Here is a 57671-nt window from a genome sequence, read left to right as displayed (position 1 = left end):
AGTTCACCCAAGACAAGCAGCGCCAGGCCGAAGAGCTTGCTACGCAGGTGCAGGCCCGCGTCGATCAGCTCGCCGACGAGCTCGACCGGCTGCGCACCGCCACGGCCGGCCCCGCCGCAGTTAGCGAGGACGAGTCGCCGGCTAGCCGGCGCGCCGAACCCGTCTCGTCCGCTGATCCGGTGGGTAACGACATCGATCAGGCTCTGGACCAGGTTGCCGCCGTCAACGAGCACGACGATCAGATGCTCCAGCGCATCACCCACGACCTTGTCCGAGACGTCCTCCCTGCTGATGGGGTTGTCCGGAACAACCTGCCGGATCCCGTGTCCCGGTCCCTAGTCGGGGCGGGCACAGAGAAAAGAGAGCGGAACTCTTCAGGGGTGCGATGGGATTTGCTGGCTGGCGTCGTCGACGTGCTTCAGGAGTCAGTCACGGTACGGAACGTACACAGCATCGATATGTGGGTGGACCTGCTGAGCCAGGAACTGGGGTTGCTGGTACGGCCGATGGACGGCATGCCATTGCGTCCGTGGCTGCTCCGCCTAGTCGAGCAGACTGTGTCCGTACCCGACGGGCTGCCACGCCTAGTGCGTTGCCTCGAACTACTTGAGCCGCAGTCCACGGCTGCGACGAAACTGCAGATGCTGGTGGGCGCGTGGGAGGGCGACAGCGTCGTCGACGACTCCGGGCGGCAGTCCCGGCGTAACGGCCTATGGGAGCCGACGGCGCCGGAGCACACCGTGCAGCAGGAGCAGACGATACTGCCGCGCATCTGGGGGAACATTCCCCCGCGCAATCCGAACTTCACCGGCCGGACCGCACTGCTGGCGCTGCTCGAGCAGCGCCAGCGGGAAGCTCGGGGAACATCACTGCTGCAGGCCGTCATCGGCATGGGCGGTGTCGGCAAGACCCAGTTGGCGATCGAGTACGCGTACCGGCATCAGTCGGAGTACGACATCGTCTGGTGGATCCCCGCGGAGCGCCCGGGCCAGATCGGTCAGGCCCTGGTGGAACTCGCCCAGCGGCTCGGTCTGGGCACCAGCGCCGAGGCCACCATCGCCGGTCCCGCGGTGCGCGAGGCGCTGCGCGAGGGGCGGCCGTACTCCCGCTGGCTGCTGATCTTCGACAACGCCGACAGTCCCGAGCGCGTCCGCGGCTACTTCCCCACCGGCGGCAGCGGCACCATCCTCGTCACCTCCCGCAACCGGCATTGGACGCAGGTGGGCCCCTCGCTCGAAGTTGACGTCTTCACCCGGGAGGAGAGCACGCAACTGCTGTGTCGCTCCGAGCTACCTTGCAGCAACGAGGAGGCCAACGCGCTGGCCGAGGCGCTGGGCGACCTGCCGCTCGCTCTGGAGCAGGCTGCGGCCTGGCGTGCGGAGACGGGGATGCCGGTGGCGGAGTACCTGCGACTGTTCGAGCGCAAGCGTAGCGAGCTGCTGGAGGTCTCGCCGCCCCCGGACTACCGGCTTCCGGTCGCGGCCGCGTGGAACGTCTCCCTCGACCACCTGGAGACCCGCAGCCCCGCAGCCCTGCGTCTGCTCCAGCTGTGCTCCTACTTCGCCCCCGACCCGATACCCCGATCCATCTTCACCGGGCTGGGGGGCTCGAGCATCGACCCCGAACTCGACCGTGTCCTCGACAACCCCGTGCGCCTGGGACAGGCCATCCGGGAAATCAACCGCTACTCCCTCGCCGGCATGGAGCACCGAACCAACTCGATCAAGATGCATCGTCTAGTCCAGCAGATTGTCATCGACCGCATGACTCCGGATCAACAGGCCCGCATGCGCAACGGCGCTCACGCCCTGCTGGCCAATATCGATCCCAAGGTGCCCCACGATCCGGCTCATTGGCCGCGTTACGCCGAGTTGTACGGCCATGCGGTCGCGTCCGGCGCTCTCGAATCCGACCAGCCATGGGTGCGCGAGCTGGTGCAGAACATCGCCGAATACCTCTTCCTCCGGGGAGATCATGATGTGTCGCTCGACTTCGCCGAACAGGCATGGGAATCCTGGCTTGCCCTCTTCAGCGAAGAAGATCGGCAGACGCAGCGGATGGGGCAGTGGCTGTGTTTCGTGTCCGGGACGGTGGGCCGGTTCGGCGACGCAACCCGGCTGGCGACCCGCCTCAAGGAGGTCTACGAGCGCACCGATGGTCAGTACATGGAGGATGATGCAGTCGACATCCTCCAGCTCGAAGCCACCGTACGCCGCGCGGAGGGCAAGTTCGCCCTCGCCTCGGAGCTAGATCAGAGCACGTACGAACAGGCCGTCCAGGCTTTCGGCGCCGACGATCCGATCGTCGTACGCATCCGCGACAGCCTGGGGGCAAGCCGGCGCCTGATGGGGCATTACCAACAGTCGCTGGAGCTGGACCAGCACACCTTGGTGCTGAAACTGCGGCTGTTCGGTGTGATCGACCGGAGAACTTTGGCCACGCAGAGCAACGTCGCCATCGACATGCGCGAGACGGGGGACTACACCGGCGCCCGCGCGCTGCACGAAACTGTGCGGGACACCTGCCTTAACGTGTTCGGTCCTCAGAATCCGGCCACGATCGAAGCCACATATCAGCTCAGCGAATCCTGCCTCAAGTGGGGCGACTATGAGCGTGCGCTGGAGCTGGCCATCGAGGCGCATACCCAGTCCACCCACCGCTACGGAGACACCCACCCCCAATCGCTGAATGCCACCCTGACTTTATCGGTGGCGCTGCGCTACAACGGCGATCTGGAAGCAGCCCGCACCCGCGGCGTTGCGGCGCGCGAGAACTGCCAGCGGATCTATGGCCCGCACCACCCGCACGCCCTGTCCGCCGATGCCGGTCTCGCCATCACCCTGCGGCTGATGGGCGATCCGGAGGAGGCGCGGCGCTTGGACGAGACGGCCCTGGCCGCACTCACCGATCAGCTCGGCGATAGCCACCCACTCGCCCTTGTCTATGCCGTCAACCTGGCCACTGACTTGGCTGCGGTCGGCCAGTACGAGGACGCACGCCGCCAAAGCGAGGGCGCGCTGGCCCTGTGCACGGAGTCGTTTGGCACGGACCACCCGATCACCCTGGCCTGTTCCGGCAACCTGTCGATGGACCTGGCATCCACTGGCTCCGAAGCCGAAGGGGTTGCACTGCGCGAGAACACCCTGGCGCGCATGGAGCGCACGCTCGATACGCCCCGGCTGCGGGCTGGGCAGGGCCCACACCCGGCCACCGTGCAGTTGCGGCACCATCTGCGAGCCGACTGCGACATTGCTCCATTGCCACTGTGATGAGGCTCGTACGATGCACCTGCACCTGCACCTGCACCTGCACCTGCGGCTTCGGGCGGCAGCGCGGCTGCGGCCTCCGTAGACGGGCTGGCTTCGATCACTTCTTGCCTGTGAACAAAACCAGTTACGGTTGCGCGTCGAGGGCGGCCTCCGTACCGCGGCGGGCCAAGGAGCCTGCTCCTGCGCCGCCTGGGCGACTGTGCGGATGGTGAGAGGACAAAAAAAGGGGGCGTGTGCGGCCCGTCAGAGCGGAGACAGCCGCGCATGGCCGACTCCCCAGCGGGGCCAGGGAGGGCGCGGTCGTGAACGTGACGTCATCGCCCGGCGGCGTGATGATCAACAGCGGCAGAGAAGCCGCGAACTGTCCACGCAGACAGCGGCGCATGTCTTCGTGACCAAGCCGCGCCGTCCCTTTCGTCAGGCGCCGCACGGCTTACGGTAGGGGTGGATCCGGCCGACCGCCTGCTCCCAGCGCGTCCGGGTGATCGGGTGCCTGAATGTGGCAGCGCCGTCAACCACAGCTCTGCAGTGCCCCTGCGGTGGACCGGCTTCTTGCTGGGTGAAGTGGGGTGTCAGTGCTCGTCTTTAGGCTGCTCGCATGAGCCTGCTGGAACCTTCTACGGATTCGGTCCGCCCGTCGCCGGAGCACATGGTGAGGCGGTTGCTGGAGTCGGCGCGTGAGCAGGCTACGTCTGTGGATCTGGAGGCTGCGTTCGCGTGGATGTCGGAGGGGCGTCTCGCGGACGAGGTTCTCGCTGACTGGCGCGGACTGGGTGAGGAAGCGGGGGTGGAACTGGCTCGCTGCCGGGATGCCATTCGAGCTCTCGAGGATGTGACAGTCCCGCAGGACACTGTGCGGTACGGGCGCTGCGCGGCAGAGACGATCCTCAAGGGCGACCTGCAACAGCTGGTGTCCCAAACGGGCAAGGCCGTCCAGTGGTGCGAACAGCTCCGTCAAGAGGTCATCACGGACCTCGGCCGACTAATCAGGGAGCGGCGCACGCAGTTCCCCTCTGCCAAAGCCGCCCCTTTGGGAGAGCTGCTCGAGGAGTTGAAGCGGGCACGAGCACGCTACGCCGGTTGTTTGGAGACCTACCGGGACGAGTTGCGGCAGTTGTCCGCGGAGGAACAGCGGCGGCAGGAGTACCTCCAGGGCAGCGCCAGCGTCTCGCTTGAAGCGATACGCGATCTCACGAGCCGTGAGTTCGAGGTGCTCATCGCCTCACTCCTGGAACGCGATGGTTACGAGGTGCAGCGCGCGCACGGGGGCGCCGGCGACAGGGGAGCGGATGTCATCGCCACAGGAGGACGCGGTGAGCGGATCGTCGCCCAGTGCAAGCTCCGCAGGACTCCGTCCGCCAAGATCGGATCACCCGAGGTGCAGACGTTCAACGGAACGGCCCGGCCCGATCACCAGGCCACGCATCCGCTCATGGTGACGAACGTACGCTTCACTCAGGACGCGGAGGCGGCAGCTGCGAGGTACGGCATTTTGCTGGTGGACAGCGGTGCGTTGCGCACGTGGGCAACTTTTGGAAAGCCCCTCGAACTGCCTCGACAATGACTCCCTCTGGCCGTCTGTTGGGTTTCTCGTGTTGGCGCCCGATCGGGTGCTACCAGGAGGGATTGCGCGGTGATGGCGTAAACGGCGGGGCTTTACCGGGGATGGACAAGGTCCGCGAGCATGTGGTGGGTGGTGGGGTCGGTGGCGTGGATGCGGGTGGTGTGGGTGCCGCGGGTGAGCAGGACGCGGTAGGTGTTGAGGGCGTAGGGGAGGTATTGGTCGGCGGGTAGTGCGCGGAGTTTGGGGTCGTGGCTTTGGTTGGGGTGGGCGGTCCAGTGGCCGTCGGTCCAGGTGAGGTCGGGGCCGATGATGACGCCGGAGTGGTGGTATTCGAGGCCTTGGGCGCTGTAGATGCAGCCGATCTGCTGGTGGCCGCCGGTGTGGGTGGCCCAGAGCTGGTTGTGGGGGGCGAGGGGGGTGCCGTCGGGGGCTGTGAGGGTGTCGGCGGCGTTCCAAGCGGCGTTCCAGGTCCGTGCCGGGCCGATCGTGGTGGCGGGGACGGTGATGGTGATGTCGAGGGGGAGAGTGGCGGTGCCGCGGGGGCGGGTGCGGGTCCAGGGCCAGCAGAATCCGGCGGTGGTGCGGGCGGTGTGTCCGGCGGCGGTGGTTTGTTCGATCCATTGCTGCAGTTGAAAGGGGTCGTCGCTGAGGGCCAGGCCGTAGTCGTGGTGTCCGGTCCACGGTGTAGGGGTGCCGTAGAGGAGGTTGTCGACCCAGGTGGTGTAGGCGGCGGAGCCGTTGCAACGGAACGAGCCTGTCAGCTCGAGGTGGTGGTGGGTCCGTCCCATGGCCCGGGCGGCGTCGCGCAGTTCGTCCACGGTGGTGCCTTCGTCGGGGCGGATGATCTGGCGTTCGTCGAGGAACACCACAACCAGCGGCACCTTGCGCAGGGCCTCGGTCAAGGCGGGCGCCATGTTTCCCTCCGGCCTGGCCATGCGCTGGGCCTCGTCGATGATGACGGACCCGGCGTGCTGTGTGGCGCTGTAGAGGTAGGAGACGGGAGGAAATAGGTCCCGGGCCTGCGCGTGTCCGCCGGCGGCCTCGAGTAGATGGGTGCGCAGAGTTCCCGAGGGTGTGACGAACCGCGGTCGGCTCCTGTCCTGGTGACGCATCAGATAGCCGAGCAGGCGCACCGCGAGAGCGGTCTTACCGCTGCCCGGCCCGCCGCGCACGGTGACGATCGCGCCCTGAGGGTCTCCCTCCAGCAGAGCGGCGACGAGTGCGCGGATCTCTACGTACGCGTGCTGCTGGTCACCGACGAGCGCGAAGGTCCTTTGCCCCTTGAGCGCATCACCGACCTGGGCGAGTAGCCGGGCCGACGGCGTCCACACGATCCGCTCGAACGCGCCCACCTCGTCCGGCGCGGGAGAGGCCAGGTCCCCGCACCCCAGGCGAGCAGCCAGAGCGGTGCCCTGGCCGGCCAGGTCCTGCCCGGTCACCACCGGCACACCAGCCCCCGCACCTTCCCGGATCCGCAAAGCCTCGCCCTGATCCCGGTCGGCGTTGTGCAGCACCACGGCCGCGCGGATGTCCAGCGCAGGCGCCGACTTCGGCCGCCAGAACTCGAAGAACCTTCTGTAGGCCAGGACTTGCTGCACCGGATGCGTGGTGACCAGCCCGTCCGAACGCTGCACCCGCCTCTCGTCCAGAACCCGCGCCGTGTGCCATTGCTTGAGTTCGATGACCACAAGCCCCAGAGCGCCCTCTGCCGCTCTGCCGACCAGCAGAGCGTCCAGGCGCTGACCCCCACCCGGAGTGCCGTACTCCAGGTACAGCCACAGATCGGACAACCCCGCCCGCATAAGCGCCTCCAGCAACGGCGGCCAGCTATTGCGCCAGCTGCGCACCTCGGCCTCGTCCGGTACTCCGAAGCCCGCGGCCGCGTACCGCTTCACGCACCGGTCGATGAATGCAGGGTCACTTGTCGATGCCGCGATGTCGTGCACCCGGCCCGCCGCCACACACGGCACGCCGCGCACGAGCGGCTCTCGGACCGCAGCACCGCTCGTGCGCGCCAGCGGCACTTCGACGCCGTGCGCCGATGTCGTCAACGACTCCTCGGACATGCGGATCCCCCCTACTTCCCGCAGCACCACACCGTGCGGCTGCTAAGCCGATCGGTGAGGCATTGTCAGTGGCCTTCCCTAGGCTGCGAGTTGAGCACACGACTGGACCCCGCAACCTCTCCGCAGGCTACCCCATCTGAGAGTCTATCGACTGCTCGATAAGAGGATGCTTATGATGGCCTGCATGAAGAGTTCGACGTTCGTCATGGTCCACGTCGGCCAGAGCACCGAGGCACAGCGCAATCTCGAGCACGGCATCGAAACGCTCTCCTGGGGCTTCCCAGAGAAGAAGCCCGAATACGAGGGCGCACAGCCGCAGTTCGCGGTCCTGGCCACAGGTGCCTCGCCGCGCGTCCAACTCGAGAACTGGCTGCAGGACACCGCCACCCTCTACCTCTTCCAGGTCCGTGGAGGCTTTTACGAGGGCGAGTCCTGGCACTGGCCCGACGAGGAGGCCGAGCGGCGCCTGAAATACCCCCAGCGCTTCGGCATCGAGCCCCTGTCCAAGCTCGACAACGTCCCCCTGGGCCCTGACGGGCCGCTCACCAAAGACGGAAGCGATGCCATCCGCCGCTCCGGCACTGACCGGGGCATGGGCAAGCTCGTCCAGATGCCCGCTCAGCGACTCCTGGAACTCGCCGGCATCCCCTTCAACCCCGACCAGCCCGAAGACGTCCCCCTCGACAGGTCACCCGGCTTCACCGCCGAGCAGGTCGAAGGGAAGAAGAAACCCCAGCGCCGCCGCCGCGGCGCTGGCTACATCTCCGACCCCAAGAAGCGCAAGACCATAGAACTGCACGCCGAAGACCACGCGGTGGCCCACTACGAGGCCAGGGGCTGGACGGTCGAGAAGCTGGGCAAGCCCTACGACCTGCGCTGCACCCGCGGCACCGAGGAACGCCACGTCGAGGTCAAGGGCACGACGGGGGCCCCGACAAGTGTGGAACTGACCATCAACGAGGTCCTGCATGCCCGGGACAAGAACAACACCGTCGACCTTTACGTCGTCAGCGATATTAAGGTCGACACCCACACCGACCCGTACACCGCCAGTGAGGGCAGGGTTTCGCACTATCCCGACTGGGAGCCGGCCGAGGAGGATCTGAGGCCCCGTAAGTACGAGTACCGGCTCCCGGAGACAACCGGCTGAGCCCGAGCGCCTGGCTGTGACGTCTCATGGGCCCACCGCATGCACCAGCGGGGCCCTCGGCACGTCCACCGCAACCTGCGATCTCGGGCGGTGGTTGTGAGAGACAGTTGGTCGTGGGGGTTTTGTTGCTGGTAGGGGCTGTTTATGAGGTGTGGGTAAGAGATCGAGGCCCTGGCCGCCCACGACCTGAAGGAAGGCCGCCGCACCACCCATCCCGAACTGGTCCTCTTCCCCTCCTGGGGTGAGCTGCAGGACTATGCTGCCCACGACCCAGCTGGACGTGATCTGCAGCGGCTGGTCGACCTCGTCGATACCCACGGCACCGACGCCATCCTCAGCACTGTTGCTCAACTCGTCCCCGAGCGGCAGGCAGAGGTGACCGTCTCCACCTCCACAAGGTCAAGGGCCGTAAATGGGTGCGGGTGAAAATTGCTGACGACTTCACGCCGCCCAAGGGCAGCGACCAGCTGGAGGACCGCCCCGGCCCGATTGACGACGATGAAGCTCGCCTCGCCTACGTCGCCGTCACCCGTACCCGCAGCCGTCTCGACGTCGGAGGCCTGGCCTGGATTGATGATCACCCTGCCGCACGCCTGCCACTGTCACCGCGGGCAAGGGACAGGCACACGTAGACCTCGCCTCACGAGGCGAGGCCGAATCGCCCCGAACTCTGAGCCAAACGGCTTGCCGCTTGCCCCAGGCCGCCTCAGCCCTCGGAGACACCCGCCCATGGTCGGTCGATGCCTGATCTCGCAGCCCTTCCAGTTCCACACGCAGCGCGTTGTTTTCGGCAACCAGTTCGACCTTGCTGCACCGAGCTGCGGGCCGACTCCGGGCGGAGCGGCCGGGCGGCTGAAAGGCGGTTCTTCCGCTGGGGGATCGGCGATGATCACGGCGGGGTCCAGACCGCACTCTGTGCAGCGCTCCTTGTCGCAGACCCCTCCGTCGGGCCGTGGGCTCTTCCGGATACGGGTCGCCTCGATGACGTGTCCGCAGTACAGGCGCAGCCGCCACCGCTGCAGTTCCTACGGAGGAGTCGAAGGCCCGAAGAGCCGTTGACCCAGAGTTCGCCCGGACAAGTCCTAGCGCCAGCCGTCTAGAGACACTTGGGGGCCGTCGGTGAGGTAGTGGTGGAGGGCGCTGGCGGTGGTGTCCACGAACTCCTCGGGGATGGCGTTGGCGTCGACCCAGCGGACCTGGGCGTGTTTGTGTGGTTCGCGGTTTTCGGGTTCGCCGGTCCATTCGTGGGCGGTGAAGACGACGGTGAGGAAGCCGTTGGGTGCTTCGACGCCCCAGGCGCCGTGGATGATGTGGGCGACCTTCAGGGCCTCGGGCTTTACCGTCAGGCCGGTCTCTTCGAACAGCTCGCGCACAGCGGTCTCGGTGACGGGCTCGCCGGGTTCGCTCTTGCCGACGGGGAGGTCCCACATGCCCTGAGCGAACTTGGCGTTCTGGCTGCGTTGGAGGAGCACGACGCGGTTGGTGGCCTTGTCGTGGACGATGACCGCGGCGACCAGCAGGGTCATGGATTCGAGGGCGGGTTTGAGGGCTTTGGGCTGGTCGTCGGTTGTCCGCTGAGCCACGGCTGGTGTCCCTTCGTCGGCCGGTTGGTGGGCAGCTTAGGCCAGTGCTTCGCGTGCGCGGCGGGCGAGTTCGGCGGCTCCGGGCACTTTGCGGCGCTGGTAGATGGAGAGGGCCGATCGGAGCGAGATGATCGCCTTGCGGGTGCGGTCGGAGGTCATGCCGTCCATGAGGGTCAGGGCCTGTGACCAGGTGGCGACGGCTTCGTCGGCACGGGCCTGGGCGGCGAGGCTGTCACCGAGGTCGGCGTAGGTGAGGGCGTGGACGCGCTTGTACTTCTCCAGGTCCCAGCGGACCAGGGCGTCCCTGTGCTGCTGTTCGGTGCCGATGTGGTCGGCGAGGTCGGTCAGGGTGCGGGCGGTGTGGCTGGCGACGGTGCCGGCTGCGGGACCGCTGACGCGGGAGTAGCTGGGCTGGGGGCCGTCGTCGCGCAGCAGGGCGTCTTCGGCGGCGAGCAGGGCGCGGGCCGCCGCGGGATTTTCACCGGTGGCGGCGTAGGCGCGGGCGTGGGTGATGTGGAGCAGGGCTTCGGTCTGGCCGTCGACGTGGCCGAGGCCCCGCTGTAGGGCGCCTTCGACGAGTTCGACGCAGTGGTGGGGCTGTTTGAGGCTGAGGGCCTGGTGGGCGAGGGCGCGCATCATCCAGGCGGCGTGGCCGTGCGGGTCGGCTTCGCAGGCGAGCTGGTAGCCGACCTGGTAGTAACGCTGGGCAGCACCCTCCTGTCCGAGGTCGTGGTGCTTCCAGCCTGCGAGGTAGGCGAGTTCGGCCACGGCTCCGAAGGCCGCCCGCCGTAAGGCCTCGCTGGGGAATCGTCCGCGGAGCATGGGGGCGGCGGTGTCGGCCAGGTAGGCGGTGACCGTGGTCAGGCCGTGGCCGCCGCCGAGGCGTTCGTCGGCCGCGCTGAAGGCTGCGGTGATCTGGCGCACGACGTCCACGTCCTCCGTCCCGATCACGGACGTGCCGGTGCGGGCGCGGAGCATGCGGGTGGTGGCCTCGTGCTCGTAGGCGAGCGGCATGGCAACGCCGGCGGTGGTGAAGGCGGCCACCGCGAGGAAGCGGCAGCGCTCGACGTCGGCGCGGCCCAGATCGGTTGCGGCCAGGACAGGATCCCGCTCGCCCGGCCTCGGTATCCGGCGCACGGAAGCCGATCTCGGTCTGAGTGATCGTGCGGCCCGCCCGTCGCGACAGTGCCTCGGCGAGGTACTGGCCGGTCCGGCCGGTGGGCTGACGGACGCCGTTCACCCAGTGGGAGACGGCCGACTTGTTGGTCTGGAGGATCTCGCCGTTCTCGGCCGCGATGCGCCGGACATCCTTCGCCAGGGCCTCGTACGTGCAGCCGGTCGCGTCGATGGTGTCGCGCAGGCGGGAGTTGGGACCTCTCAGCGCTGCCACGACCGCCTCCGACCTCGGGCTGTAAACCGCGTATACCGCTTCAACCGCCTCTCACCGTACCCACTGTGCGTGACGGACGGTTCACTGAACATCAGCCGCCCGGCCCGGTTCCGACACCGCGACCAGGCTCCCCCCATCGGCGCTGCGGCTCGCCCAAGTTCCGTACGTCCATTCCGGGTTCGGGCATTCCTGTGCCCGAACCGGCCGATCAGAGACGGAGACACGGTGACCACCATCGACACCGCGGCCATCACGGTCGTACTGCCCGAGGCGTTCGACGAGCGCTGGAGCCGCCTGCCCGGCATCCAGGTCGACGGCCGGCGCATCACCATCGACCCGGCCGAGTACTTCTTCCGCTTCGAGTCCCACACGTGGCTCGTCGCCGACTGGGAGCTGGTCAACTCCCAGCTCCTGAAAACGGACGAGACGACCGAGAACGCGGTCGAACAGCTCGCCCTCGACTTCATCAAGGCCCACGCCGCCCCCACCTCGGACGCAGCCCGGGTGCTCGCCACCGCCTACGAGGTGTACGCATACCTCTTCCGCGACGAACACCTCGCCAGCCTGGGCCTGCCGCAGATCACCGCCGAGCACCTGCGGATGCTGCGCGAGGCGGCCACGCTGATGGCGCTGAACAAGGTGGAACTGGACGGGCACATCTCCAACGTCGGCCCCTGCTGGTTCTTCCCCGCCGCGACCTCCGTCGTCTTCGACCTGGACGACAAGATGGGCGGACTGCTCGATGAGGTCTACCACGGCGGCTGGTTCAACGAGCACCGCCGCATCGAGTCCATCAAGGCCCACGCCGCCCTCGGCGGACGCCTCGTACACGGCTGCCAGTCCGTGCCGGACCAGTCCGGCGGCGTCGTCGCGCCCTACGGTGCCTCGATGAACGCCTTCCGTACCGACCTCACGGCCTTCAAGACCGGATGGATCAAGCAGATCTATACCCACCGCGTGGACCCTGCCCTATAGCCCCGCCGACCCGACGTCCGGGGCAGGCACGTCCCGCCCGCCCCGGACGCCGTCAACCGCACTGGAGCCCCCTATGGACACGATCCTCACCGCCGAACTCCTGGACAGCCTGCTCACCCTCACCGGCCGGTCCACCGCCGTGCGCGAGAAGGTGCGGGTGTGGTCCATGTCCGGCGTCGAGCGCCTGACCTTCACCGACGGCACCACCGTCATCTTCAAGTACGCCAAGAAGCCGTTCGACAGCGAGGACCAGGCCCTCCGCCTCGCGCACACCCTCGGTGTCCCGGTGCCCGAAGTCCAGGCCTCCGCAGTCGTGGACGGCTGGCTGGGGATGGTGCTGGAGGATCTCGGCCCAGCCGTCCGCGAGGCCGACGACCTCGACGGCGCCGCCGCGGCCGTGGCCCTGCACCGCACCCGCACGGCAGCCGCCCTGCCGGTCCTCGACCAGGAAGGGCTGCGCGGCCTGCCGAGCCGGGCCCTGGAGCACCTCGGCCGACTCCGCAAGGCCGAGCGGTGGCAGGACGCGGACGACGTCGAGGACGCGCTCGACCAGATTGCCCAGGCCGCCGAGGCACGCGCAGCCGGAACGAAACTGGCGCCCTTCGGCTGGGTGCACTCCGAATTCCACCCCACCAGCCTCCACATCGGCCCACATGGCTGGCGGCTGCTGGACTTCGCCCGCGCCTTCACCGGCCCCGGCCTGCTCGACCTCGCCAGCTGGCACGGCACCCTCGACACCCCCGACCCCGTGCGCCTGCGCACCCTCCTGGACACCTACGTCACCGAGGGCGGCACCCCCGACGCTCTGGCCGCGCGCGGCGGGCTTCCCGCCGAGAAATGGGCGCTCGGCTGGCACCGCATGTGGGCAGTGGAGTGGTTCATGGAGCAATCCATCCGCTGGATCAACGACCCGGCCACCGACCCCGCCTACCTCAAGGCCGTACGCCGCCACCTCACCGACGTACTCCACCTCCTGGAGGTCTAGGTGCCCGCCCAGGCTTCCCCCTGGTACATGCACGCCCTCCAGCGCACCGCGGCCGGGCCGGCCGAGCCGCTGACCGTCCCCGAGCGGATGGAGTGGACCACACGACCCGGCCAAGGCCCCGGCGCCGAGATCCTCGGCCCGGATCTGCGTCGCAGACGAGTGCTGGAACTCGGCTGCGGCCCCGGCCACAACGCCGCCCACCTCGCCACCCGCCACGGCGCCCAGGTCACCGGCGTCGACCTGGTCGGCCTGCAGATCCGCCGGGCCCGCTCCCACTACGGCCGACTGAGCAACCTGACCTTCATCGCCGGCCACGCGCTGCACTACCTGCACGTCTGCGCCGAGCAATTCGACGCGATCTGCTCCGTCTTCGGCGCCGTCGGCCTGGTAGCCCCCGAACTCCTGCTCCCACCGATCGCTCAGCGCCTCGAACCCGGAGGCACCCTCGCCTTCTCCGTCCCCCACCCCCAGCGCGACGGCCTCCGCCCCTCGATCGACGACCGGCCTCGCCGCGACATCGTCAGGCTGCCCGATGGCGCCCGACTGCCTGTCGCCCGCTGGGACTTCGACGCCACCCGCTGGGAGAAACACCTCGACCGTGCGGGCCTCTGGCTCACCTCGGCCCAGGAGTTCCACGACACCCGTCCCGGCTGCCGGCCCACCACCCTGCTGATCACCGCCCGCAAACTCTGACCCCGCCCGCCTCCCCGCGGAGGAACTATGCACCAGCCCTACCTGCTCCTCGACATCGACGGCGTCCTCATCCCCTTCCCCGACGCCGACGGGACCACCCCGGCCACCCACACCCGCCACGACGTCGTCCCTACCGGCCGGGACCCCAACGACCCGGTCACCGTCTGGCTCAACCCGGCCCACGGCCCCCAACTCCTGGACGTGATCCGCACCGGTCTGCTCACCCCGGTCTGGTGCACCAGCTGGCGCCACAACGCCACCACCCTCATCGGCCCGCTCCTCGGCCTGCCGCCCCTCCCGTACATAGACCTCCCACACCCGCAGATCACCACCAGCCACCCCAACGGCTACCTCTGGAAACGCGATCACGTCGAGGCATGGCTGGGCGACGCTCCCGCCGCCTGGATCGACGACGACTTCACCCGCCTCGACCACGCCTGGGCTGCAGAACGCACTGCCCGGGGCCCCGCAACCTTCCTCGTCCAGCCCCACGCACCTATCGGCCTCCAGGCCGCGCACACGGCTGACGTCGTGGCATGGGCCCGCAGCCAGCTCGACATTGGAGGCCTGGCCTGGATTGATGATCACCCTGCCGCACCCCTGTCACCCTCGCCGGGGGCAAGGAGCGGGCACACGTAGATCTGGACTCACGGGGCGAGGCTGAATCGCCCCGACTCTGGGCAAACGAAGCACGGCGCAGTCGCGCCGGGAGGCCCCCGCACGTCGTAGGAAGGGCGCCCGGCGCCGGACGGCGGGCCGCCCGCGCCCCCCGGTCACTAGGTCGTCACCAGCAGGACCCCAGGAGGCCAACAGGCCCTGGGCGCAGTCCCGCCCGAGCGGGGCAAGGCTCGCCCGGCCACGCCACGGGACTGCCGCCCCGTACGGGCCCATGGAGAGGGTGGGGCGCATCAGACGGGCTTTGGTGACCGTGTGCGCGGCGATCGCCGAGCTGCCGGTCACCGGCGGGACCTTGCCCTGGCGTGCGGCGTAGGCGCAGCGGCCTGGGCCCGGCGCTCGCGCTGTCTCATCCACGCGAGCCACAGGTCCCGCTTGTGCTCGGACTCCTGCGGCATGACGATCTGCGCCAGGCCCAGAACGAGAGACACCACGAGCGTGCCGACCAGGGTGGCCACCACGGCCTCCCAGGGGGCGTTGGCCATCGTCAGGGCTCCGACGACCACGCTGCCGCTGAGGACGCCGACCGCTGCACGACGTACTCCTGCGCCGCGCGTCGGCGCTGGCGACGCAGTTTGAACTCGATCCACGTCAGCGCGGTTGCGCCTGCGATCGTGCACACCACCAGGATCATCCAGGCCACGCGTCGATTCTCTGACGGACCTACGGGCATTCCTCGACGCATCGGGCTGTTTGGTGGGCTATGGGGCTGAGCATCCGCATTTCGCGCCGGCCCTGGACGCTCTGGAGACGACTATAGGAGAGCTTGCACGACCGGGCCGGTGTGACTAGTCAGCTGCATGCTGCTGTACTGCTTCGTGCGTTCAGCGCGGGAGGTACGCAAAACGCAGGCCAGCGGCCTGGTGCTGCACCAACCGAAGTCATCGCCGATGAAGAGGCGGACGCTTGTTGACGCCAGTGTGCGGCCGCGAGAGCCCGCGCTGGTGGGGCTGCGTAAGCCGACTCACGCCCCACGTGTACCGGATCGCCGGTGACCGACGAGGAAGACGAAGGATTGATGACGCTGAATGTGGGCCAACGGGTGCGACTGGCGGCGGATCTCCGGTTGGCCGGGTCGGTGACCCCAGCCGGGGAGCCCCCGGAGGAGACGGGTGCCTTCGCCGCCTCTCTGGCCCTGGCAGCAGGCATCGAGGGCACCGTCGAGCGTGTGGACGAGCATCACCGGCAGCAGAGCCACGAGGTCCGTGAGTACCTGCGCCTCAAGTCGCTCCTCGACGACTTCGGCCACCAGATGCCGTCGGCGAGCAGAAAGCAACTGGAGGAGCAGGTGGGGGCCTTGGAAGAGCAGTGGGTCGCCTACCAGCGACGGATGCTCCGCGTCAGGGTCCGCGTCCGGCTCGACAACGGATTCGTCCTCGACGATGTCCCCGAGGAGGCTTTCGCCTCCGCCTGATCAGGCGTCGGGGCGCTCGCTTTCCGCGTGCCAGCCTGTCAGCCGGGCAGAACACCCGGGTTGGGGATGTGGTGCGGGTCGAGGCTGTTCTTGGTGGCTCGCAGCGCCAGCGCGAAAGGGTTCGGGGTGCTGGAGGTTGTAGGCGGCCAGCCCCACCCGCAGATGCGGCATGAGGGCCAGTAGCTCATCGACCACCGTGCCGAACCAGCCACCCACCCCGTACGGCCGCTCAGCCCGCTCTGACGCCGCATGGCCTCAGTGCTCTTCGCGGCTGTCGCGGCCTTCCTGAAAGTGAGCAGTCTTTCGAGGCTGACCGGTGCGTTGCTCAGTTCGGAGAGCGGGACCCATCGAGTATTACTGATGGGTAAGTTGTTGGTGTGTGTCGGCTGAGCCGGTGTGGCCTGCGAGTTTCCGAGTTCTGCGCACTATGAGCGTTGATTGCTCAGGGTTGCGGAGCCGCCGGTAGTAGCGGTCGAGTTAGTGGCACTGGTGCAGGCCGTAGGAGCGATCGCCTCACCCTGATCCGTCCCGAAAGCCACCCAGCCCGCGCCACCCACTCCCACCGACGCTGCGTCCGTCCCAACTCCACCGCCAGACGCGCCACATTGACGCACTGCAGCGAGTGGTTCTGACCGGCGTCCAGCAGCCACCGGCCATGCTGCACGTACACCTGCCACCGCGGCCGATACGCCCACCCTTCCTCAACAGCCCCGCGCCGAGCCGCGCACAGCGAGCGGCCGAAGGCCATCGACCCTCATTCGCATGCCCTCATCCGCCACTGCTGCGTCCACCCCTCGGCGTCTTTCGACCCTGAGTAAGATCACGCTTGTGTATCCAGGGGTGGGAAGCGACAGGGTCGCTTGTCGGCCTCCGGGTAGGGCGCCGAGGGGGGAGGGGTCAAGATGCCCGAGGGGAAGGGACCGATCAGCCCGTTGTTTGAGCGACTGCTCACGATGGGCTTCGCGCATATGGCGCCGGGTCGCCCGGTGGCGGTGCTGACCACCACTTCAGAGGAGGACCAGCCTCGTTTCGAGTTGCCCTCGTCATGGCGTGCCGCTCAGGGGGCGTCCCGGCAGGAACTCAGCGTCAGCGCAACGCGCCTTCTGGCGCAGGGTCCGCTTCTCCTCGTGCCACCGTGGCAGCGTCACACCGGCACCGGGGGGAGGGCGAAGCGAAATGCGTCCCACTTCGCCTACGACGAGGTCCTTGACGCATGCCGTCCCGCCAACGCTGACAGTGTCTTGGTGGTTCTGACTCCTGCCGAGCTTTGGACCTCAGAATCGCCGCGCGCAGCGCAACTGCGCGCGACGCTGGCTGACCACTGGGACACGCTGGCCGTCCTCTACGGCACGGGCGTGATCCCGCAGATCCATCAGTCTGTCATCGTGGCAGCCGCCTTTTTGAAGGCTAGGCAAACATCCCGGCCGCCGATGAAGATCTTCCGGGTGCCGCACACGGACGAGGGCGCCTCTGTTGAGAAGGACTTCGAGGTCCTGTTGCAGCGCGGAGGTGGAAGCACCCGGTGGGGATACGTAGCCCGTCAACTGCCGCCCACCGAGGAGAGCCTCGACTTTGACCGTCACCATCCGGACGTCGTGTCGCAGCGAGCCGACCTGGCTGGCTTCGGCAGTCTCACCACGCTGGGCGAGCTTTACGAGGCCGTCCCGCGCATCAACATGGCGGCAGACTCACAATGGATCAGCACGGAGGAACAACCCGGTGCTGTCCGGCTCCTGGGAGGCCGGGACGTCTTGCGTGGCGGTTCCATCGCCCTACCCGCGGACGAAAGCTACTGGGTGAAAGCCCCGCCCGGGTGCCTCTTGCAATCAGGCGATCTCATCGTCCGCGAGATACACGGATGGAACGACCCGCCCGGTCTGATCGTCGCCGAGGTTACCGAGCAGGATCTCCCCGCCGCGCCCGCTCACACGACGATTGCTCTCAGACCTCGCGCCACCACCACGCCACAGCAGATCCGCCTGGTAGCCCAGTTTCTGCGCACGCCGCTGGCGGACAGACTGGTCGGCAGGTCCTCCGTGCACATCACGATGAAGCGAATGCTTGGGCTTCCCGTGCCTCAGCCGGACGACGTCCTGACCGCGGCACTTGACGATCTTGACGCGGCCCGCCACCGACTGGAGACCTGGCGCAATGACGCGGAGACACTTCTCGAGTCCGCATTCACCAGCAAGACAGCGATGCAGGCCCGGGACAGAATCGTCGCCCAGGGCCGTGGACTGCGCCTGCGCGTGGAAGCCGCGACGCTCCTCGACGACCTCGGGCACACCGTGCGCACACGCTTCCCCTATCCCGTTGCCTACCGGTGGCGTGAGAGCGAAGCTCGGATCAGCGCCGGCGATCAACAGGCGGCCTACAGCGCAGTCCTGGAGGCGGCAGAAATCCTGCTCTGCTACAGCGCGTTGCTCGCGCTGGCACTCGCTTGGGAAGCTGGTATCCCTCTGGGCTCGACCACGGCGATCAAGGAAAAGCTCCTCAGCGGGCGCAGCGGCCCCGGCTTCGGCGACTGGGTTGCTGTCCTAGAGGAAGCAGCTGGCAGCCGCAAACTGCGCGCGCTGCCGCCTCAGCACCCCATCCATGGCATCCGTTCCCTGCTTGCAGGCGAGGAAGCCGCTGATGCACGCCAACGGCTAAGTGTACGCCGCAACGACGACGCCCATCTTCGTCGTCTTGACCCCATCGACCTCCCGCCCGCGGTGACGGAAGCCTTCGCCGATCTGACCTTGCTCATCGAACGCTCCCGATTCCTTGCCGACTTGCCCCTTGTGCATGTCACCGCGATCCAGTGGGACAGCCTTGCCCAAACAGCCCAGGTGCACTATCGCGAACTGATGGGAGATCATCCCGTCGTGCCGACCAAAACAGCCACCCTGCCCAGGAACGACCTAGAAATCGGCAGCCTGTATCTCTGGGACTCCATGCATGATCTGCACCTACTACGCCCGTTTTTGACCGGCCTGGTCTGCCGCGTGTGCCGCACATGGTCGACCTTCCACGCCGATCTCGTCCCCAAAGACAGGGTGCTCCTCAAGAGCCTCGAACACGGACACGTCCATCCCCAGCCCGCAGATACAGCATCCGCTCTGGCCATGGTCGGCCTGCTATGACTCCCGACCCGCACCGCGCCAGCTCAGGACGCCAACGGCGCTCCAAGGCTGTCCGCTTCCAGCTCAACTAGCCATTCCCGCCTCAGACGCTTGCCCAAGGCGGCAGCAAGCCACCCACCGCCTGGGTCAAGCGTTCCGGGTCTCCACCGGTGACGACAACCTCATCTGATGGACGCCACACGCGGTCGGCCACCGTGCACACGGTGGCCTCGGCGGCGAGCCTCCAGGCGAGGCAGCCACGAAACAGCCCCGGCCGTCCCGGATTTGCTACCAGGAACCGCCTGACGATCATGGAATCGGAGCGGGTGGAGTCCGTCTGAGATGGTCAGAGGTGTGGTGGTGGTCGGCCGGTGAAGAATGGGGCCCGACGGCACCACTGCGATTGTGCGAAGGCGGCATGGATTCTTTCGACTTGGGACGCCTGACGGACCATGACTTCGAGGTCGTCTGCCGGGATCTTTTCGGTGAGATTCTCGGCATGCCGCTGGAGCTCTTCCCACGCGGCCGGGACCGGGGGATCGATCTGCGTCACACGGCGGCGGACGGAACGATGACGGTCGTTCAGTGCAAGCACTGGCCCAAGGCTGCGCAGGCGACGCTGACGAAGCGCCTGGTCAAGGAGGAGCTGCCCAAGGTCGTCGCGCTGAAGCCGGCCCGGTACCTCATCGCCACGAGCGTAGGTCTGACCGTCGACGGTAAGGACACGATCCGCGATGCGTTCGCTCCTTACGTGCACACCACCGGCGACCTCTACGGAGTGGACGAGATCGTCGCCGAACTGCAGAGCAGACCCGAGCTAGTCCGGCGCCACTTCCGTCTCTGGCTGAGCGGCACCGCCGTACTGCAGACGGTGCTGAACCAGGAGAAGTACGTGCGCTCGTCCTGGCTGCGCAAGCGGATCCCGCGCGCAGCGGACACCTTCGTCCCGCACGAGGGCTTTGACCGGGCGAAGGCCATTCTGGACGAGCAGCACGTCTGCGTCATCGCCGGGATCCCGGGGGTGGGCAAGACGACGGTAGCCCTGATGCTCGCTGCGTGGCTCATGGGTAACGGTTACGAGGTGCATGAGATCTCGCAGGACGCCGAGGAGATCACGGCGCTGTGGCGCCAGGACACGCCCCAACTGTTCCTCTATGACGACTTCCTGGGCCAGACGACGCTGGAGTCCCAGCTCAACAAGAACGAGGACGCCCGCCTCATCGACATCATCCGGGAAATCCAGGAGGCTCCGGACAAGACACTGGTGATGACGACCCGCGACTACATCCTGGAGCACGCCCTGCTGAAGCACGACAGGCTCGGCGTCTCGGACGTCTCACAGGCGACCAGCGTCGTCCACCTCACCGACCTGAGCCTCGGTGTCAGGGGCCAGATCCTCTACAACCACGTCCACCATGCGCAGCTGCCTGCCGAGCAGAAGAGGTTGTTCGCCGACCGGGCGGTGTGGCAGCCCATCGTCGAGCACCCCAACTTCAGCCCCCGGCTGATCGAGGAAACGCTCCGGCTCGCCGCCCGGCAGGAGCAGGACGTCGCCGCCGCCGTACGAAAGAACCTTGACGATCCCCGCCGCATCTGGGAACGGATCGTGGAGAACGATTTGACCGACGAAGCGGTGCATCTGCTCGAAGTCCTATTCACCCTGCGCACGGCCACACTGGACACGCTTAGCGAATCCTGGTCCTGGTACCGCAAGGAGCGTGGGCTGGAAGCAGACGCCCGGACCTTCCGCCGGGCGCTGCAGGTGCTGGACGGCACGATGGTCGTCGTTGAGCAGCAGGCTGTGTCCTTCCATAATCCGTCGATCGCGGACTACCTCCGCTTCCATCTCGACGCCGGACGGGCCCCGATGGCCGCGCTCCTGGACGCGCTGCTCGACCCAGTGCAGATTCACAGCCTGATCGACGCGGCCGGAATAGCGGACGGGGCCGGCATTCTCGCGCAACTCAAGGCGGAAGCCACACGGACCGAGTCGGCGGTGCTGGAGACGGCGGAATTCGTCGAGTGGTCCCCTGAAGTCGCAGACGAGAGCGAGACGTCCAACCTCCAGTGGATCCTGGAGGCTGCCGAGCTGCTGGACTCCGCCCCGCTGGCGGCGCATGTCGTCAAGGAGAGAGGCCCGGACCACTGGCACGGCGAGCACGTCGAACACCTCGTCAATCTGGTGCATGCCATGGCAGGCAGCCGCCTCATCGCCCAGGAGGACGTGGCGCGCTTCGCCGGTGAGGTGGCGGACGCAATCCGGCTGGAGCTGGCGGAGCAGGTGGAGGACGGCGACTGGTACGGGGCCATCGGCCTTTATGAATACCTGAAGGAGGTTCCCGGCGGCTCGCTGAGCGGCCCCCTGCTGGAGGCTCTCGTCGAGTGCGCGCTTGAGGCGCTTCACCTGGTCGCCGGTGAGGATGCATCCTTGTTCGACGCTCATCCGCTGGAGACGCTGCTGCAGTTTCTGTTCGAACAAGGCTATGAAGGTGACGCGGACGACGAGTCCGCTGAGGACTTCGCCACCGTCCAGAAGTGGGTCGACCGGTTCGCCAAGCTTCGCAAGGTGCCACGCTTCACGCCCCGTCAGGAGACCGCCGCACCAGGCCCGTACAGCGACGAGGAGCGGGACCGCGAGGTCATCACCGAGCTGATGAAGGGGCTGAGAGACCCGGACATCACCCCCGGCGTATAAGAAAGCCGCGCTGGCCGTTCGCGGGCGTATCAAATGCTGAGGAGAGCCAGTCAGCAGGAAACATTGGGTGAGGCGAAGTCCCTGCCTACGACGGGGCCGCACTGGTGGTGACTCTGGCGGCGAGTTGCTGCTGCCAGTAGCTGGCGGCGTCCTGACCTGTCTGCATTGCGGTGAACTCATCAGTGCGCTTCGCGAGTGCGGCGGCGGGTGCCGTGCCCTCGACATAGGACTCGAGACCGAGGTTGAGTGCGTGGCGGCTGAGGAACCGGGCGTATTCGCGCACCGAGTCAACTATCGCGAAGCTGGCGGGGTTGCCGTGTACCAAGGCGTTGCGGACACGGCGACGTCTGTCCTCCAGCACGGCACCTTCGGCGGTGTAGTACTCAATCAGGGAGTTGTACTCGGTGTAGTTGCTCACGCTGGCGAGCATTCGCTTGATCCACGCGCGTTCGGACTCGATGCGGCAGAGCGAGAGCAGATCGTCTGAACGGTCAGCGACGAACAGAAGCCAAGGGCGCGACGGCTTGCTCGCGAGCCACTCGTGGAGAAGTTCGTCGCGCAATGGGTTCCGGGATCCGGCGCCGAGCAGGCACATGTGAACGGCTTGCCGCACATCGACACGCCACCGAGCATGCGGCCAGCGCTTGCCCAGAAGAGCAAACAAATCGTCGGGACCGAGCGCTGCGTGCGCCGCGATGTGTTGCACCACGCGGTCCGCGAGGGGGATCACGCTGCTGATGTCCGCTTCGGAAGGCCTACGCAGTGCCATGTCGCGGCTGAAAGGATGATCGGCGGTGGTCTGCACTTCGAGTGCGGCCGTAAGGAAACGGGGAAGCTCTCCGTTGGCCAGTGCCAAGGCGATGCGCGGCCCGTGTTCCTCGACCGCTCTCGCGGTGATCTCCGCGCCATAGCGGTCGTCGGGGAAGCCCGTCTCGCGCCCGGAGGCCATGAGATTGGCGGAGCCGAGCTGACCGGAGCACAGGACTCCAGACTGGGCAAGGTGCAGGCGGATCCCTCCGGAGTTGTGGATCGAGACGTTAAGAATCGTATTCATGATGTGAAGCGCACGCTTCAAGGCACCAGCTGCTGTGGTTCTGCCGAGGTCGACGCGGACCAGGACGTCCACATCCGACTGCTCGTCGACCAGCTCGGCGACCCGGAACAGGCCGCCGTGCTTCACCAGTTCCCAAAGCTCTGCCTTGTGCTCGAAGTTCTGACCCTCGGGCTCGGCGTTGGGCACCGCCCAGTGGGCATTCATGAAGGACACCGGCCCAGCGGAGAGGTGCGGGAAAGCCTGGCCGCCCAGGTAGCCGAGCCACACCACGATCGGTTCCACTTTGGCCGGCGTGCTGACATGCGTGCGGGCTTTAGCGATCCGCTCCGTCAGCAGAAGGCTTTTCTGGCCGAGGGGGATGTCGTGAGGATCGCGGCCGAAGGCCATCATCGAGACGAGATCACGGAAGATCCGCTCCGCATCGAGGCCGCGCCTGCACAGCTGCTCGAAGAGCAGTTCAGCGATGGGGCGGTACTCACGGTTTTCCAGTTTCTGGTCCCGGGCCGCTGCTACGAGGTCATCCCAGCTGGCGCGGACGGCTGCGTCCGAGCCTAGCGCTTCGAGCAGATCCTTTGCGGCCGTGGTGACGTCGGACCAGACGGTGTCCGTGCGGGTGCCTGGTGGTTGTTTCCAGACCGTCCTTGGGCTGCGGTCAAGTTGCGTGAAGGCGGTGCGGAACCGGGCGAGTGATGCAGCGATGTGTGCTCTAAGCGATGCGCCGAGAGCGCCGACGGACTCGTCGAGATCGAGCCCGAGCGACCTTCGGGTTGCCTTGTTCCATGCCTCGCCGCTGGCAAGCTCGATCCACGCCAAGAACTCCGCTGCAATCACGGTGAGCGGCAGAACGGTGCTGACGCCGTGGCGGCGGTCGAGTGACGAGACGAGGGACTTCAGCCAGTCGGGATCGTCAGCGGACCAGTGGTCGCTGACGTTGTAGTCGGTCATCACCTTGGGCCTGCCTCTCGTGCGGTCCTGGCAGCAGGCCAGAAGGGCTGTTCCGTCATATACCGCTCAGAATACGAGGTATGCCCGGCCGCGGACGAAGAGTTATTGCTTACCGGTGTTCAGCGAACATGACGCCCGGTCCTGTTTCGCAGGGGGGGCTACCGTGCCGCCTTTCGGCACTTGTGATCGGCCGGTCCGGCGCTCACCTCGAATGTCTTCCTGCTGGCCTTTGTGCCGGTGGCCGGGGCGAACAGCACGTACGAGCGTCTGGCACACAGGTGCCGGGTGTGCGGGGTGATTGACGTGTGGGGGCCGTCGCGGTGCCGGCACCGCTCGGGCCGCGCTGCGCCGTGCGGCACGGCAACTGGGATGGCGGGTACGGACCCTGGCCTACGCCCGGGAGCGCTTGGTCGTGGTGCTTGTTCAGGACGTCCGCGAGGCGCCCGCCGCGTTCGCGGACGCGCTAGAGAAAGACCTCCTCTCCGCAGGCGCTGAGATGCACCAACGCATGGCGGCAGACGGGGACGCAGAGACGTTGAGGGCGTTGGGACCCGCGCCCGTAGAGCGGCAGACTCAAGCGTTCCTGCAGGCGGCCCGGTTGGCGATGAAGGAAGATCCCGACGCGTGGCGATAGAGGGGCAGGAGCCATCCGTTCAGCAGTGGCCTGAAGCGCCGGCGAGTCGGGCACGCTACCCAAGCCACGGCAGGCGCTTCAGCGACGCATCCTCGGGCGGCTTGGGCGGAGGAGACAGTGCGTTCGGCAGCTTGTTTGCTCAGGTCCGGGCACCGAGTATGGCGGAATGATCGAACGTGACCATGCGCCGAACCTCGGGACCGGACTGCTCGGAGCGAACTTCAGCCGCCGCAACCGTCAGGAGGCCACCGACGACCGTGCCGGGATCGGCCGGTGGATCGCCATCGACGAGTCCAGCTACGACGGTGATCAACTCCACAACGGCGACCGCTACATGATCCTCGGGTCGGTGGCCATCGACGACATCGATGCCGCCGCGATCCTGGACACCCTGCGGCGCGAGACGGGGATCCAGAAGTCCGCGCCAGAGGTGAAGTTCCAGAAGATGTTCGCCGGCGCAACCGCTGGACGGCGCCGCGTACTCCTGGGGGAGTTGCTGGAACCCGGCGGACCCTTGCACGAGCGTGCCTCGGTGTATGTGATCGACAAGCACTACTTCGTTGTGGCCAAGCTCGTCGACCTCCTGCTGGAGGAGCGGTTCAACGCCATGGGTTACGACATCGTCAGCAACGGTGTGGCCCGGCAGCTCGCCGTGGATCTGGCCACTGAGGGGCCCCGGGCGTTGGGCCGCGCGGGTTTCGACCGGCTCATCGCCACCGCCGTGGGCTTCTTCTCTAAGAGGAACCGCACGAGCGAACACGTCACCGTCGACGACCTCTTCACCGTCATCCAGGAGTCCCACGCCTACGCCAGACGCCGTAAGGCCCCTCAGGCGAAGAAGGCGGCACAGGTCCTTGAAATGCTGCGCAAGACCCGGCCGGAGGCCGAAGCCTTCGCCCGTGAGCGTCCGGCCGAGGCCACTCCGACCGGAGAGCACGGATTGCTCGACGACTCCATGGACCCCCTCATCACCGCCGTGCCGATGGTTATTCTCCACGCATCGACACGCTACGGCGGCAAGCTCGAGGTCCTCGCGGACGACCAACGGCTGCTGACCGACGACAAACTCGACGTCCTGGAACGCGGGGCCACAGCCGTGGGAGTGGTCCACGGCCTTATCCGGGACAACCACCTCCAGGACCTGGTCCGTGGCCGTTCGGTGGACCACCCCTCCCTCCAGCTCGCCGACCTGGTGGCGGGCGCGGGCCGGGCGGTGGCACGGTGGCACGACGGCCAGGACGATCCTGCCGGACAGGACCTCCACCCGGTCGTCGCACCACTGGTGGATCCGGGCGGCATCCTTATGGACGAAGCACCCGAGGATTTCGCGAGAGCCGACACCAGCCGGGCAAAACGCCGCTGACGCGCCAGCACCGCCATTGACTCAACCTGGGCTCGACCACCGCGCGGGCGGCAGAAGGGATGGCGGAGCACTGCGCGCCGGTGTCCCGTCCACGGGGGCTCGTCCACACACCACCGCCAAGCGAACGGCGGGCCCCGCTTCACGCGGAAGCGGTCATGGCTGTGCCCCCGGCTGAGGCGACACGGCAGGAGGGATCTGAGGTGTGTGCAGATCGACCTCCTCGGCGGTGATAGTGCGGCGGGACCAGCTGCTGGGCACGATGAGCCCGGCATTGACCACGACCACCGCGACCAGAGCGGGCGCGGGGGCGTCTTCGGCCGCGTGCAGTTCGGGCCGCATCAGCCACAGGTAGTTCTCCTGCACGCCGACCGGCTGCTGCTTCTTGGTGAGGTCGAGGACAAGCAGGATGGACAATTGCCGCTGGACGGCCGCCGCGTACTGGGTGGGCTGGCCCAGATACCGCCGGGAGCGGTCGACGTCGAAGGGCTTGTGGCGTTCGACCTTCAGCTCGCAGGTCACGTTGTCGTGGACGACGTCGGTGATGCCCAGACCCTGCCGGGTGGCGCGGGAGACCCGGCCGCCCAGGAGCGGGTCCTGTTTCAGGCGCCGGTCGACCTCGTCGTGGAAGCGGGCCTCGGACACGTTCCGGCCGCGCCGGAACAACTGGTCGTAGGTGAGTTCGGCGGCCACGGCAGTGACGGCGGCCAGGAGCCGGCCGAATGCCTGCAGGGTCTCCTCGTCGTCGGTGAACCCCAGGACCCTTTCGTGCAGGGCCAGCAGACGAGTGTCCACCTGGGGGAGTGCGGTGAGTGCGTCGCGGGTGGAGTCGAAGGGGCGCAGCCGCAGCTCGGGGTAGCCGGCCAGGTCCGCAGTGCAGACTCTGCTGCCGTCCGCCGACCGGAAGCGCGCCATCACCCGGACGGCCTGGGCAGGCTGGCCAGCGCCGAGAGTGAAGCGCACCACCAGCGTGCCCTCACCACACACCGATATGCCTCCCCCATCCTCTTGGCCTATCTGGCCGGTGACCGTGGGGCTGGGCAGACTGAAGGAGGGAACGACGAGTTCGTCAGGGCCCAGTACCGACAGCAGCTCGACGTCCAGACGGTCGGCCCAGGACGGCCAGACGTCCATGCGGAACTCGACGCGCAGGGTGTAGGCCCGCGAGGGGTGGACGACCTGCCCGTGGGTGACGCGGCGGTTGTCGAGCCACAGCAGACACACCACCACAGGATTTTCTTCACCGGCCGCCACTGGTTCGGCCGGACCGTAACCACTGATCTTGGAACGGCCGCGTGCCGCCTGCAGCGGAACCGGCACATCGGCCAGCGCGGCCGCGAGACGGTCGCCTCGCACGGCCGCCACGTGAACCTGCTCTAGCCATTCCAGCAGCGGCCTGTGCAGCGGATCACAGGCGTCCAGGTTTTCCTGTAGATCCTCCGCGCGAAGGAGGGCCGCCTGACGATGTGCTCGTTCCCGGTCCGCGTCCGCCTGCCGTAGCGCCTCATGGGCCCGCATCAGGTGCGCGGCCACCCGCAGGGACGCGGCCCAGGCGCGCAAGAATCCGGCCGTGGGGGTGGCTGGCTGATGCAGCTGCTCCACAAGGGCGGCGATCTCGTCCAGCCGCTGCGACGCCAGCAGGAGACGCCGGGCGGAGGAATCCGTTCCCCCCGACGCAGCGGTCTCATAAGGCAGTTCGCCGCGCAAGGCCAGACGAGCGTGGACCACCAGGTCACGCTGGGCAGCGAAGCCGAATCGCTCTCCGGGCTCGGGCGCCGGGACCGGCCACGCGAGTGTGCGTCCGGAGGGGAGTGAAGGATCGGCCTGCAGGGCGGTGTGCTCGAGTACGGGCTCGAGCAGATCCCGATGGCCGTCGTAGGCGGGCACCGGCGGCAGCTGCTCGTGCAGGTGGCGGGCCAGTACGCCTGCCTCCCTCCAGCGCCCGAACCGCTGGAGGCACTCCACCAGCAGTACCGTGCTGCCCATCCAGTCCGGCCGCACCAGCTCCTCGAATCGTTCATAGGGCAGGTGCACACCCCCGTCGGCCGTCTCCATCAGGCGCACGTACCGCAGGTCGTCGCCATTGCTGAACTGACTGTTGAGAGAGGGATCGTGCAGCGCGGCCATCCGCACGACGGCCATCTGCTGGCTGTGCGCGGTGCTGCTGCTCCATCCGCCCCAGCCCGCCAGCCGCTCGGCCTCACGCGCGGGCAGCGCTGCGGCACGGTCGAGAATCCACAGCTCGACCTGGGGGACCTGATCGGCATCCCAGCGCATGCGTTCGCTGTAGAGGACGCCGAGAGCCGCCAGCACGAGACCGTGCTGGTCCTTGTCGTCGCGGTAGGCGGTGGCGATCTGTGCGGCCAGGGTGATCAGCAGCCACATGTGCTTGTCATGCAGCAGCGACCGTCCATGGGTCAGCGTGGCCCGGATGACGGCCAGGTAGGGGTCCTGCAGCAGTACGGGGCCGCAGTCGGCCAGGCTGCCCGGCAGCGGGTGTCGTGCGGCGAGGGACGCCCAGGCCCTCACTGCCGCCGCCCGCAGCAGAATGTCTTCGCCGAGCAGGCGCCGGTACAGCAGCGGCAGCACTCGGGCCACGACACCGGGCTGCTGCCCGTACTGGCTGGCGATCCGGCTCGCCAGTTCCAGGCAGTCCTGGTGGATCCGGCGGGCGTGCTGTGCCTCCTGTTTGCTGGTGTGAGCAGGCTGGTCTGCGGCGGCGTCCGCCTCCAGTACCGCTTCCAGCACCTGCAGCGGATTCTGCGACGCGCAACGGGTCAGGGCACTGCGCACTTCCCGCGAGCTCGCCTGCACCGTCTGCTCCTGGCTCAGGCGCTCCAACGCGGGGGGCACCTTCAAGGGAGAGGGGTGCACGAGGACGCTCAGCGGCGCCGACGGGGCTCGCGACAGCAGCATGTGGCCCAGCAGAGCGTCCGCGTGGACAGCCATTACTGCCGGGAACTGCTCCGCCAGGTCGTCCACCAAAGTGGCCACACTGAATCTGGCCTCGAATCCCCATCGGTCGTCCAGGAGAGCAACGGCTGCCTGGCACAGCCGAGGTGCCACGCTCTCCCGCACCGACGGGGGGACTTCCCGGCGCAAGAACGGGTCGTCCCGACTCAGCAGCCGCCGGCAGTGGTCGAGGCACTTCACCAACTGCTCCGCATGATCGGCGGAACGGGGAGCGACACGGGCCAGGGCGGCGAAGACCACATCGAACTCACCCAGCATGGCCTCCGCCACCGCCGCGGCCACTTCATAGGAGGGCAGCAGATCGAAATGGTCGGCGTCCGGCTGGGCCAGTGCATCAAGCAGCGGCCCGGACAGGTGCTTCCACGCGCATCGGCCGCCAGCCAGCAACAGCCGGGCCGCCACTCCCCCCTGATGCCGCCGGGCCTCGGCATCCCGCACCGGCCGGGCAGCCTCTCCGGTGGTGCGCTGGGCACTTCCGGGCGGAAGCACCAACGCAGGCCGGTCGGTCGCGGGCAGAGTCAGCAGTTCGGCGACCAGGGCCAGCACCGCAGGAAGGTTGGCGTCGGCCGCTGCGATCAACCCGGCCGGATCCGCGGATTCGGGGCTCTCCCGGCGCCCCGTCCGGGTGAACACCGGCCCGGCCACCAGCCGCACACAGGACATGACCACCCCACGCGTGATGTCCTGCGGCCGGTAGGAGCGAGGAAAGTCAATCAGGCACGCGGCGGCCTCGGACGACGCCCGTAGGGCGAGGACCTCGCAGGCCAGCGCCGCCACCTGGTCCGCCGGCGTGGCTCCCGAACGTGCCAGAAACCGCAGCGAGGTCAGCAGCCTGTCCTCACCCTGCTCACGCACCAGGGCGAAGAACTGTCCGACCAACTCGCCGGAGAACAGCTCCGGCGCGTGGCGGGACACAGCGGTCAGCCGTCGATGTGCCGCCGTGAGCGCGCCGACCCGGTCGGCGAGACGCGGAGCGTCAATGATGTTGAGGTCTTCCTGCAGTTGGAGCGTGTTGGCACCGCTCGCCGCCAACAGCGCCGTCCGCGTATCGCGCCGCCACCGTGCTCGTCGCGCCGCCTCCTCTTCGGCAGCTTCACGTTCCCGCTGCAGGCGCTGAGCCGCGGCATCCTCGGCAGCCACGACGGTGAGCAGATTAGGCATCCGGCCCGTTGCCGCGCGGGAGGGGCACTCAAGGCAGCGCTCACGGACATAGTCCGCGGCGATGAACCGCAGATTGCTGGCCATGGAACCATGACCGCCGACTTCGCAGTAGATCTCACGCATGTCGATGGGCAGCCCGCTGCCCGCCTCTGCCATGCCGTGCCCGCCGGAAAGCCGGAACTGCATCCGAGTGCAGTGGTGATGGGCCAACTCGATGATCTCGCGGTTGCGATGCCCCATCTCCAGAAGCTGCTCCCACCGGTGTTCGTTCACCGCACCCCACTCCTCGTTCGCCGCCAGCCCATGCTGTCGGCCACTGCAAATGCCGCAGAAGCCGCCGAGTTGTTCCTCACGGTCACGCCGCGCGGTGCACCGTCGCCGACCGCACGGCTCGAACGTACCGGCAGGGACTGACAACCCCTTCACACAAAAGCGCTCAGCCAGCCGAAGGTTGCGCAGGGCCGGTGGCCCGGACGGCCCGGATCGTCCGGGCGTCGGCGGGCCCGCCCAGAGCGTTACTGACTCCAACCACAGGCCGAACAGGGACGTTTCAGTCCTCGCGTTGCCGCGCGAGACCGACCACGGCCGGTGCCGGCCCTCTCGCTGCCGGCGTACGGCAAGCGGCTGGCCGCGAGCTGATCCAACTCGAGAGCGTACTAATCACAGAGCGTCGTCCTCGGAGCTGTCGGGCAGGCCGAGTTCCGCGTCGGTGAAAGGCTCGCCCAGGTCGGGCATCGCGAAGAGACCTGTCCGGGTGCTGGTCTCGACGAAGCGGACGAACCGGTCGACGGACCGGTGGACTTGTTCTCGCTCTAGCAGTGCGTGGCAGGCGCGGCAGCGCCACGGCCGCCGGAGGGTGATCCACTGGGCCCGTGTGCACGCGGGGCAGGTCACGAAGTACGCTGCCGGCCCGACGGCAGTGGCCCAATTCGCGTAGCCGCTGCGGGGACGGTGGCCGGGCTCGTTCCAGTCGGAGGCCAGGGACGGCTTGCCGAAAAGGACGAACTCGCCACCGGGCCACCGGCAGGTGCAGGAGGTTTCGCACCGGCAGGCGCGGGTGCGGGCCAGTTCCAGCGTCTTCTCGGTACGCGGTATGCCGGGGCCTTTGACCTCGATCCAGGTGCCGAGTTCGGGCAGCCAGAAGTCGGGGAGGTAGAGGGTGCCGGAGTCCAGTGTGATCGTCTCGGGTTCGTACTCCCACCGGATGCCGTTGCCGTCGAGGGTGGCGGCCCAGTCGGCTTCGAGCCGGGAGCGGAACGTGGTGTCACCGTAGCGGGTCGGGACAGCGTTTATCGAGGCGTCGGGGACGTCGGGCGTGCTGACCAAACCGAGCTCCTGTCCTGCTGTTGCGGCCGCGTCGATTATGCCGGTGACCGGCGGACAGACGGCCCATCAGGCTTGAGTATCCGGGACACCGGGCCGGCGGCCAGAGCCCCCGGACGCGTCGGGGGCCGCTGGGAGCGACACAGCGGTCTCACTCCGTCATGAGTTCGAAGTCCGCCCCGGCCACGGGCGTGCCCAGGTGGCTGGGGGCCAGCGCAGGGTGCCGGGCTGGAATCGGAACGGGGAGAATAGACCAATGCGATATGCGTGGCGACGGTCCCTGCGCCCGCTCGCCGTCCACATGGACAGTGAGCCTGATCCGCTTGAGGACCGTCTCGAAGCCGACGGTGCGGTGGGTTTGGATGAACTTCGGGGCGTGCCGGTCGTCGTGATGCTGGGGGAGCGCGGCGCAGGCAAGTCCGTGGCCCTGGAACAGGAGCACGTCTTGCTGGGCGAGGAGGGCATACAGGCTGCACCCTTTCTGCACTTGGGCCGGGAGGCCTTCGACTTGCCGTCCGTGAGCACCGCCGTCGACGAGCGTCTGCGTCAGTGGCACGGGCAGATGCGGCATGTGCTGCTGGACGGGCTGGACGAGGGCATGAGCGACATCCCCGGTCTCGACAAAGTCCTCCTGCACCGGCTGCGGGACATGGAGCCGTCGCAGCGTGAGGGGTTGCGGCTTCGGATCGCCTGCCGTACCAGCCGCTGGTCCGAGATACTGGAGGTCGGACTGCGGGAGCTGTGGCCGCAGCCGGGCCAGGTGGTGTTGATGACGCTCGCTCCGCTCAGTCGGAACGACATGCACCGTGCGGCCGAGCAACGGGGCTTGGACGCGTCCGCCTTCGTCGAGCAGATCACCGGCCGCGGCCTGCAGGCCCTGGCCCAGCAGCCGGTCACCCTCCATCCGTTGCTGGAGGCCCAGGCACGAGGGGAAAAGCTCCCCGAGACAGTGGTCGAGGCCTACGACCAGGCGTGCCGCACGTTGTGCACCGAGACCTGGTTCCAGGACTTTGCCCGGCGTCAGACACGGCCGGCGGTGGATCACCTGCTGGAGGTGGCTCGCTGGGCCGCCGCAGCCCTCCAGTTCAGCCGTAGCCCGGCCCTGACGGACGGTGAGCCGGCGGCGGGGGAGGAACTGCATCTCGACAGCCTGTCCGGCCCAGGCGTTCCCGGCCTTGTCCCCGAACCGGCGTGCCAGCGCCACGAACTGCTGCACTTGACCGAGTCCGCTTTGCTCACGCCCGTGGGCCGACGCCGCTGGGTCTTCGCTCACCGCAGCTACCAGGAACACTTGGCGGCGGAGTACCTCCATGATCGGATCGCCCCCGCCGTACGGGCCCAGTTGCTGTGGACGGGCAGCGGCCCTGCACGCCATGTACGGCCGGAGCACCAGGAGATCGCCGCCCGTCTCGCGGTCATCGACGCGGATCTCTTCGAAGACCTGCTTGCCCATGAGCCTGTGGTGCTGCTGCTCGCCGATATTCCTGTCCTGCCGGATGCACAGCGTCAGCGGGTCACCCAGACCCTTCTCGACGAGGTCGTCCGCGACGGCTTCGAGCGCCTCGACTACGCGCTGCTGCAGAAGCTCGATCATCCCGCTCTCGCCGTACAACTCAGGCCCTTCCTCGCACCGGGGACACCCCCTGAGCAGATGTACCTGGCTTTGTGGATCGCCGCGCAGTGCCACCCGGCGGGTTTGGCAACCGATCTGCTCTCGGTGGCGCAGGACACCGCATTGCCCGTGCGGCTCAGGTCCTTTGCCCTGCACGCGCTGGGCGAGGAGTACCCGAAGGACGACGGGACGGTCGCACGGCTGCGCCTGCTGGCCGCCGACGCGAAACCAGACATCGTCGAGGCAGCGTTGCAGCAGCTATGGCCGCAGCATCTGACGATCACCGAGTACGCCGACCTGCTGCCCCTCCGGCAGACGCTGACCTACAAGCTGCGGTTCACGCACATCGAGATACTCACCGACAACAATCTCAAAGACGCCCTGACCTGGTCGGTCACGACCCTCAGTGAACGCCGCCCCAAAGCACTGATCGCTCTCGTCCTGCTGGCCCAGGGCATTCACATCCTCGGCCAGTCGCAGGAACGAAGCCTGAGCCCGGATTCCCGCGAGGCGCTTGCGGGCCGGGCGCTGGCCGCCGTGGCGGAACAGCCCGAGCTGTCCCACCCTGTCGAAGCCCGCACCGCCTTCGAGTACCTGCACGACGCTTTGGACAGTGCCCCGGCTCTGCGCCGCCGACTTGCCGAGCACGTCCTGCACCACAGCAGCCCGGACCACGTCCTGCACCTCCTCTTCACCACCCCTGACGTGGGTCTGTTCCCGGCCGAGGATCTGCAGTACTGGGCGGAGCGGTGGCCGGATCTCCCGCCAGAGGTACGGCGCACCGCCCAGCCGCTCTTCAGCCACCGCCCCCGGCCCGAGGACGAGCCGCTGAAAACAGCCGTCGAGACAGCCCGGCAGGCGGACGAGGAACTCCGGGACGCCACCGCCTGGTGGGACGCTCCACCTCCTGAGTGGCAATTGCGAAGGCAGAAAGAGGAAGAAGAACGGCGACGTAGCAACACCTTCGACGAGGGCAAGTTCATCGCCGCACTCGATGCGGTACAGGCGGCCGGTTTGGACACCGTGCGCGTGGCCTGGCTCGCCGTCCTCCTGGACCATCTCCGCCGTACCAGCGATGGCCAGCCGGCTGAAGAGGTTGCACAGCTGGGCATGGTCGCCGCAGCACCGACACGCCCGCTGAGGAACAGCGCCCTGAACAAGATGCTGACCGCGGCCGCCCGGCACGTTCTGGCGACAGCACCCGTGTACACAGCGCATCAGGTGACTGCCTGGGGCACCGCGTGGGGCGATGTCCCGGAACTGTCCGCGGCCGCGTTCCTGCCGGCCGGCGAATGGGAGGCGGCAGCGGGCGCGGACGCCCGCCGGTGGGCAGGCTGGGCACTGGCCCTGGCTACCATGCAGCCCCTTGAACAGGACTCGGCCCTGCACAGCAGGCTGTTCGAACAATCCGCCCGCCATGCGGGAGCCACGTTCAAGGCCGCACTCATGGCGTGCCTGGAGCGCTTGGAGACTCACCGGGTCGCAGAACTAGTCCAGTTCCTGCACGCACACCAGGCGCACGATGCCATCGGCCTCATACGGGACTGGGCCACGGCGCCCGGCCGTGCAGACGCAGCCTGGTCCGCTGTGGTGGTCACGCTCTTCGCCCTCGGTGACGACGTCGCCCAGAGCCTGCTGAAGAACACCGTGGCGGCCGGCCCGCGGCCCCGCGAGATATCCACGGCAGACCCGCAACGGTGGATCACCGCGGCCTATACCCTCATGCCCCGGGCGGACCTGCGCGAGCACTGGCCCCACATCCGCCGGGCATTCCACGATCCCCAGCTCTTCAATGCCTTGACCGACAGCATCGCCTCCCTCGGCACCGGCCACTGGCCCGCAGGCGTGGAAGGACTCGACGAAGCAGACCTCTGCGACCTGTACGAGCGCCTGTGCGCGAGAGAAGAACTCAGCCACCCCCGCCCCGAGTACGAGCCAGGTGTCGCCTACCAGATCACCAGACGAGACACCCTCCACGAACTCGCCGACGCCCTGCCCCAGCTGATCGCCGGCAAAGGCACCACCCGAGCCGCCGACCACCTCACCCGACTCTCCGCATCAACCTCCCGACACCCTGCCCGGCTAAGACGCCTGGCACGCCGCGCCGCCCGCCAGGCAGCCCAACGTCACAGCCGCCCGCTGCCCGCGCACGAACTGAGGAAACTCGCAGCCGACCACAGCCTGCGCGTGGTCGCCGACGAGGCCCACCTCCTCGACGTCGTCATGGAGGCCCTGGACCGAGTCCAGCAGGCGCTGTCGGGCCCCAACGGAATGGCCATCCTGTTGTGGAACCGCGCTGCAGCGGGCGATGCCGCGCTATGGCCGATGTGGGAGGAGGACTTCAGCGATCTCGTCATGGGCCTGCTGAAGATCCAACTTGGCGGGCAGCACCGCGTCATCCTCAACCGTGAAGTCCAAGTCGACCGCCCCGGCATCGGAGGAGGACGCACCGACATCCACATCCAGGCAGCAGACCCCTCCCACCACACCGAGCCCTTCACCGTGATCATCGAATCCAAGGGTTGCTGGAACCAGGAACTACCTACGGCACTCTCCGATCAGCTGGTAGACCGCTACCTACGCCGACCCCGTACCGCAGGGATCTTCCTGGTCGGCTTCTTCGACTGCGACCAGTGGAGCTCATCGGCACGGCGGCGCTGTTCACCCCGTCACACCCGGCAGCAGATCACGTACGAGCAAGACCAACTGGCCGCCCAGCACGACGTCGCGGTCCGCGCCAAAGTCCTCGACTGCAGGCCACCCGGTGCCCAGACAGACTGACATGACAGGCACGGCCAGTGGACCGGCACTGATCCATCTCCCTGGGCTTGGCGGCCCTGGCGTCGCGTTCCCGGCCGCCCCGCACCACGGCGAAACATGCTGAGATACCCCCCGGTTGTCCGCCCAAAACGGCGCGCTGACCCGGTGCAAGGCACGTCAGGCAGAGAAATCGACGTAGGCGGCCAGCTGCTGCTGCCATCCGGTGTCTTGTTCCGACAGGGCAGCCCGGCAGATGCGCTTCAGGGTGCCGTCGTCACGCCAACGGAGAAAACGGCGCCGACAGGCCTGGAAGGGGCCGAGAGCTGGTGGAAGACGCGTCCATGCCTGCCCGGTGCAGGCGATGTGGACGATGGCCTCAAGAATCTGCCGTTCGCTGCGGGGACGGCCACCGGTGTGCGACGGTGCGGGCAGCACTCCGGACAGGGCCTGCCAGGCGGTGTCGCTGATCCGTGGCTGCCATTCCGGTACCTCCCCCGCCAGTGACAGCAGCTCATTGACGAACCGTCGCTGCCCTGGCTGCAGCAGCGGCCTCCGCGCCGTCTGCTCACGCAGCCAGGTGGCGGCGTGCTCGTCGTTCGGGGCGTCGGGCCACCACTCAACACCGTCCGGGAGCCCGGTCAGGTGGTAGCGGCAGGCCCACCACATGCGTTGCCAGGCCACCGGCCAGGGCGGGTTCCACCATGCATCGAGGTTCGTCAGACGGTGCCCCAGCCGGGTGAGCCGGCCGAGGCTGCGCTGCCGCTGGCGTTGATTTCTGAGCCAGGTCCCCAGCGCGAAACCGTCAACGACGGTGGGCTGAGACACGGCGAGGTGGCCGTGACGAGCAGTGTAGGTATGCGCGACAGCCAGGCCATCGGCGACCGGACGCCGCCGCCCTGACCACGTGTGGAACACCTCGACCTCGCCCGTGGACAACCCGAGCTCAGCCAGCAGCACCCGCTGGTCATCGTGCAACTGCCCGTAGCCGGCGATCTGGTGGCGCAGCCACCGCTGAAGCCAGTCGGGCAGCCCGGCCAGGTTGTCGCCGCCGTGCACCGGCCCCTGCTCGTGCACATGGGCGCGGGCGCGGTACCAGGCACGCTGCCAGTCGACGGGCCAGGGCGGGTTCCACCATGCATCCAGGCGTCGAAGCTGTTCCGTCTGTTCCACGGTCAGTGACGCCGCGTCGGCACGCCGGTTGGCCAGCCACCGCCCCAGATCGAACCCTTCCCGCACCCCGTCGTCGGTGTGCGCGACGGCCAGATGCCCGAACCGCTCCACATGAAGACGGGCCTGCTCAAGTCCTTCGGTAAACAACTGTGCATGCCGCTGTTCCAGGCCCCGGCCGTGCCCGGTCCGCCGCGGCACCGCCAACTCCACCCACCACCCTCGAGCCGCCGGTACGCCACGTCCTGCTGCACCCGAACCCTCACGGGAGCCTGGGTCTGCGCCCTGAGGGTCTGCCAGCCGGCGCAGACCCGTTCCTACTTCCACGGGCCGGTGCGCGCTGTGCACCCACCACAGCCCATACCGCCCCTGCTGCTGCGGCGACCCCGCCGGACGGCGCCGCTCACGGACCGCCGCGCGAGCCCAGGACGCCAACGGGCCGCCATGGCCGTCCGCTTCCAGCTCAACCAGCCACTCCCGTCCCAGCCGCTTGCCAAAGGCGGCAGCAAACCGCTCACCGCTACCTCGGCCGCGCACCAGAGCACCCGAACGGTTCTCAGCGACCAGTTGCTGCATTCGCGGGTCCACCAGAGCTTCCGCGACCGCGACGACCTCCGGGAACACCACCACGTCCCGTACCAGCAGCCGCCACTGCTGCACGCCCCAGCCCACCGGATCCGGACACCACCGGCTCGTAGCCGCCACCAGCTGCTCTAGGCGCGGCCCCCATACCGTCTCCCGCTCCCAGAAATCCTCCCGCCCCCACCACCCGCACACCACCGCACGCGCTAGCCCGAACACCTCACGAGGCGCCGCGTCGGCCGCCTGCCCTATCCGCTCCACCCGGCCCCACTGACGCTGCGCCCGGATCAACTCCATCACCAGATCCCCGGCATCAACGAACTCCACCGGATGGCCTTCGCCCACTTCCAGCAGCCACCGGCCATGCCGCGCACACAGCCGCCGCCACTGCGGCCGGTACGCCCAGACCGGCGCCCCACCGCTGCCACGCCGGGCCGCGCACAACCTGCAGCCGAACACCACCGACCCCCACTCCGAAGCCCCCGACCGCCACCTCGCCCACCCCTGCCCGTCCCCGCCACGGCCAGCCAGCTGTGTCGGCCCTGCCGTCCAGGACGGCAACGCCCGCGCGAGATGGCCTGCCGGCACACGGCACCACCCGGCCAACTGCCCCTGCGCCACTGCGTCGAGGAGCATCTCACCGTCGGGACGCACACCATGCCTTTGATGCACGGGATTTGCCCACTGCCACCACGCCGTCAGGTCGGTTACCTGCAGCCGGTAGGCGGACGCCACCCGGTGCAGAAAAGACCACGTCGTTTCCCCTGGAAGGGGTGTCACCCGCAGGACCGCCTCCACAGCATCGAATTCCGCCCAATTCGCTCTTGCTTCCTGGTCGCTACGGCGTAACCCGGGCGACCCCGGAGACCGACTGGTCAAGACGGCACGGTGCGTGACCGGTATGAAGAGCGCACCGGCTCTGCTTGGAGACCCCCGGCGCGGGGCAGCCGCCCGGCCGGGGGAAGCGTAGGAACCAGACGAGCAGAGCGACTGTGACAGGACGTCAGTCGGGATCATCGGTCTCAGCTGCCAGAGCCTTGTCCACGAACTCACCCACCAGAAGGCTGACGTGGGAAGCGGGCACGGCCTGTTCCCACCGGTAGAAGGGCGTGTGGTGCCAGCAATGGAGATGGAAGCGGACCGACCCATCTGCCTCCACCGCACCCCGCGGATATCGAGGCGGCTGTGAACATGAGCCGTGAGGGTCGAGCACGAATGTGCGGAGCACGACGTCGGGTTGGTGCCGCGGCGGTACCGTTCGTTCACGACGGCAGCCGTCGCACTGCAAGAGGTGCTGTACCGCGCCCGGGCGGTTGATGAACTGGTGGCCGCCGCCTTCGTACGTGTTGCAGCTGGCGCATACCGGACCACGGACGAAGCCGTGCTCGTGGCAGTGGTCCCAGTACATGGCCTGCCGCGGGCCAGGGCACAAGACGCACAGGAATGCGTACGGTTGCGAGTTCTTCGGAATCGACTTGTACCGCCTTCCCCGCAGGTGGCCTTTGTACCGGCGGGCGGCAGCGCTGGTGCATGAGGGACACAGTGTGGTGTAGCCGGCAGTGCTGGAGGAACGCCATTCCCAGATGTCTCCTTGGGCCCCGCACCGGCTGCAGCGGGCGGCCTTTTCAGCGAACTGGGCGGTGATTTGCTCCGCCCGGTCGAGAAGGGCGGCGTAGGCACGCGGAACCATCCAGATCGCACCGGACCACGTCAATAGCGGCAGCGGGCGGGTGGAGGCGATACTCCGTTGGCCGTAGCGTGCTTCGACCTGTTCCCAGGTTGCCCCGCACCCCAGTCCGTGCTGGTTCGGCCGGGTGCGGTCGCATGGTTGTCGGCCTTCGCAGCGGCAGCCGTTAGCAGTCTGGTCCTCGTAGGCGACTTGTTCGAACCAGTTCATGATCTGTAAACGCCACGTGTGTCCGCGGTCGGTGGGTAGGGGACGGGCATCGACCAGATCGTCGAGATCGATCGCGAGCGAGGCCAGCTGTTCGCCGGCTTTGCGGATGTCCCGTTCGTCCAGACGCCACTTGTTCTTGTGCTTGTAGCCGCGGACGGCGACATCTCCGATGAGCACGTGGTCACGGGTCTGGAAAGCGTAGCGGGCCATGTCTGCAGGGGCTGCAGGAACGGGGCAGCCTTTTGTCAGTTCCTTCAGCAACTGGCCCGCGAATTCGGGGCTGATCAGCGGCATGATGTATCTCTCCTTGCACGCGTTGAGGAAGGGTGGGGGATCGCAGGGGAAGAGCCGCCCATGGCGGTCCACGGCCGACGATGCCGCTCGGCATGCGCCCCACTGGTAGCGGATGAACCCGCCGTGCTCCAGAGGACGTCACAGGTACGGTGTTCTCACTGGGCGTCGCGGGGGAGGGGTTCCCACCCGCTGATCAAGAAAGCTGCTCTGGCTTGCTGCGACAAGGCGCGAGTACGACCGTCGCTGAGGAGAGCGGCGCGGTCGCTGTAGTCGGCAGGCCGTGCCACGGCCTGGTCCACCATCCATAAGCGGTCATCGCTGGCGCCGTCTGCCACGGTGAGCAGCCACTGCCGAAGCGGATCCGCTCGTGCGGCTTCCCGGCTACGGGCACGGCTACAGGCACCCAACCAGTCCGCGAGCCACGGCCTGCCGATGCGGAGGCCGACCTCCTGGAGGAGCAACCTTTCGGCGGCAGCAGCGCCTGCAGTTGCCACGCTCGAGCGCAGGCGCCGCTGCCAGCGGCCGTCCCCGAGTAGCCGGGCGACGGCAATCGTTTCCGGATAGGCCAGCAGGGCATGAGGCACGATGGCCGCTGGCGGACACCCCGTGACTGCGGCGAGTCGGCGCACCCGGTCCTGCCAGATGGTCTCCGATCTCCATCGCTGTACCTGCCACGACCACACCACCGTCGCGGCGAAGGCCACCACGTCCCCTCCGCGCGGATGCGTCCGTACGAGAGCGACATGGCGCTGGTGAGCCGCAATGATCTCGGGCAGGCTCTGCAGTGCAATGCCTGCTGGTTTCCCGGCGCGCGCGAGAAGCCACCGCCGGTGGCGACGGCAGATATGCCCAGCAGCTCCCGGGTACACCTGCACGCCCGGCCCCGCCAGCCAGGCCCGTCCGGTACATGGTGGGCAGGCCGCCACCCACGCCGTGCCTGGTGTGTACCAGGCGGCCAGCCGGAGCGGGACATCTTCGAGACGGCTGTGGCAAACGTCGAGGCTGGGCAGCAGGGCGGTGAGCCGGGACAGGGGCATGCCGGAGAATTGAGCCAGAGCTGCCTGCGCGGGTGCGTTGAGGAACAGCTCCAGTCCGGTCTTCGGTGTGCCCGTCACGTGCACACCGTGCGGACCGCCCAGAACTGCCCGCAGCAAGTCCTGGGCCGACAGCCCGAATCCGGCGGTCATCCTGCGAATCCAGGAGCCGGTCAGCTCCTGCGCGACGGGTGCAAGGCGAGCGGGCGTAGACGCTGGATGAGGGAATTGCACGAGCATGGTCCTTTGCGGCAGACAGGAACGAGAGCTTCGACGCCGGGGCCGCAGTTGGAGTCCTTTGACACGAGCGGCCCGCGGTGGTGCGGCGTCAAAGCCGCAGCACCGCGCTATGTGGCGAGTCCGCCCTTGCGTTGCCTGCGCCTGGCACGTGCCGCGTTCGTGGCCTGAACGTCGAGCACCACCTGCGACAACAGTTTCTTCGTGACCGCGTGGCTTTCGTCGACGATGGAGCGGATTGCGGCCTCCCGCACCAGAAGGGAGAGGCTGGACATCACACCACCGGTGAGCATATGGATGTAGTCGGCGTGACGGACCAGCGTTCCGGGCCGGTGCCGGGCCAGCCGCAGCGCCCCGTCCATTGCCTGCAGAAGCTCCCGCCACTCCGCCTTCTGCGCGGGGGTGCCGTTGAGCAGTGGGGGAGTGCGCAGGATCTTGCAGCGGGCAGCGAGCTGAGCGCCGCGCGGGCCGGCTAGCAGCGGTGAGTGCTCCACATCAACACCGGCCAGCACGAACGTTGCAGGTACCCGCTCCGCAAGGGTTTTGACCTGGTCGGAGGTGTCAGCCCCGGGCCGGGTGCGGGTGTTGAGCAGATGGACGTCGTCAAGGAAAACCAGCCGGGTGCGCCGCTCGCACAGCACGTGGCACACGGCATTGGTGATGGCGTTCTCAGTCATCCGCTCGTGGACAGGGATACCGGCGAACCGGGCCAGGACCTGGACCAGGCTCTTGGGCGTGCAGGTCGGCGGGATGGAAGCGAACGCCACGGGCATGTAGCCTTCCCGGCCCCCGAGGCGGCGTCGTTCACTCAGCTCGAAGGACCGGCCCAGTTCCGCAAGCGTGGTCGACTTTCCCGCCCCGGGAGGCCCGGACACGATCAGGCCACGCCGGGCGGTGCCCCGCTGCCGGTTGTTCACCAGCAGCGTCAGCCTGAGCTGGGTCAGCGCCTGCTCCATGAACGGGGTCTTGAGAGTGACGAACTCGGAGTGGTAGTCCAGCAGCCGCTTGCGGCTCCAGGACAGATCGCCCACCGGAGGTGCGGGCACACGCGGGCGGGATACCTCGGCCTGCCACAGGAGGCCGTTCGTGACCGCACCGGGAGCAACCTCGTCGTCGAAGAAGCCGTCGTCTGCGGCGGTGGTTACGGCAGCCACGGGTCCCCCTCAGCGTCTTCACCTAGGACGTGATAGACGCGGGCGGACCGGCCGGCCTCCAACTCATCGTCAGGGGAGCCGAAGACGTCTTCGCCCTCGTCCCCGCTGTCGTATGCGTCGGGCACGGTGTCGTCGTCGAGGCCGGGCACGGCGTACACGCCGGCCAGCCCGAACGACGGTGCGGGCACATCCAGCACGTTGAGCTCTCCTGCGGGCACCGGCACCGCGCCCGAGGCACGGGACTTCGCGACCACCCGCCGCTCCGCAACGGACAGCTTCTCCTTGCGAGCGGCCCGCTTGAGGAAGCCATCCAGGGCCAAGGCCAATTCGGCTTCGTGTTCCTCCCGCGAGCCAGTGCGTTCGACCACCTTGCACATGTGCTCCCACACGTGGTGAGTGAACGGCAGACCGACCGAGGTGGCGTGGATCCACGCCACCTCGCGAAACCCTTCCGGCAACCGCACCCAGATCCGGACAGGGTCGTAGGGGTTGTAGTGCACCTCCCACAGACCCTTCTTCGAGGCCACCCCGGAGTCCTGCCCGCGGTGGCCGTTGAGACAAGAGTCGTCGTAGGTGCGGTAGTCGAAGCGGACACCGGCATCCGTGATCGGCTGCCAGCGCACTGGCAGCAACTCCACGAAATCGTCCGCCGACAGCGGCACCGGTACGTAGCCCGCCACCGGAAGCAGCGCCGCCCACATCTGATTGGGCGTAAGGGCCTTCTTCGGCATCAACGGGTGTCGCAGGCCCTCGTGCGGGCGGTGGTGCCAGTGCACGAGGAACTCCTCCCACAGCACCTGGAGCTCGGACACGGTCCACAGCCGCTCCTGCTCCACGCGTGAGCCGCGCTCACTCACACGCGAGCCGGTAAAGCCAGGCAGCCACTGACAAAACTCAGTGCCGATCGAGCCGAAGCCCCTCTCCACATGCCCCTTGGCCGGTCCATTGGCCGGAGGTACCGGCTGCAGGGAGATGCCCAGGCTCTCGCACGCGGCCCGCGTGGCGGGGGAGATGAACACCTTGCCCTGGTCGACCACCACCATCTCGGGCACGATCACCGGCCGCGCCGCCGCGTCCTTCAGTCGCTCATCCACAGCGGTCAGTCGCTCGTACGGCACCACCGACGCGGCCATCGACAGCGCCGCATCCCAACCCGGACGCATCACCACCGGCGTCATCATCTGCGCCAGCAACACCGCCACATCCGTCAGCTTGGTCCCAGCCGGCCGCAGCACCCCCCACAGCCCGCGCACGGCCAAATCCACCGCGGTGGTCAGCTCCAGCCGCCCCACCACCCCGTCGTCCAGGACCACCAGCACATCCAGCGGCGAACTGTCCATCATCACGATTTCGCCGGGCCGCAGCGCCAGGGTCGGCTTGAACGGCGGCGCCGGGCGCGCGGCACGGGCACGCCGCTGCGCCACCGTCCCCTGCAACCCGAGGGACTTCTCCACAGCGTCAAGGAGTTTGTTGAACGTGGACAGGGCCGGCACCTCCACCTGCTGCTCACCATGCCGTGCATCCAGCCACCACTGCGCCTCCCGCCGCATCCGCTTCTTCCACCCCCGCGAACGCGAACGCAAAGCCTCCTCAGGCAGCAGTGCACGCAGCGCCTCGACCACCAGGGGATCGGCCCGCTCCAGCCGCGTCGAGCCGCGTCGCTTGACGACCAGCCCCCACACCCCGTCCGCGTGGTAGCGCGCCCTCCACCTGCGCACCGTCGCCCGGCTCACGCGCGGCCAGCCCTGCGCGGCCAGTTCATCGGCCTTCGCCTGCTCACGCTGAGCCAGCGTCGTAACTGCGGGGTCGTATTGAGGCTTCAGCAGCCCCTTGCCGCTTGGCGTCGGGTATCCGGTCTCCACCTCGCGAACGTGCCGCTCCAGATCGAGCGCACGCAGCTGCTGATCCTCAGGCACCGTCGACAACAGTCCGACCTGCGGCACCCGCAGACGCGAGCCGGCCATCGGGCCGAAGCCGGGATCCCTCAGCAGCTCGGACAGAGCGAACACGGCCAAGGAGCCGTCCCCGTTCTTGTCGGTCAGCCAGATCCGCGTCCCGGACGCCATGACCCCCTCGATCCCGGCCACGGTCCACTCCCGGCCGCCGTGCCGTAAGGCGTCACCTATCGCAAGGATCGACCGGCTCATCGTGCTACCCCCACTCGCCCAGCAACCGCGACCACGCGCTCGTGCAGTACACGCTCCAGCGGCACACTCAGCACGCCAGTCCACAGCGCATGGAACACGACCGGCCACACCGCGATCGGATCGCCCAACAGCCGCACTCCCTCCATCAGAGGTAACGGGGCGCGGAAGCATGCGACTACCTCAGGCAACCGGCCCCCGGCGCAGCGCGGATGCCGGTAGCCGGCCAGCCAGCGCACGTTAGCCTCCACCACACGCGCCGGTGGCCCCACCAACCGGTACTGCCAACCTGCCGCCGTGGCCGCGGCCTCGAGGTGCGCAGCACGCCGGACGAGCCGCCGCCCGGCTCCGAATGGGCCTGCACAATCAACCAGCAGTCCACTGCCGTCTGCTAGACGCGCCATCAGATGCGGCGCATGCGAGAGGGTTTTCCCGCTCCGGCCATGCCACAGGAGCTCCACCGGCCGACAGGCCAGAGCCACTACCCGCGGGTTATGGTCCAGCATCATGACCTGTGTGCGCATGGCCTTGAATCCATAGGGCACGAAACACCGGTCAGTCGCTGACCACCACCAACCCGGTGCCGTACGGCGGCCCTTGAGCACTGGAAACTGCCGTATCGGCAGGCACTCTTCCAGCGCCTGCTCTCCGGCAGCTTCCAGCCACGGCACCTCACGCTCGACTCCGAGCGGATCCACGAACCGAGCCATCATGCGCGCCGGGTCAGCGGAATGACGGCCAGCGCTCAGGAGCGGCGCGAGGACAGACTGCTCCTGCGCCGAGAAAGGCAGGGAGGTCACGAACAACTCTCCAGTTTGAAAGGGAAAGCAGGACGGAAGGCACCGCTTGGACTCAGGACAGGTGCCTGGAACACGTGTTGCGCAAGGACCGGCCTGGCCTACGACGACTAGTCGGGCCGTCATGACGCGCTCAGGCCGCGAAAGTAGGCGAGGTCGGAAGAAGATCTGACACCGCAACCCCCGAACAGATCACCGCGATGTTTGCGGCATTCGGCCGGACATGTCCAAGCGCTCGATGCTGCCAGGCAGAAGTGGGGCATGGACGCGCGGCATCGCCGCCGTCTGTTCCCTGAAAGACGAAGGGTGACTCATAAGCGCATCCTGACGCACTGTCCGGCCGAGCCTGAGGCGCCCAATCTCAGTACCAGACGGTAGCCGAGACTTCGCGCCATTTCCGTTGCGCCGGTTGCGGGTGCATTGTCAGACCCCCGCTCTACACTGCCCCGCCTTCTGCTCCAAGACGAGGTACCCCGGCACGCGCCGTGCCTGCAGGCGCGACGCTCCAAGCTGCGCGTAGTCGTTGCGAACGGTAAAATGCGGCGGACGTTCAGCTCGCAGCCGACGACAGGAAGGAAGAGGAAGACGACCGCGCGCTACTCGCGTTGCATCCCGGCCACGGCATGGGAACTAATGACCGAAAAAATCTTGCTGAGTACAAGCCCCCTCTAAGTTCGAAATGTGTTCGACGCGCCGTCTGTGGCAGGCATATCAGCCGCAGCACGCCTGATGGCTGAACCCGGCCCTGCCCGAGTTATGGTGCCTCCGCCGGTGGCCTCCGCGTGCATCAACTCGATCCAGTGCCCGGTACCGTCGACCGGAACCACCCGGCACCGACCGCGCTGCGGATCAAGGGCTTCTGCCTCGTCGCACGCAGCGATGTCATGACGGGTTAGCAACGGTTGCCGAGGCCAAGCCAACTGCTCTTGCGATGAACCTAGTTGTTAGTGCCTCTTTCTACGCTGCTAAAAGCGCATCACATGGGGAGCGGATATGGCGGACGAGACGGTGGTCGTGCAGGAGCTATGGCCGCAGGTGCTGGAAGCAGTGAAGAAACGGCGGCGGTTCACCTGGATTCTGTTGAGTCAGAACGCGAACGTGTCCTTCTACGACGGGGCCACGCTGACACTGGGCTGGGTCAACCAGGGCGCGGTGGACAACTTCGTCAGTTCGGACTCCGTGCCCGTGCTCGAGGCGGTGCTTGAGGAAGTTCTCGGCCGTCCAGCCGCCGTTGAGTCGGCCCTCAAGCAAACGCCACCTGCGCCCCTGTATTCCATGCCGGCAAGCACGGCGGTGCCAGCGCATGCACCTGCCGCCACTGCTGCCCTGCCACCCCGGCTGGCCACGTCAGCGGCATCCACCCTGCATCGCGTGCTGGGTCAAACGGCGTTCTTGATATATGAGCAGGGCAATAGCGCGGCTGCTGCCCTGCTGGCGGATGTAGGAAACGTGGAACTGATACCGGGCAACCGCTCCGGGGGGCGGGCAGACGCCGTTCTCATCGTGTCGCCCTATCTCGTCCCCCAATTCACCGATGAGGTCCTCGCAGTCATTCAGCCGGTGTTCGTACACGTGGCGGGACGGCATGGCCTGCAGGTCGATGGCGTCAGTGCCGCTCTTGCGCTTCCCGAGATCGGTGACGACTGGCGGCAAATCCTGCAGGCAGAGCTGGACAAGGAGGCGGCCTCCGAGCAGGCGTCCAAGACGCACACCAAGGAAGCATTCTCCGCCGTCGGCCGGGAGGATCTCCCCAAAGGGCAGGCGTCAGGATGTACCCGGTACGGCAAGACCACTGGTCGCCGATGCCGCCGCCCGGTCGCCGAATGGCCAGCCTACGATGACCTCCCTTCTCCTGTAGCCGCATGCGCTGGCCACCTCACGCTTGAAGAAAGGGAAGCCCTCGAGCAGGCACGCCATCGGCATGGAAAGGAAAACGGTGCCCGCTGGAGGGCAGAACTGGCTGCTCGCGAGGCCCACGACGGAGTGCCAGAACCTGCAGCGAACCCCTCCTTTGCGTCGCGGCCGTGCATCGGTCAGTGCACGTCGCAGGAACGTGCCTGGGGACACGACTCCGACGGGGCCTCGATGTCGTGCGCGAACTGCGACAGCTGGGTCTGCGTCAGCTGCGGGCAAGCGCAGGTCGAGGGAGTCTTAGAGTTCTGCGCCGACTGCTCGGAACGCGAGTCACTGGAGGACCCGGAACCCGAGTGGGAGCGACAGTATGACGGTGAAGCCGATACCGGGCCAGACCCCCACGTCCGACTGACGGCCATGGTCAACGATCTCGTCAAAGCGACGGGTGCCACACATCGGGAAGTGAACGCACGCCTTAACCGCAGGATCGGAGTGATCAGCAGGGTCGGTGCCGATGAGCAGGTTATCCGCCGTGCAGCCAGTGCCGCCCGCGCATGGATCGACCAACTCGATTCTTCCATCTGACCGGGACCGACGAGACCAGAGAACATCAGGCGCCCGCTTGGCCGGTAAGCCCTCCCGGCGAACCGGCGATATGTGGCTGCCTCAGGTCTCGGCCGTTGCCGAACCGCAGCTCTCGGGCAACTCCCCGACTGTCAGCCGCTGTTGCGGCGGGCCGCCGAGGTAGAGCCGAAGGTCGCAGCCGATGCGGCCGGCAGGACGCCTGCGCTGCCTGGCAGCGGACGGCCTGGGACATGGTCCGGTGTGCGCACCGTCTGCTGGTTGAGCCGGCGCATCTGGCCACGCCATGCCAGCAAGAGTTTGACGCCATTCCGTCTTCCGAACTACGCTACATGCCGAATCAGATATCTGAGCGGGGATGAGGTGAGGATGAGGTGCTGCTGACGACCGGACAGGCCGCGGAAGAGCTCGGATGCGCGATTACCACGTTCCGTCGCCTCATCTCTGCCGGACTGCTGCCGGGCCTATCTCGCCGCGGTGTACGTGTCATGGTTCCGCTCGAAGTCGTCCAGGCCCTGCGGGTACGTCAGCAGGCGCCGATCGGTCGGCTGCCGGCCAGGGAAATCGGAGTACTGCGCGTCGACACGGCCCGGCCGGTGCAGGAAGTGGAGCGTTCCTGGCTCGGCTTCGCGGCTACCCTTCCACCCGAGGATCTGCTCAAGGCGTTGCGTGGCTGGTGGCGGTGTGATGCAGCGAGCGTTGCGGCTGGGGGAGTTCTCCCGGTCACCTTGTCCGGCTACGTGGTCGCTGTCCTCACCGGGCTCGCGCGGTGGGAGAAGAACAGCGAGGGCCGCCTTGCCTTCCCCGATGCACGCCTGGCCGGATACGTCACCGACCTTGCCACCCCGCACTCCGCGATCACCTCCGACCGGGACGACGACCGCCGCCTCGCCGAACTCCTCCTGGGCACCCGGCTCGCCTCTCAGTCAGGCGGAGCCATCGCCTACGTCACCACCCACACCACCGGCTGAAGCCGCCCGGACAAGGAAGCCCCGATGGACGCCCAGAGCTACAGCGTCGCGCTCACCGAGCTGCGGACCGTGCGGGATGCGATCAAGAAGGCGCGGGCGGAACTGGCGAGACTGGAGGCCGACCGGGACAAGCGGGTCGTCCAGCTGGGTTCCTACGAGAAGGCGAAGGCGGAGCGGATCGCCCCGGCCTCCGGGCTGAGCGTGGCCGACGTCGTCTCCCTGGCCCCGGCCCTGGCACCCGACCGGCTGGCCACGACCCCCGCACCGCAGCCCCCGGCCGGCGAGCCACCCCAGACTCCGGCCCCCGGCCCGACCGCGCAACAGCCCCCGCAGCCAGAACGTGCCTCCTCTGCGACAGCCACGGCCCACTCGCCTTCCCCGGATGCCGCGACGGCGCCGGCTCCCGCACCCACCACGGTCCCGGCCGCTTCCTCGACGACGCCCAGCCTTCCTTCCCTGCCCGACGGCGCCGCGGGCGACGCCTGGTTCTCCCACACCACCGGACTCGCCTCCACCCGGCCGAACTTCACCCAGCAGGCCCGCTCCACCGTCTTCCTCGACACTGCCACCGGCATCCTCGTCCACCGCAACCAGACCCACCACCTCGACCTCGGTGCCGCCTCGGCCGCCGACATCCTCACCGCGGTCTTCCACACGGTCCCCGAGGGCGTGGAGCGGATCTACATCACCGCCGGGGACCCCTGGCGCCGCGACGCCGACCGATACCCCTACCTGCGCGATACCGTCGCCGCCTGGCTCAACGCGCCCATCCCGGGCTGGCGTACCGACACCGGCCGCGGCCGCGACCGGATGGCCGGGCACTTCATCCACGCCCGCAACCCCGTCGGCCGCTACCAGCGCGCGAACGGCGAACAGCATGTGGAGATCCGCTCGGTGGGGGAGTGGTTCGACGTCGACGGCGACGACCCGGCCACTGTCCGCGACGCGTTCGTGCTGCTGTGGCAGGCCCTGCGCCGCCACTGGAGCGACGCGGTCCTCATGGGTTCCCCCTCGCAGACCGGCCGTGACCTGTGGACCCGCACCATCCCCACCCGCGGCCAGTACGCCGAGGGCTTCCCTGTCCTGTCGGAAGAACTCCGCAGCCTGCTGCACGCAACCGCCGGGCAGGGCCGCAACGAGCTCATCACCCCGCCGAGGGTCGCCGAGCAGCTGCCCCAGCTCGTCGAATACGACCGCACGTTCGCCTACGCCAAGCACACCTGGAAGTCCCCGGTCGGCACCCCCCGCCGCGTCACCGCGGCCGCCTTCGCCTCCTGGCCGCAGAAGGAGCAGATGCGGGCCCTGTACGGGTGCGGGCACTGGCAGGTACGCGTGACCGTTCCCGACACCTGGGACCACGTCGGCCTGCTGCCCGCTCCCGCCCCCGGCGACCGCGCCTGGCACTACCCGAGCCAGCCCGGTACCACCTTCACCACCTGGGTCGGCGGCCCCGAAATCCACACCGCCCTGGCCAACCCCATCCAGCCGTGGAAGGTCGAGATCCTCGACGGCATCCTGTGGGAGGACGGCAAACCCCTCGACGACTGGGCCAAGAAACTCAAGGAGACCTGGAGCAACCTCTCCGCCCAAGCCCACTTCCAGGGCGATCCCCAGCAAGCCCGCGCCGCCCACCTCGCCTCCCGCGCGGTGCGCTCCATCCTCCTGTACGGCATCGGCTCCTTCGCCCAGCGCCCCCGCATGGTCACCGGCACCACCCCCCGCACCCTGGAGCGCGATGTCCCGCCGGACGCCGAAATCATCGGCTTCGACGACGAACTGATCACCTGGCAGAAGCCCACCGGCTTCGCCCGCGACCCCAATGCGCATCCTGAATGGGCTGCCGCGATCTGGTCCGGTGCCCGTGCCGCCCTGCTCAGCCAGCGTCACCGTGACGACGACACCTACGCCGGCGCTCTGCACACCCCGCCCGGCAGCGTCATCGCCTTCCGCACCGACGCCCTCTACCTCACCCAGCCCCAGAACTGGCCCTACCACCACCAGCCCGGCGACTACCTCCTCAAAGGCCACCTTGCTGGGCCTCTGCCCGCCCCCACCACCGAAGAGGAACTCCTCACCGCGCGCAATGCCGGACGCGCTGCCCTCACCACCGGCCAGGAGGCGTGATGCCGCCCCGCCCCCGCCGCAACCGGCCAGGACACCAGGACGAGTTGAACGAGGCTGCCCGCCTCGCCGACCGGCTTCAGTCCGCCGGCTACACCAAACGCGACATCGCCCGCATCATCGACCGCGACCCGTCCCTGGTCTCGCAGTTCTACACCAAGAACAAGGGCGCGGCCTTCGTCACCGCCCTGCGTGACGTCCTCGCCGCCGTCGAAACCGGCGGTATCACCGACCTGCCCGAACTGGCCGAGATCGCCGCCCGGCACATCACCCGCCGTACTACCTCCTCCGGCTCCCGCGCCCGAGTCCGCACCAAAGCCGTCCTGATCACTCCCACCGGCACCGGCACCGGCCGCGTCGGAGCCCAGGCCATCGCCTCCGGCTCCGCCCGCCTGCGGCCCCTGATCGCCGGAGCCGCCAGCCAGGGCCTGCGCCTGGCCTTCACCGTCCGCCTCGCGAAGACCGCCTACCTGCACCCCTCCGGCAGCCGCACCGACTCACCCGGCATCCGCCGCGACGTCATCCAGCGCGCCGACCACACCGAAGAACGCTCCTACGGCTCCGCCCAGACCGGGGGCCTCGACGCCGCCGACTTCGCCCGCCGCGTGGATGCCGCCGGCGGTGACGTCACTGCGGCCGTGCACCAGTGGCTGGTGGAGACCGGCCGTATCCGTCCGGATGCGCACATCATCCATCTGGAGATCCGTACGTGGCGGCCGCGCTGAGGAGAGGGGCGGCGGGGTGCGGCAGCAGCCAGCGCCCCCAGGGTGACAACTCTCGGTCGGTTGCAGCGGTTGAGACTGCTCGGGCCGGGTCCGGCACAGCGGGATGGTTGCGTTGCAGCGGCCGTGTCTGAGCGGCAGTCGAGTTGTCCGGCTGAGTGCTGCCGCGGACCCTCTTGCGCTGCTGCAGCCTGAACGCAGGGTTCCGTCAAACGGGCGTCGGCGGTGGCCGGGCCCGCAGGCGCTGTAGCGGGAGTCTGTACCTGCTGCGCACCGGGATTTCGTGGGAGCACTTGGCACCCGCTGGGGGCCCGAGGGACAGGTACGGGGCAGGGCCCGGTCTGGCCGTAGACCACACCCTCCTTTGCCCGAGCGAACGCGTCGGCATGGCCGAGGCGCCGGACCGGGCGGTCCGGCGGGCAGTCGGCGGCGGCTTCCGGGGATTGCGCCCGGCCATCGGCGGGACTCCCTGCGGACGGTGAAGGTTTGAGCGACGTGGTGCGATCGGTGTCCGTCGTGAAGCCAGCCGGGGGCCGTTGCTGAGGAGCTCATCTAGGCCGTGGCCGGGGCGGCGACGGATGTGCAGGACGCCGGCGGATCGGGTGTCGTTGAGCGCGGCGAGCGCCGACCGGTCGGTCCGGCGGCGAGAGCCTACGCAGCAGCTGGCTGTCGGCGACGGGTGAATTCAGCCGCCGCCGACATGGCGGCGCTTCGTGGCGTCGTCTTCATCAACGGGCTCTGTGCTGACGGTCACCGCGGCGGCAGCGCGTGCAACCAGGACGACACTTTCGGATTTCATCCTGGCTGCCCGGCGGGAGAGCCCTCCCTCACGCCGCTCAGCTTGGCCGCGGAGAAGACGCTGGCGAAAGTCACTCCTCCGTGGGAACTCCTATCCGCAGAGCTATGACTGCGGCAGTGTCGAGACTCGGGCCCAGACCATCTTTCCCGAGTTCTGAGGCGGTGAGCAGCCCCATGACGAGCTCAGCGCTTCGATGATCTGGAGGCCGCGTCCGGACTCGCTGAACTGCCCTGGGTGCTGAGGCTCCGGAATGCAAGGGCTCGGATCCGCCACGGCGCATATGACAGCCTGATGCCTGCGCACGAGCCCGAGCCAGGCCGTGGCGGCTGTCTCATCGCCGCCGTTGGACTCCAGCGCATGCCGGGCAGCGTTGGCGATGAGCTCACCGATCACGATGACAGCGTCATCGATATGCGAAGAAAGTCCCCATCCGTCCAGGACGTCTCTGGCGAAATGGCGTGCGCCGTGCAGGCCCGAGGAGTCCGCGCTGAAACTGCGGGCCGAAAACTCCGCCGCACTGATCCCGAGCATCAGGCCCCAGTCGCCACCACTGGGAAGGCCTGGCATCCCGATGCCAGGCGCAGAAGGTTCGTCCGGTTCCGGTGCATCGTCAACATTCTCGACGTGACACGCTGTAGTCATCGCATGTGTCGGCACTGCTCATCTCCCCGCGAGATGCCCAGTCGGGCGGCGTTCAAGAATGCCTGCTCCAAGCCAGTATCCTCGCCACCCGCCCACTGATGCAATTGCGACGGAAATTGCACGCCCCGGACGAAAGGGGAACACGTGTACCCACCGTGACCATCTTCCGCGCCGTCAGCAAAGAGAGCATTCGGACACGTTAGCGAGAGAAGGCGATAATGCGGCAGGTCGTCAATGGCGTTCCGGCGGGGGCGCTCCAGGGTGCTGTATGGATCAAGAGTCGGCAGAGTGGAATCGAGGGCAACTGTGTAGAGCTGGCCGCGCTTCCAGGCGGAGAAGTCGCGGTGCGCAACTCGCGCGATCCGGAAGGGCCCGCCCTGATCTACACGCGTGCCGAAATCGCCGCCTTCCTCGCGGGGGCACGGGGTGGCGAGTTCGACACGCTGGGCAGCTGAAGCCGGAAGGGACAAACCGCCCTTGCGGTGCACTGCGGGCTCTGTGGTGGGAAACTGCACTCGTTTCATGGTCCCCTGCAGGAGCCCGCATGTCCGCTGTTCAACCAGAACGTTTACCAAAGCTGGAACGATCTTTCCTTCCTCCCCGGCACAGCCCGACAGCTCTGCGTCTGATACTGGCATCGGAGTTGCGCAGGCTGCGCACGGCTGCCGCCCTGACTCCTCTTGAGGCGAGCGACCGCCTTCGGTGTTCGGATTCCAAGATCAGCCGCCTGGAGCGAGGGCTGGTCCAGCTCAAGGAACGCGACGTCGCCGACCTCCTGTGCCTCTATGGCATAGGCGCCGAGGACGCCGCAGACTTCATCGAGCTCGTACGGCAGTCGAACCAGTCGGGCTGGTGGCACCAGTTCGAGGACGTGCTGCCGAAGTGGTTCGACAAGTTCGTCGGGCTGCAGGAAGCTGCGGCCCTCATCCGCACCTACGAGGTACTCCTCGTGCCCGGTCTGCTGCAGACGCCGGAGTACGCGCGCGCGGTGGCCTCCGCGGGCCGATGGCAGGCCACGGAGATGGAGCAGCAAGTCGTCAAACGCCGGGTGGAGTTGCGTCTGGCCCGGCAGGAACTGCTGGACTACCCCGATCCGCCGAAGCTGTGGGCTGTGCTGGAGGAGGCGGTGCTGCACCGGCAGGTGGCCGAGCGGGCGGTGATGGGTCGGCAGTTCCAGCACTTGGCTGCGATGGCGGAGCGGCCCCATGTGCAAGTCCAGATCATCCCGTTCAGCTCGCCGGAAGGCGTCACACCGGGCTTCCCGATCACGCACTTGCGTTTCGAACCGACAGAGCTTCCCGAGATTGTGTATCTCGAGCATGTCCAGAATGCCGTCTACTTGGACAAGCGGAGCGAGACGGAGCAGTACCGGTCGATCCTGGACGGCCTGTTGAACTCGGCCGAGTCTCCGGACGCCTCGCTGCAGCGGATTCATGACGCGGTCACCCGGTACCGGTAGCCGAGAAGGGACCGAGAGCAGTGGGCGCGGCCGGGCGGATGTACTTCAGCGGACACGGCCGATGCCTCCGTACTCGATCCACTCGCGGGTGCGTTGACGCGGAACGAGTTCCGTATCCGCCCGCCAGATCGCCACGTCCACCACTCCGGGCTCGAGGATGTCCAGCCCCGTGAAGAAGCGGTCAACGTCCTGCCGGCGCCGGACACGTCCCCAGTTCCCGGCCGTGCTCTGGCGCATGAAGTCGCTGATGATCTGACGGGTCGAGGCGTCCTCGCTGACCATGTGGCTGATCACGAGGAAGCTGCCGGGGGCCATGCACGCGGCCACGCGGCGCATCAACTGGGTGGGGGCGTCGGTATCGGGGATGCAGTGGAGAACGGAGACGAACAGTGCGGCTACTGGCTGCGTGAAATCGATGAGCCCGGCAACGCGGGGATGGTCCCTGATGGCGTCGGGATCGCGCAGGTCGGCCTGAATGACGGCCGTCTGGTCGTTGTCCTCCAGGAGCGCCCGGCCGTAGGCGAGGACCATCGGGTCGTTGTCGATGTAGACGACGCGGGCACCGTCATTGATGCGCTGGGCAATCTCGTGGACATTGTCCTGGGCCGGCAGACCGGATCCGTAGTCGAGGAACTGACACACTCCGTAGTCCACGGCGAGGCAGCGGATGACACGCTTGAGGAATCTGCGGCTGTTGAGTGTCAGCAACTGGGCGCTCGGGGCGTGTTCCAGCAGCTGCTCGCACACTTCCCGGTCGGCCGGGTAGTTGTCCTTGCCGCCGAGGTAGTAGTTGTGCATGCGGGCCACGCTGGGCTGCGTGACGTCAATGGTGTGGGAAAGCGGCGTCTCTCTGTGGCTCATCCGGCCCCTCACCGCCGTGTCAACACGGCACGCGGATTACTGCGAATTCCATCGTAGAGAGATGTCGGTGACGTGGGCCAGAATCCAACGAGGGGGCCAGGTGGGGCAGTATGGTGAAAAGTTGCTCTGCGCATTGCGCAGGAACCTGATCGGCTCGAGCGGCACGCTCACGCGCCTGGATCAGTCCCTGCGCCGGGGGCGACAGGCAGCGAACTTGCCAGCTCACGGGGAAGCTTGCGGTGCGCCATCCGCAATTGACTGGCCACCACCGGCTCTTCCACTCCCATGAGATCGGCTGCCTGCTCATCGCTGAGGGACAGGCGGTGGCGGAGGATGACGACATCCGCCTGGAGCGGCGAGAGCACGCGGTACACGGCGCTGCAGGATCCCGCTGTCGCAGAGGCCCGCCCGTATGCGGCCGTTCTGATCAGCGAGCCGAGGATGCTCCACGCTTCCGCTGCGGGGCAGTGACTGGCCAGTACGCTGGTCCAGTTGGTCGCCACTCTGCCCAGAGCGGTCTCGACTAACCGCCGGCTCAGGCCGGCATCGGCGACGCGTACACGGGTGTAGCGCAGATAGCGGTCCTGGTAGAGCATGCAAAAGGCGGTGTACTCAACGGGCAGGCTTACGGCCAGATCCGAAGGTCGCACCGGTGGTACGGCAGTGTGCTGGGGCTGTCGGGGGCGGGTGAGGGCTGCACTGCGGCGCGGGCCCAACAGATTGGCCATCGCGGGGCTCCTGGTTGCTGAGCGGGGGCGGTTCATGGGTGTCATCCCTCCTGGCGCGGAGGGTTTCCGGGCTCTTCGTCTGCGTTCTCGTCCGATGCAGGCAACGGCGATCCGGTCGTGTCCGGCGGGTCCAGATAGACAAGGAAGGCGTAGTGGACGGCCTCCCACACGGGGCGGATGTCGGCGGGTGTTCCGCCGAGGGCGCGGACGAAGGCGACGGTGGTCTTCCAGTCGGGGACAAACCGTCCGCTCAGGATGTCCTTGATGACGACCTCGCTGAGCGCGCCGCCGCTCGCCTCGTGAATACGGGCATTGCTGGGAGAGGATGCCGCCAGATACAGGCCCCGCAGGGCCGCACGCAGGCGGGCCGTCGCGTCCGGGATGGGCTGACGTGCTGGCGGGTTCATTCCGTGGGCGCTCTCCCACAGCACCTTCAGCTCGCCCGGGTCTCCTTCGAAGAGATCCGCGAGCGCGGCAACGACGGGCCAGGCGGGCAGGCGTTCTCCCGACAGGATCCGCGACACGTAGGACGCGGACAGTCCTGTCTGCTCCGCGACTTCGCGAATCGTCAGCCCGCTGCCCCGGTGCAGATGCGACAGCGCGGCCGCCAGCTTGCCGGAGGCACGCTCGGCCGGCTTCCCCACGTCCCGGTCATCCCCACGGAGCTGCACGGGATGGGCCGTCGTGTCCCGCTGCTGGGGTGCCGCCCGTTCGGACGCGCGGCGCGTCAGCCGCCGCTTCACGGTCTTCTCCGCCCAGCGGAACCGCGCCGTTGCAGGGCTCACCGCGGCAGCCTCGGCCACCGCTTCCCAACTCGCACCCTTCATCCGTGCGTCATGAACCGCGGCGGAGAAGTAGTACTCCACCTCCTTGCTGAGTTCGGCCGCACGCTGGAGCAGGACGTCAAGGCTCTGCTCGGCGTACTCGGCCGCCAGTAGGCCCTCAGCGAGCGCCTGTACGGCTTCGGCGATGTTCCGGCCGAGCGGAAGGGGAACGTCGGGCTGTTCCGGGGTGCTGCGGCTCCGTTCCCGCTGGGCCCGCTGGCGGCATCTCCGGTCGCAGTACTCCTGCTTCCGGCCGGGCCTGTCAGCCCGTTTGAAGCGTTGCTTGCAGTACCGGCATCTGCCGTACTGGGGACCGCTGGTCGCCATAATTCCTCCGGGAACGCACGGGCTGTATTTCTCTCCCGATCACCGCAGATCTTCAACACCCCCTGAAGAGGAACGAAAGGATCCGGATCTCTGCGGGAAAGGGAGCCGGGCCGTGCCCGCCGGCGGCGTGGCCATCGCCGCCGACGGGCACAGGACTGTCAGGTGAGCCGGACGCGCAGGTAGCGAAGGCTGGAACGCCGGGCCGCAGCCAGCGACAGGGCCACTGCCGCGGCGCCTGCCGGGGCCCCTCCCACCTCGGTCACCAGTACGAGAGGCAGGACCACGAGCGCCAGAAAGACGCTCAGCTGCACCGTGCCAGCCCAGGCATCAAGAGAGCGGGGTTGGCCGCGCAGACCACACGGAATGTTAGCGTCGAAGCCCGCTGCAGGCTGCTGAAGCCAGCCAGCGACGGGAAAGGGGTCAATCACGGAGGTGCCTCGTTTCCTCTGGGTTGGTCAACACATATGAGGGACCCCGGAGTTGGTTGGTAGGCCGCCCGGGGTCTTCTCGTGTCAAGGGACGCTAGCGCCCCACCACACTCCCACGCCATCCGGTTCAGTTCATTAAGCAAAGGTTCCGCGCCCAGGAAGACGAATAAAGGACGCGTAAGAACCACGGAAGGCCGAATGCAATTGCAGAAACTACAGCCCCGCTGCGAAAACGGTCAGAAGTGATCAGGCTTCGTATCTGAAGCGTCACACTCTGTATCGCTTGGCAGTTCGGCGCGCCACCGGGCGGACGGCGACCGCATTTATGCGCGCCGCCACGTCTGTTCCACCCCTTTGGCAACGCGAGCCGAACCCGTCGCCCTGTGAGGTAAACTCTCCGCGCCTTCCGCGCTCCGGCGCACACCTCGCAGTGCCATGCAGCTGCAAATGCATAACGTGAGCAGGCAACGCCTCAAATGTGTCACGGTCGGCAAAGGTCTATGCGGATTAACTCGGCAGGTCACGGGCGAAGTTTCCAATGCGGGTGCCGCCCGACCGCGAGCCGGGTTAGTACTCCAGCTGTAGATCGTGATCTTGCCGATGGGCGTTCGGAGACAGCGAACCTTGAGCACGTGCCATCGAAGGCTCGTCTACTGGCCCTC

General features: G+C 67.8%; 37 protein-coding genes and 2 pseudogenes (1 of these 39 running past the window's edge). 20 read left to right on the top strand and 19 right to left on the bottom strand.

Going from position 1 to position 57671, the window contains the following annotated elements:
• Positions 1 to 3269, top strand: partial view of an FxSxx-COOH system tetratricopeptide repeat protein gene (fxsT, locus tag ACZ7M3_RS49765; protein WP_472073039.1) — the 3' portion only. The gene continues 607 nt to the left of window position 1, outside the view; only the last 3269 of its 3876 coding nucleotides appear in the window; its start codon lies off the left edge, out of view; the stop codon is at positions 3267 to 3269.
• 598 nt (positions 3270 to 3867) lie between these two features.
• Positions 3868 to 4833: a restriction endonuclease gene (locus tag ACZ7M3_RS49760; RefSeq protein ID WP_472073037.1), complete on the top strand. Its 966-nt coding sequence runs from the start codon at positions 3868 to 3870 to the stop codon at positions 4831 to 4833.
• Positions 4834 to 4925: 92 nt separating this feature from the next.
• Here ACZ7M3_RS49760 and ACZ7M3_RS49755 read toward each other — a convergent pair whose 3' ends face one another.
• The gene (locus ACZ7M3_RS49755) at positions 4926 to 6899 is read right to left on the bottom strand and encodes a DNA/RNA helicase domain-containing protein (RefSeq protein ID WP_472073035.1); all 1974 of its coding nucleotides are present in this window, start codon (positions 6897 to 6899) and stop codon (positions 4926 to 4928) included.
• 184 nt (positions 6900 to 7083) lie between these two features.
• Between ACZ7M3_RS49755 and ACZ7M3_RS49750 the strand changes: the two genes are divergently transcribed.
• Together ACZ7M3_RS49750 and ACZ7M3_RS49745 are read left to right on the top strand one after the other, a co-directional pair.
• Positions 7084 to 8049: a protein NO VEIN domain-containing protein gene (locus tag ACZ7M3_RS49750; protein ID WP_472073033.1), complete on the top strand. Its 966-nt coding sequence runs from the start codon at positions 7084 to 7086 to the stop codon at positions 8047 to 8049.
• A 168-nt stretch (positions 8050 to 8217) separates the two neighbouring features.
• A pseudogene (locus ACZ7M3_RS49745) lies at positions 8218 to 8681 on the top strand (P-loop NTPase family protein); the annotation flags it as partial.
• A gap of 450 nt (positions 8682 to 9131) precedes the next feature.
• On the opposite strand, the gene ACZ7M3_RS49740 reads toward ACZ7M3_RS49745, so the two are convergent.
• Positions 9132 to 9632 (bottom strand): NUDIX domain-containing protein, encoded by a 501-nt coding sequence (locus ACZ7M3_RS49740; RefSeq protein ID WP_472073031.1) that lies wholly within the window; start codon positions 9630 to 9632, stop codon positions 9132 to 9134.
• 36 nt (positions 9633 to 9668) lie between these two features.
• Positions 9669 to 11022 (bottom strand): annotated as a pseudogene (locus ACZ7M3_RS49735) (tetratricopeptide repeat protein).
• Between the two features lie 225 nt (positions 11023 to 11247).
• On the opposite strand from ACZ7M3_RS49735, the gene ACZ7M3_RS49730 reads away from it, so the two are divergent.
• The 4 genes from ACZ7M3_RS49730 to ACZ7M3_RS49715 all read left to right on the top strand — a co-directional run bounded on the left by ACZ7M3_RS49730 (position 11248) and on the right by ACZ7M3_RS49715 (position 14314).
• Positions 11248 to 11997, top strand: coding sequence for a hypothetical protein (locus ACZ7M3_RS49730; protein WP_472073029.1), 750 nt, complete (start codon positions 11248 to 11250; stop codon positions 11995 to 11997).
• A gap of 73 nt (positions 11998 to 12070) precedes the next feature.
• Entirely contained in the window at positions 12071 to 12982 is a 912-nt protein-coding gene (locus ACZ7M3_RS49725) for a phosphotransferase family protein (RefSeq protein WP_472073027.1), read from the top strand.
• Positions 12983 to 13675, top strand: coding sequence for a class I SAM-dependent methyltransferase (locus ACZ7M3_RS49720; RefSeq protein WP_472073025.1), 693 nt, complete (start codon positions 12983 to 12985; stop codon positions 13673 to 13675). It abuts the gene before it with no gap.
• 27 nt (positions 13676 to 13702) lie between these two features.
• Entirely contained in the window at positions 13703 to 14314 is a 612-nt protein-coding gene (locus tag ACZ7M3_RS49715; RefSeq protein ID WP_472073023.1) for an HAD domain-containing protein, read from the top strand.
• A gap of 317 nt (positions 14315 to 14631) precedes the next feature.
• Here the strand turns inward: ACZ7M3_RS49715 and ACZ7M3_RS49710 are convergent, their stop codons facing one another.
• The gene (locus ACZ7M3_RS49710; protein WP_472073021.1) at positions 14632 to 14835 is read right to left on the bottom strand and encodes a hypothetical protein; all 204 of its coding nucleotides are present in this window, start codon (positions 14833 to 14835) and stop codon (positions 14632 to 14634) included.
• 2 nt (positions 14836 to 14837) lie between these two features.
• Positions 14838 to 14993, bottom strand: coding sequence for a hypothetical protein (locus ACZ7M3_RS49705; protein ID WP_472073019.1), 156 nt, complete (start codon positions 14991 to 14993; stop codon positions 14838 to 14840).
• A gap of 375 nt (positions 14994 to 15368) precedes the next feature.
• Between ACZ7M3_RS49705 and ACZ7M3_RS49700 the strand changes: the two genes are divergently transcribed.
• The 3 genes from ACZ7M3_RS49700 to ACZ7M3_RS49690 all read left to right on the top strand — a co-directional run bounded on the left by ACZ7M3_RS49700 (position 15369) and on the right by ACZ7M3_RS49690 (position 21563).
• Complete coding sequence (locus tag ACZ7M3_RS49700; RefSeq protein ID WP_472073017.1) at positions 15369 to 15764, top strand: hypothetical protein; 396 nt, start codon at positions 15369 to 15371, stop codon at positions 15762 to 15764.
• A 902-nt stretch (positions 15765 to 16666) separates the two neighbouring features.
• Positions 16667 to 18889, top strand: coding sequence for a hypothetical protein (locus ACZ7M3_RS49695; RefSeq protein WP_472073015.1), 2223 nt, complete (start codon positions 16667 to 16669; stop codon positions 18887 to 18889).
• 412 nt (positions 18890 to 19301) lie between these two features.
• Positions 19302 to 21563 (top strand): nSTAND3 domain-containing NTPase, encoded by a 2262-nt coding sequence (locus ACZ7M3_RS49690; protein ID WP_472073013.1) that lies wholly within the window; start codon positions 19302 to 19304, stop codon positions 21561 to 21563.
• 85 nt (positions 21564 to 21648) lie between these two features.
• Here ACZ7M3_RS49690 and ACZ7M3_RS49685 read toward each other — a convergent pair whose 3' ends face one another.
• Entirely contained in the window at positions 21649 to 23562 is a 1914-nt protein-coding gene (locus tag ACZ7M3_RS49685) for a hypothetical protein (protein ID WP_472073011.1), read from the bottom strand.
• 800 nt (positions 23563 to 24362) lie between these two features.
• Between ACZ7M3_RS49685 and ACZ7M3_RS49680 the strand changes: the two genes are divergently transcribed.
• Entirely contained in the window at positions 24363 to 25559 is a 1197-nt protein-coding gene (locus ACZ7M3_RS49680) for a hypothetical protein (protein WP_472073009.1), read from the top strand.
• Positions 25560 to 25712: 153 nt separating this feature from the next.
• Here ACZ7M3_RS49680 and ACZ7M3_RS49675 read toward each other — a convergent pair whose 3' ends face one another.
• Positions 25713 to 29963: a hypothetical protein gene (locus ACZ7M3_RS49675; RefSeq protein ID WP_472073007.1), complete on the bottom strand. Its 4251-nt coding sequence runs from the start codon at positions 29961 to 29963 to the stop codon at positions 25713 to 25715.
• Between the two features lie 387 nt (positions 29964 to 30350).
• Positions 30351 to 31016, bottom strand: coding sequence for a PDDEXK family nuclease (locus ACZ7M3_RS49670; protein ID WP_472073005.1), 666 nt, complete (start codon positions 31014 to 31016; stop codon positions 30351 to 30353).
• A gap of 373 nt (positions 31017 to 31389) precedes the next feature.
• Here ACZ7M3_RS49670 and ACZ7M3_RS49665 point away from each other — a divergent pair, with 373 nt between their 5' ends.
• On the top strand, positions 31390 to 35406 hold the full coding sequence (locus tag ACZ7M3_RS49665; RefSeq protein ID WP_472073003.1) for a hypothetical protein: 4017 nt from the start codon (positions 31390 to 31392) through the stop codon (positions 35404 to 35406).
• Positions 35407 to 35562: 156 nt separating this feature from the next.
• On the opposite strand, the gene ACZ7M3_RS49660 is transcribed toward ACZ7M3_RS49665, so the two are convergent.
• From ACZ7M3_RS49660 to ACZ7M3_RS49635, 6 genes are all read right to left on the bottom strand, one after another.
• Positions 35563 to 37479, bottom strand: coding sequence for a transposase (locus tag ACZ7M3_RS49660; RefSeq protein WP_472073001.1), 1917 nt, complete (start codon positions 37477 to 37479; stop codon positions 35563 to 35565).
• Positions 37480 to 38137: 658 nt separating this feature from the next.
• Positions 38138 to 39325, bottom strand: coding sequence for an endonuclease domain-containing protein (locus ACZ7M3_RS49655; protein ID WP_472072999.1), 1188 nt, complete (start codon positions 39323 to 39325; stop codon positions 38138 to 38140).
• Positions 39326 to 39480: 155 nt separating this feature from the next.
• On the bottom strand, positions 39481 to 40512 hold the full coding sequence (locus ACZ7M3_RS49650) for a TniQ family protein (protein WP_472072997.1): 1032 nt from the start codon (positions 40510 to 40512) through the stop codon (positions 39481 to 39483).
• Between the two features lie 194 nt (positions 40513 to 40706).
• Positions 40707 to 41750 (bottom strand): AAA family ATPase, encoded by a 1044-nt coding sequence (locus tag ACZ7M3_RS49645; RefSeq protein WP_472072995.1) that lies wholly within the window; start codon positions 41748 to 41750, stop codon positions 40707 to 40709.
• Positions 41738 to 43837, bottom strand: coding sequence for a transposase (locus ACZ7M3_RS49640; RefSeq protein ID WP_472072993.1), 2100 nt, complete (start codon positions 43835 to 43837; stop codon positions 41738 to 41740). Before ACZ7M3_RS49640 ends, ACZ7M3_RS49645 begins: the two co-directional genes overlap by 13 nt.
• Positions 43838 to 43893: 56 nt before the next feature.
• A complete protein-coding gene (locus tag ACZ7M3_RS49635) occupies positions 43894 to 44694 on the bottom strand; it encodes a TnsA-like heteromeric transposase endonuclease subunit (RefSeq protein WP_472073051.1) in 801 nt (266 codons plus the stop codon).
• Positions 44695 to 45684: 990 nt separating this feature from the next.
• Between ACZ7M3_RS49635 and ACZ7M3_RS49630 the strand changes: the two genes are divergently transcribed.
• The 5 genes from ACZ7M3_RS49630 (at position 45685) to ACZ7M3_RS49610 (ending at position 51848) form a co-directional block, all read left to right on the top strand.
• Positions 45685 to 47130 (top strand): hypothetical protein, encoded by a 1446-nt coding sequence (locus ACZ7M3_RS49630; RefSeq protein WP_472072991.1) that lies wholly within the window; start codon positions 45685 to 45687, stop codon positions 47128 to 47130.
• Positions 47131 to 47615: 485 nt separating this feature from the next.
• Positions 47616 to 48098, top strand: a complete 483-nt coding sequence (locus ACZ7M3_RS49625) for a DNA-binding protein (protein WP_472072989.1) — start codon at positions 47616 to 47618, stop codon at positions 48096 to 48098.
• Between the two features lie 24 nt (positions 48099 to 48122).
• Entirely contained in the window at positions 48123 to 50222 is a 2100-nt protein-coding gene (locus ACZ7M3_RS49620) for a hypothetical protein (protein WP_472072987.1), read from the top strand.
• Positions 50222 to 50944, top strand: coding sequence for a helix-turn-helix domain containing protein (locus ACZ7M3_RS49615; protein WP_472072985.1), 723 nt, complete (start codon positions 50222 to 50224; stop codon positions 50942 to 50944). The genes ACZ7M3_RS49620 and ACZ7M3_RS49615 overlap by 1 nt, the downstream gene beginning before the upstream one ends.
• Positions 50945 to 51500: 556 nt before the next feature.
• Positions 51501 to 51848 carry a hypothetical protein gene (locus ACZ7M3_RS49610; protein ID WP_472072983.1) on the top strand — a complete coding sequence of 116 codons (348 nt, stop codon included), beginning with the start codon at positions 51501 to 51503 and terminating at the stop codon, positions 51846 to 51848.
• Here ACZ7M3_RS49610 and ACZ7M3_RS49605 read toward each other — a convergent pair.
• Complete coding sequence (locus tag ACZ7M3_RS49605) at positions 51843 to 52397, bottom strand: ATP-binding protein (protein WP_472072981.1); 555 nt, start codon at positions 52395 to 52397, stop codon at positions 51843 to 51845. The genes ACZ7M3_RS49610 and ACZ7M3_RS49605 overlap by 6 nt on opposite strands.
• Positions 52398 to 52600: 203 nt before the next feature.
• Here ACZ7M3_RS49605 and ACZ7M3_RS49600 point away from each other — a divergent pair, with 203 nt between their 5' ends.
• Positions 52601 to 52837 (top strand): DUF397 domain-containing protein, encoded by a 237-nt coding sequence (locus ACZ7M3_RS49600; RefSeq protein ID WP_472072979.1) that lies wholly within the window; start codon positions 52601 to 52603, stop codon positions 52835 to 52837.
• Between the two features lie 89 nt (positions 52838 to 52926).
• Positions 52927 to 53841 carry a helix-turn-helix domain-containing protein gene (locus ACZ7M3_RS49595; protein WP_472072977.1) on the top strand — a complete coding sequence of 305 codons (915 nt, stop codon included), beginning with the start codon at positions 52927 to 52929 and terminating at the stop codon, positions 53839 to 53841.
• 45 nt (positions 53842 to 53886) lie between these two features.
• On the opposite strand, the gene ACZ7M3_RS49590 is transcribed toward ACZ7M3_RS49595, so the two are convergent.
• From ACZ7M3_RS49590 to ACZ7M3_RS49575, 4 genes are all read right to left on the bottom strand, one after another.
• Entirely contained in the window at positions 53887 to 54702 is an 816-nt protein-coding gene (locus ACZ7M3_RS49590; protein ID WP_472072975.1) for an SAM-dependent methyltransferase, read from the bottom strand.
• Between the two features lie 167 nt (positions 54703 to 54869).
• On the bottom strand, positions 54870 to 55430 hold the full coding sequence (locus tag ACZ7M3_RS49585) for a hypothetical protein (RefSeq protein ID WP_472072973.1): 561 nt from the start codon (positions 55428 to 55430) through the stop codon (positions 54870 to 54872).
• Positions 55431 to 55471: 41 nt separating this feature from the next.
• A complete protein-coding gene (locus ACZ7M3_RS49580; RefSeq protein ID WP_472072971.1) occupies positions 55472 to 56581 on the bottom strand; it encodes a helix-turn-helix domain-containing protein in 1110 nt (369 codons plus the stop codon).
• Between the two features lie 158 nt (positions 56582 to 56739).
• Positions 56740 to 56892, bottom strand: a complete 153-nt coding sequence (locus ACZ7M3_RS49575) for a hypothetical protein (protein ID WP_472072969.1) — start codon at positions 56890 to 56892, stop codon at positions 56740 to 56742.
• Positions 56893 to 57671 lie beyond the last annotated feature (779 nt).

The organism is Streptomyces sp. NPDC111656 (assembly GCF_055656965.1).
Note: the sequence above shows the minus strand (reverse complement) of the source record. Positions and strands in the feature narration are given on the sequence as shown.

Bases quoted from the DNA above. Each gene is read 5' to 3' on its own strand.
- ACZ7M3_RS49650 (WP_472072997.1), bottom strand. From the start codon at position 40,512: ATGACCGCCGGATTCGGGCTGTCGGCCCAGGACTTGCTGCGGGCAGTT.
- ACZ7M3_RS49600 (WP_472072979.1), top strand. From the start codon at position 52,601: ATGCGGCAGGTCGTCAATGGCGTTCCGGCGGGGGCGCTCCAGGGTGCT.
- ACZ7M3_RS49590 (WP_472072975.1), bottom strand. From the start codon at position 54,702: ATGAGCCACAGAGAGACGCCGCTTTCCCACACCATTGACGTCACGCAG.
- ACZ7M3_RS49595 (WP_472072977.1), top strand. From the start codon at position 52,927: ATGTCCGCTGTTCAACCAGAACGTTTACCAAAGCTGGAACGATCTTTC.
- ACZ7M3_RS49715 (WP_472073023.1), top strand. From the start codon at position 13,703: ATGCACCAGCCCTACCTGCTCCTCGACATCGACGGCGTCCTCATCCCC.
- ACZ7M3_RS49655 (WP_472072999.1), bottom strand. From the start codon at position 39,325: ATGCCGCTGATCAGCCCCGAATTCGCGGGCCAGTTGCTGAAGGAACTG.
- ACZ7M3_RS49725 (WP_472073027.1), top strand. From the start codon at position 12,071: ATGGACACGATCCTCACCGCCGAACTCCTGGACAGCCTGCTCACCCTC.
- ACZ7M3_RS49620 (WP_472072987.1), top strand. From the start codon at position 48,123: ATGGACGCCCAGAGCTACAGCGTCGCGCTCACCGAGCTGCGGACCGTG.
- ACZ7M3_RS49750 (WP_472073033.1), top strand. From the start codon at position 7,084: ATGAAGAGTTCGACGTTCGTCATGGTCCACGTCGGCCAGAGCACCGAG.
- ACZ7M3_RS49625 (WP_472072989.1), top strand. From the start codon at position 47,616: ATGGTTCCGCTCGAAGTCGTCCAGGCCCTGCGGGTACGTCAGCAGGCG.
- ACZ7M3_RS49700 (WP_472073017.1), top strand. From the start codon at position 15,369: ATGACGCTGAATGTGGGCCAACGGGTGCGACTGGCGGCGGATCTCCGG.
- ACZ7M3_RS49630 (WP_472072991.1), top strand. From the start codon at position 45,685: ATGGCGGACGAGACGGTGGTCGTGCAGGAGCTATGGCCGCAGGTGCTG.
- ACZ7M3_RS49710 (WP_472073021.1), bottom strand. From the start codon at position 14,835: ATGGCCAACGCCCCCTGGGAGGCCGTGGTGGCCACCCTGGTCGGCACG.
- ACZ7M3_RS49685 (WP_472073011.1), bottom strand. From the start codon at position 23,562: ATGACCGACTACAACGTCAGCGACCACTGGTCCGCTGACGATCCCGAC.
- ACZ7M3_RS49615 (WP_472072985.1), top strand. From the start codon at position 50,222: ATGCCGCCCCGCCCCCGCCGCAACCGGCCAGGACACCAGGACGAGTTG.
- ACZ7M3_RS49585 (WP_472072973.1), bottom strand. From the start codon at position 55,430: ATGGCCAATCTGTTGGGCCCGCGCCGCAGTGCAGCCCTCACCCGCCCC.
- ACZ7M3_RS49760 (WP_472073037.1), top strand. From the start codon at position 3,868: ATGAGCCTGCTGGAACCTTCTACGGATTCGGTCCGCCCGTCGCCGGAG.
- ACZ7M3_RS49580 (WP_472072971.1), bottom strand. From the start codon at position 56,581: ATGGCGACCAGCGGTCCCCAGTACGGCAGATGCCGGTACTGCAAGCAA.
- ACZ7M3_RS49695 (WP_472073015.1), top strand. From the start codon at position 16,667: ATGCCCGAGGGGAAGGGACCGATCAGCCCGTTGTTTGAGCGACTGCTC.
- ACZ7M3_RS49755 (WP_472073035.1), bottom strand. From the start codon at position 6,899: ATGTCCGAGGAGTCGTTGACGACATCGGCGCACGGCGTCGAAGTGCCG.
- ACZ7M3_RS49680 (WP_472073009.1), top strand. From the start codon at position 24,363: ATGATCGAACGTGACCATGCGCCGAACCTCGGGACCGGACTGCTCGGA.